The 56,922-nt window shown below is 74.4% G+C and carries 47 protein-coding genes and 5 pseudogenes (2 of these 52 only partly in view); 27 read left to right on the plus strand and 25 right to left on the minus strand.

The window, feature by feature from the left end:
- A protein-coding gene (locus BS72_RS29000) for a DEAD/DEAH box helicase (protein ID WP_037914786.1) crosses the window boundary here: on the minus strand, positions 1-1,547 show its 5' portion. It extends 967 nt beyond the left edge of the window; 1,547 of the gene's 2,514 nt are visible here — the first part of the coding sequence; its start codon is at positions 1,545-1,547; its stop codon lies beyond the left edge, outside the window.
- Positions 1,548-1,693: 146 nt separating this feature from the next.
- On the opposite strand from BS72_RS29000, the gene BS72_RS29005 reads away from it, so the two are divergent.
- Complete coding sequence (locus BS72_RS29005; protein WP_037914789.1) at positions 1,694-2,491, plus strand: metal-dependent hydrolase; 798 nt, start codon at positions 1,694-1,696, stop codon at positions 2,489-2,491.
- 386 nt (positions 2,492-2,877) lie between these two features.
- Positions 2,878-3,342: a large conductance mechanosensitive channel protein MscL gene (gene mscL / locus BS72_RS29010; protein WP_051951797.1), complete on the plus strand. Its 465-nt coding sequence runs from the start codon at positions 2,878-2,880 to the stop codon at positions 3,340-3,342.
- Positions 3,343-3,432: 90 nt separating this feature from the next.
- On the opposite strand, the gene BS72_RS29015 is transcribed toward mscL, so the two are convergent.
- Positions 3,433-3,915 (minus strand): MarR family winged helix-turn-helix transcriptional regulator, encoded by a 483-nt coding sequence (locus BS72_RS29015; RefSeq protein ID WP_078901716.1) that lies wholly within the window; start codon positions 3,913-3,915, stop codon positions 3,433-3,435.
- A gap of 123 nt (positions 3,916-4,038) precedes the next feature.
- Between BS72_RS29015 and BS72_RS29020 the strand changes: the two genes are divergently transcribed.
- On the plus strand, positions 4,039-5,898 hold the full coding sequence (locus tag BS72_RS29020) for an ABC transporter ATP-binding protein (RefSeq protein WP_051951798.1): 1,860 nt from the start codon (positions 4,039-4,041) through the stop codon (positions 5,896-5,898).
- Between the two features lie 34 nt (positions 5,899-5,932).
- On the opposite strand, the gene BS72_RS29025 is transcribed toward BS72_RS29020, so the two are convergent.
- From BS72_RS29025 to BS72_RS29045, 5 genes and pseudogenes are all read right to left on the minus strand, one after another.
- Positions 5,933-6,694, minus strand: a complete 762-nt coding sequence (locus BS72_RS29025; protein ID WP_063836159.1) for a LutC/YkgG family protein — start codon at positions 6,692-6,694, stop codon at positions 5,933-5,935.
- Positions 6,691-8,186, minus strand: a pseudogene (locus BS72_RS34860) (lactate utilization protein B). Before BS72_RS34860 ends, BS72_RS29025 begins: the two are co-directional and overlap by 4 nt.
- A gap of 179 nt (positions 8,187-8,365) precedes the next feature.
- Positions 8,366-9,178 carry a (Fe-S)-binding protein gene (locus BS72_RS29035; protein WP_037914792.1) on the minus strand — a complete coding sequence of 271 codons (813 nt, stop codon included), beginning with the start codon at positions 9,176-9,178 and terminating at the stop codon, positions 8,366-8,368.
- A 219-nt stretch (positions 9,179-9,397) separates the two neighbouring features.
- Positions 9,398-10,633 carry an NAD(P)-binding domain-containing protein gene (locus BS72_RS29040; protein ID WP_078901717.1) on the minus strand — a complete coding sequence of 412 codons (1,236 nt, stop codon included), beginning with the start codon at positions 10,631-10,633 and terminating at the stop codon, positions 9,398-9,400.
- A 96-nt stretch (positions 10,634-10,729) separates the two neighbouring features.
- Positions 10,730-11,563, minus strand: coding sequence for a glycoside hydrolase family 3 N-terminal domain-containing protein (locus tag BS72_RS29045; RefSeq protein WP_037914793.1), 834 nt, complete (start codon positions 11,561-11,563; stop codon positions 10,730-10,732).
- A 543-nt stretch (positions 11,564-12,106) separates the two neighbouring features.
- Here BS72_RS29045 and BS72_RS29055 point away from each other — a divergent pair.
- Positions 12,107-12,529: a secondary thiamine-phosphate synthase enzyme YjbQ gene (locus BS72_RS29055; protein WP_037914798.1), complete on the plus strand. Its 423-nt coding sequence runs from the start codon at positions 12,107-12,109 to the stop codon at positions 12,527-12,529.
- Positions 12,530-12,615: 86 nt separating this feature from the next.
- Here the strand turns inward: BS72_RS29055 and BS72_RS37575 are convergent, their stop codons facing one another.
- The 3 genes and pseudogenes from BS72_RS37575 to BS72_RS29065 form a co-directional block, all read right to left on the minus strand.
- Complete coding sequence (locus tag BS72_RS37575; RefSeq protein WP_265736834.1) at positions 12,616-13,011, minus strand: TetR-like C-terminal domain-containing protein; 396 nt, start codon at positions 13,009-13,011, stop codon at positions 12,616-12,618.
- Positions 13,012-13,097: 86 nt separating this feature from the next.
- Positions 13,098-13,250: pseudogene (locus BS72_RS38915) on the minus strand (TetR/AcrR family transcriptional regulator); the annotation flags it as partial.
- Positions 13,251-13,544: 294 nt separating this feature from the next.
- Positions 13,545-14,609, minus strand: coding sequence for an ATP-dependent DNA ligase (locus BS72_RS29065; RefSeq protein WP_037914800.1), 1,065 nt, complete (start codon positions 14,607-14,609; stop codon positions 13,545-13,547).
- 162 nt (positions 14,610-14,771) lie between these two features.
- Here BS72_RS29065 and ligD point away from each other — a divergent pair, with 162 nt between their 5' ends.
- From ligD to BS72_RS29080, 3 genes are all read left to right on the plus strand, one after another.
- Positions 14,772-15,776 (plus strand): non-homologous end-joining DNA ligase, encoded by a 1,005-nt coding sequence (ligD, locus tag BS72_RS29070; RefSeq protein WP_037914802.1) that lies wholly within the window; start codon positions 14,772-14,774, stop codon positions 15,774-15,776.
- Positions 15,777-16,074: 298 nt separating this feature from the next.
- Entirely contained in the window at positions 16,075-16,977 is a 903-nt protein-coding gene (locus BS72_RS29075) for an SDR family oxidoreductase (RefSeq protein ID WP_037914805.1), read from the plus strand.
- Between the two features lie 352 nt (positions 16,978-17,329).
- Complete coding sequence (locus BS72_RS29080) at positions 17,330-18,172, plus strand: helix-turn-helix transcriptional regulator (protein ID WP_037914806.1); 843 nt, start codon at positions 17,330-17,332, stop codon at positions 18,170-18,172.
- Between the two features lie 770 nt (positions 18,173-18,942).
- On the opposite strand, the gene BS72_RS29085 is transcribed toward BS72_RS29080, so the two are convergent.
- The gene (locus BS72_RS29085; RefSeq protein ID WP_051951799.1) at positions 18,943-19,530 is read right to left on the minus strand and encodes an Lrp/AsnC family transcriptional regulator; all 588 of its coding nucleotides are present in this window, start codon (positions 19,528-19,530) and stop codon (positions 18,943-18,945) included.
- 556 nt (positions 19,531-20,086) lie between these two features.
- Between BS72_RS29085 and BS72_RS29090 the strand changes: the two genes are divergently transcribed.
- Positions 20,087-21,877, plus strand: coding sequence for a hypothetical protein (locus BS72_RS29090; protein WP_322942526.1), 1,791 nt, complete (start codon positions 20,087-20,089; stop codon positions 21,875-21,877).
- A gap of 122 nt (positions 21,878-21,999) precedes the next feature.
- Positions 22,000-23,040 carry a lactonase family protein gene (locus tag BS72_RS29095; protein ID WP_037914807.1) on the plus strand — a complete coding sequence of 347 codons (1,041 nt, stop codon included), beginning with the start codon at positions 22,000-22,002 and terminating at the stop codon, positions 23,038-23,040.
- 181 nt (positions 23,041-23,221) lie between these two features.
- Here the strand turns inward: BS72_RS29095 and BS72_RS29100 are convergent, their stop codons facing one another.
- From BS72_RS29100 to BS72_RS29135, 8 genes are all read right to left on the minus strand, one after another.
- Positions 23,222-24,094, minus strand: a complete 873-nt coding sequence (locus tag BS72_RS29100; protein ID WP_051951800.1) for a sirohydrochlorin chelatase — start codon at positions 24,092-24,094, stop codon at positions 23,222-23,224.
- Between the two features lie 308 nt (positions 24,095-24,402).
- A complete protein-coding gene (locus BS72_RS29105; RefSeq protein WP_037914810.1) occupies positions 24,403-25,392 on the minus strand; it encodes an N-acetylglucosamine kinase in 990 nt (329 codons plus the stop codon).
- 53 nt (positions 25,393-25,445) lie between these two features.
- Entirely contained in the window at positions 25,446-26,303 is an 858-nt protein-coding gene (locus BS72_RS29110; RefSeq protein WP_037914811.1) for a phospholipid scramblase-related protein, read from the minus strand.
- A gap of 26 nt (positions 26,304-26,329) precedes the next feature.
- Entirely contained in the window at positions 26,330-27,007 is a 678-nt protein-coding gene (locus BS72_RS29115; RefSeq protein ID WP_078901718.1) for a uracil-DNA glycosylase, read from the minus strand.
- A gap of 143 nt (positions 27,008-27,150) precedes the next feature.
- Positions 27,151-27,810, minus strand: a complete 660-nt coding sequence (locus tag BS72_RS29120; RefSeq protein WP_037914814.1) for a TetR/AcrR family transcriptional regulator — start codon at positions 27,808-27,810, stop codon at positions 27,151-27,153.
- A 206-nt stretch (positions 27,811-28,016) separates the two neighbouring features.
- A complete protein-coding gene (locus BS72_RS29125) occupies positions 28,017-28,751 on the minus strand; it encodes an HAD family hydrolase (RefSeq protein WP_322942529.1) in 735 nt (244 codons plus the stop codon).
- An 850-nt stretch (positions 28,752-29,601) separates the two neighbouring features.
- Positions 29,602-30,540, minus strand: a complete 939-nt coding sequence (locus BS72_RS29130; protein ID WP_037914816.1) for a M56 family metallopeptidase — start codon at positions 30,538-30,540, stop codon at positions 29,602-29,604.
- Positions 30,541-30,667: 127 nt separating this feature from the next.
- Positions 30,668-31,264, minus strand: a complete 597-nt coding sequence (locus BS72_RS29135) for a DUF5134 domain-containing protein (protein WP_037914818.1) — start codon at positions 31,262-31,264, stop codon at positions 30,668-30,670.
- 194 nt (positions 31,265-31,458) lie between these two features.
- Here BS72_RS29135 and BS72_RS29140 point away from each other — a divergent pair, with 194 nt between their 5' ends.
- The 10 genes from BS72_RS29140 (at position 31,459) to BS72_RS29185 (ending at position 41,940) form a co-directional block, all read left to right on the plus strand.
- Entirely contained in the window at positions 31,459-32,052 is a 594-nt protein-coding gene (locus BS72_RS29140) for a GNAT family N-acetyltransferase (protein WP_078901720.1), read from the plus strand.
- Positions 32,053-33,037: 985 nt separating this feature from the next.
- The gene (locus BS72_RS29145; RefSeq protein WP_037914820.1) at positions 33,038-34,435 is read left to right on the plus strand and encodes a DUF6421 family protein; all 1,398 of its coding nucleotides are present in this window, start codon (positions 33,038-33,040) and stop codon (positions 34,433-34,435) included.
- 23 nt (positions 34,436-34,458) lie between these two features.
- The gene (locus BS72_RS29150) at positions 34,459-35,217 is read left to right on the plus strand and encodes an SDR family oxidoreductase (RefSeq protein WP_037918171.1); all 759 of its coding nucleotides are present in this window, start codon (positions 34,459-34,461) and stop codon (positions 35,215-35,217) included.
- Positions 35,214-36,317, plus strand: a complete 1,104-nt coding sequence (locus BS72_RS29155; protein ID WP_232792692.1) for a threonine aldolase family protein — start codon at positions 35,214-35,216, stop codon at positions 36,315-36,317. The genes BS72_RS29150 and BS72_RS29155 overlap by 4 nt, the downstream gene beginning before the upstream one ends.
- A gap of 48 nt (positions 36,318-36,365) precedes the next feature.
- Entirely contained in the window at positions 36,366-36,965 is a 600-nt protein-coding gene (locus BS72_RS29160) for a transglutaminase-like domain-containing protein (RefSeq protein WP_037914823.1), read from the plus strand.
- A gap of 145 nt (positions 36,966-37,110) precedes the next feature.
- The gene (locus tag BS72_RS29165) at positions 37,111-37,464 is read left to right on the plus strand and encodes a thioredoxin family protein (RefSeq protein ID WP_051951801.1); all 354 of its coding nucleotides are present in this window, start codon (positions 37,111-37,113) and stop codon (positions 37,462-37,464) included.
- 340 nt (positions 37,465-37,804) lie between these two features.
- Positions 37,805-38,347, plus strand: a complete 543-nt coding sequence (locus tag BS72_RS29170; protein WP_051952065.1) for a flavin reductase family protein — start codon at positions 37,805-37,807, stop codon at positions 38,345-38,347.
- 349 nt (positions 38,348-38,696) lie between these two features.
- On the plus strand, positions 38,697-39,482 hold the full coding sequence (locus tag BS72_RS29175; protein ID WP_037914824.1) for an electron transfer flavoprotein subunit beta/FixA family protein: 786 nt from the start codon (positions 38,697-38,699) through the stop codon (positions 39,480-39,482).
- 91 nt (positions 39,483-39,573) lie between these two features.
- Positions 39,574-40,536: an electron transfer flavoprotein subunit alpha/FixB family protein gene (locus BS72_RS29180; protein ID WP_037914825.1), complete on the plus strand. Its 963-nt coding sequence runs from the start codon at positions 39,574-39,576 to the stop codon at positions 40,534-40,536.
- A gap of 147 nt (positions 40,537-40,683) precedes the next feature.
- A complete protein-coding gene (locus tag BS72_RS29185) occupies positions 40,684-41,940 on the plus strand; it encodes a DUF6986 family protein (RefSeq protein WP_037914827.1) in 1,257 nt (418 codons plus the stop codon).
- 74 nt (positions 41,941-42,014) lie between these two features.
- Here the strand turns inward: BS72_RS29185 and BS72_RS29190 are convergent, their stop codons facing one another.
- Complete coding sequence (locus BS72_RS29190) at positions 42,015-43,004, minus strand: LacI family DNA-binding transcriptional regulator (RefSeq protein WP_051951802.1); 990 nt, start codon at positions 43,002-43,004, stop codon at positions 42,015-42,017.
- Between the two features lie 178 nt (positions 43,005-43,182).
- Here BS72_RS29190 and BS72_RS29195 point away from each other — a divergent pair, with 178 nt between their 5' ends.
- The gene (locus BS72_RS29195; protein ID WP_037914830.1) at positions 43,183-44,151 is read left to right on the plus strand and encodes an ROK family protein; all 969 of its coding nucleotides are present in this window, start codon (positions 43,183-43,185) and stop codon (positions 44,149-44,151) included.
- 278 nt (positions 44,152-44,429) lie between these two features.
- Here BS72_RS29195 and BS72_RS29200 read toward each other — a convergent pair whose 3' ends face one another.
- Positions 44,430-45,653, minus strand: coding sequence for an ROK family protein (locus BS72_RS29200; protein ID WP_037914832.1), 1,224 nt, complete (start codon positions 45,651-45,653; stop codon positions 44,430-44,432).
- Between the two features lie 26 nt (positions 45,654-45,679).
- On the opposite strand from BS72_RS29200, the gene BS72_RS29205 reads away from it, so the two are divergent.
- The 3 genes and pseudogenes from BS72_RS29205 (at position 45,680) to BS72_RS40095 (ending at position 48,341) form a co-directional block, all read left to right on the plus strand.
- Positions 45,680-47,155, plus strand: coding sequence for an MFS transporter (locus BS72_RS29205; RefSeq protein WP_232792693.1), 1,476 nt, complete (start codon positions 45,680-45,682; stop codon positions 47,153-47,155).
- A gap of 150 nt (positions 47,156-47,305) precedes the next feature.
- Positions 47,306-47,698, plus strand: a pseudogene (locus BS72_RS40090) (hypothetical protein); the annotation flags it as partial.
- Between the two features lie 139 nt (positions 47,699-47,837).
- The gene (locus BS72_RS40095; protein ID WP_407639030.1) at positions 47,838-48,341 is read left to right on the plus strand and encodes a maleylpyruvate isomerase family mycothiol-dependent enzyme; all 504 of its coding nucleotides are present in this window, start codon (positions 47,838-47,840) and stop codon (positions 48,339-48,341) included.
- Between the two features lie 91 nt (positions 48,342-48,432).
- Here BS72_RS40095 and BS72_RS29215 read toward each other — a convergent pair whose 3' ends face one another.
- On the minus strand, positions 48,433-48,867 hold the full coding sequence (locus tag BS72_RS29215) for a MarR family winged helix-turn-helix transcriptional regulator (RefSeq protein ID WP_051951803.1): 435 nt from the start codon (positions 48,865-48,867) through the stop codon (positions 48,433-48,435).
- 85 nt (positions 48,868-48,952) lie between these two features.
- Between BS72_RS29215 and BS72_RS29220 the strand changes: the two are divergent.
- Positions 48,953-50,475: pseudogene (locus BS72_RS29220) on the plus strand (MFS transporter).
- A gap of 291 nt (positions 50,476-50,766) precedes the next feature.
- Positions 50,767-51,123, plus strand: a complete 357-nt coding sequence (locus tag BS72_RS32890) for a DUF6332 family protein (RefSeq protein ID WP_157856353.1) — start codon at positions 50,767-50,769, stop codon at positions 51,121-51,123.
- Positions 51,124-51,357: 234 nt separating this feature from the next.
- Here the strand turns inward: BS72_RS32890 and BS72_RS29230 are convergent.
- Positions 51,358-52,050, minus strand: a pseudogene (locus tag BS72_RS29230) (TetR/AcrR family transcriptional regulator); the annotation flags it as partial.
- Positions 52,051-52,198: 148 nt separating this feature from the next.
- Between BS72_RS29230 and BS72_RS29235 the strand changes: the two are divergent.
- Positions 52,199-52,678 carry a nitroreductase/quinone reductase family protein gene (locus tag BS72_RS29235; RefSeq protein ID WP_037914834.1) on the plus strand — a complete coding sequence of 160 codons (480 nt, stop codon included), beginning with the start codon at positions 52,199-52,201 and terminating at the stop codon, positions 52,676-52,678.
- Positions 52,679-52,727: 49 nt separating this feature from the next.
- Here the strand turns inward: BS72_RS29235 and BS72_RS29240 are convergent, their stop codons facing one another.
- The gene (locus BS72_RS29240) at positions 52,728-53,972 is read right to left on the minus strand and encodes a geranylgeranyl reductase family protein (RefSeq protein ID WP_037914835.1); all 1,245 of its coding nucleotides are present in this window, start codon (positions 53,970-53,972) and stop codon (positions 52,728-52,730) included.
- 617 nt (positions 53,973-54,589) lie between these two features.
- Here BS72_RS29240 and BS72_RS29245 point away from each other — a divergent pair.
- Positions 54,590-55,963, plus strand: a complete 1,374-nt coding sequence (locus tag BS72_RS29245) for a dipeptidase (RefSeq protein ID WP_037914836.1) — start codon at positions 54,590-54,592, stop codon at positions 55,961-55,963.
- Positions 55,964-56,148: 185 nt separating this feature from the next.
- Here the strand turns inward: BS72_RS29245 and BS72_RS29250 are convergent, their stop codons facing one another.
- Positions 56,149-56,922, minus strand: partial view of an NUDIX domain-containing protein gene (locus tag BS72_RS29250; RefSeq protein ID WP_037914837.1) — the 3' portion only. Its footprint extends 243 nt past the window's final position; 774 of the gene's 1,017 nt are visible here — the last part of the coding sequence; the start codon falls outside the window, past its right edge — the gene reads right to left on this strand; its stop codon occupies positions 56,149-56,151.

Consider the following 56,922-nt stretch of genomic DNA (forward strand, 5'->3'; position numbering starts at 1 on the left):
GTGGAGAGGGGCTGGTTGAGCGCGAAGTCCTGCTGGAGGTCCACCGTCAGCCGGACGATCCGGCCCTCGGCGTCCGGCTGGTCCAGGCGCTCCACCACACCGCCGTCCAGCAGCGAGCGGTAGATCGCGATGGCCCGGCGGATGTGCCGCAGCTGGGAGCGGCGGTCCTCGTGGTTGTCCTCCAGCAGCCGGCGCATCGCCTCGAAGGCGTTCCCCGGCCGTGCGATCACCGAGAGCAGCATCGCGTGGGTGACCCTGAAACGCGATGTCAGCGGTTCGGGCTCGGAGGCGATCAACTTCTCGAAGGTGTTCTGTCCCCAGCTGATGAAACCGTCGGGCGCCTTCTTGCGGACGACCTTGCGGCGCTTCTTGGGGTCGTCGCCGGCCTTCGCCAGGGCCCGCTCGTTCTCGACGACGTGCTCGGGCGCCTGCGCCACCACCAGCCCCGCAGTGTCGAAGCCCGCCCGCCCGGCCCGGCCGGCGATCTGGTGGAACTCCCGGGCCCGCAGCACCCGCACCCGCTGGCCGTCGTACTTGGTCAGGGCGGTGAACAGGACGGTGCGGATGGGGACGTTGACGCCCACCCCGAGGGTGTCGGTGCCGCAGATCACCTTCAGCAGGCCCGCCTGGGCCAGCTTCTCCACCAGCCGTCGGTACTTCGGCAGCATTCCGGCGTGGTGCACGCCGATGCCGTGCCGCACGTAGCGCGACAGGTTGCGGCCGAAGGCGGTGGTGAACCGGAAGTTGCCGATGAGCTCGGCGATGGCGTCCTTCTCCGCGCGGGTGCACATGTTGATGCTCATCAGCGCCTGTGCCCGTTCCACCGCGGCCGCCTGCGTGAAGTGCACGATGTACACCGGGGACTGCCGGGTCTCCAGCAGTTCGGTCAGCGTCTCGGTGAGCGGCGTCGTACGGTACTCGTAGCTCAGCGGTACGGGCCGGGTGGCGGAGCGCACCACCGCGGTGGGCCGCCCGGTGCGCCGCGTCAGGTCCGCCTCGAAGCGCGACATGTCGCCGAGCGTCGCCGACATCAGCAGGAACTGCGCCTGCGGCAGCTCCAGCAGCGGGATCTGCCAGGCCCAGCCGCGATCCGCCTCCGCGTAGAAGTGGAACTCGTCCATCACGACCTGGCCGACGTCGGCGTCCCTGCCGTCGCGCAGCGCGATCGAGGCGAGCACCTCGGCGGTGCAGCAGATGACCGGCGCGTCGGGGTTCACGGAGGCGTCCCCCGTGAGCATGCCGACGTTCTCGGTCCCGAAGAGCTTGCACAGGTCGAAGAACTTCTCCGAGACCAGGGCCTTGATCGGCGCGGTGTAGAAGGTGACCTCGTCCCGGGCCAGCGCGGCGAAGTGGGCGCCGGCGGCCACCAGGCTCTTCCCCGAGCCGGTAGGGGTGGAGAGGATCACGTTCGCGCCGGAGACGACCTCGATCAGCGCCTCCTCCTGGGCCGGGTAGAGCGAGATGCCCTGGCTCTCGGCCCAGCCCGAGAAGGCTTCGAAGAGGGCGTCGGGGTCGGCGTCGGAAGGCAGCTGATCGATAAGGGTCACCCCTCCATCTTGCCCGTAGCGGCGCTCCGGCGCGGAACCGGCGGAGGAGGCGGTGATCATGCCCGGTAGGGTGTGGCCGCGACACACAGCGTCGACATCACGTCAACTCCGCCGTCAGGCGGCCGAATCGGGGGTACCGCACCGCCATGATGGGACCAGCGCACTCATTGTCGGGCGCGACGGCGTGGATGGCCGTCGGGGCTGTGGCCGCCGGGCTCGGCGACCCGATGCCCTGGCCCACCCTCGTGGTCGGGGCCCTCATCTGTGCGGGGGCGGCGCTCGCCCCCGACCTGGACCACCCGGCGGCCACGATCTCCCGGGCCTTCGGACCGCTGTCCCGGTTCGCCTGCAAGGTCATCGACGACCTCTCCCACGCCGCTTACCGGACCACCCGGAAGAAGGGTGATCCCGCCGGTCGGTCCGGTGGCCACCGCACCCTCACCCACACCTGGGCCTGGGCGGCGCTGATCGGGGTCGGCAGCTCGGCCCTGGCGGTCTACGGCGGACGGTGGGCGGTGCTGGCCATCCTCTTCGTGCACATGGTGCTCGCGGTGGAGGGCCTGCTGTGGCGGCAGGCGAGGGTCTCCAGCGACGTCCTCGTCTGGCTGCTGGGAGCCACCAGCGCCTGGCTGCTCGCCGGCGTGCTGGACGACCCGGGCAACGGCAAGGCGTGGCTGTTCCACGACGCCGGTATGCACTACGCCTGGATCGGCATGCCGATCGTGCTCGGCGCTCTGATGCACTGCCTGGGTGACGCGATCACCGTCTCCGGGTGCCCGATCCTGTGGCCCATACCGGTCGGCCGCAAGCGCTGGTATCCGGTGGGGCCGCCGAAGTTCATGCGCTTCCGGGCCGGCAGCTGGGTGGAGGTCAAGGTGCTCACCCCGGTGTTCTTCGTGGTCGGCGGTGCGAGCGCGCTGGGTGCGCTGGGCCTGTTCAGTTAGTGCCGCGACCGGCCTTTCCGGCCGGTCCGCGACAGGTCCCTCCTGCCCGGGGTCCGCTGGGCCTGTTCCCGGATGCCGCCGGTTTGGTCTGCCCGGCGGTCGTGCGGGCCCGGGAAGGCCCCCGCCACCCGGAGCGCTTCCCGCGCGGCTCCGGCCCGATGCCACCGCCTGCTCGCGGAGTACGGCCGGCCGGGCACACGGCTGCTCCTGTCCGGCGCCCATCCGAGACCCGGGGCGCTCGTCCGCGTGTGCGGACGAATCGAACGCCGCGTTGCCGGATTGGCCCTGCCGCGGCCCGAGACGGCACACTGTCTGGTCTCCGAGAGCGGGCCGTGGCCACAGACCGTGTCCGGCCCGGTACATGTTCCTGTCGCAGAGGGGTTTCCATGAAGGGCTTTCGCGCATTCCTGCTGCGCGGCAACGTCGTCGACCTCGCCGTCGGTATCGTCGTCGGCGCGGCCTTCACCGCCCTGGTGAACGGCTTTGTCAAGGCGTTCCTGACCCCCATCGTGGGCATGATCAGCGGCGCCACCGGCAACTTCAGCGACAAGGCGTTCCACGCGTCGGGGGTGACCTTCCCCTACGGGGTGTTCATCGACGCGACCATCAGTTTCGTCATCGTTGCCGCAGTCATCTACTTCCTGGTCGTCCTGCCGATGAACCGCATGCAGGAGCGGTTCTTCCCCAAGGCATCCACGGCGCCGATGCGCGAGTGCCCCGAGTGCCTGACCGCGATCCCGGCCGCCGCCAGGCGGTGCAGCGCCTGCACCGCGGTGATCACACCCACCGTCGCCGTCGTGGCCCAGGGCGGCCCCGGCGGGCCCGAGCTCACGAAGTCCCGCGAGGGCTGAGCCGCCCCCGGGTCGGGCCAGGACGGGCGACCCGGCAGGAAAGGCCAGGGAAGAATCAGGGAAGAACGCAGGAAAGAACCAGGGAAGGGTTCAGGCCCCGGAAGGGGTGCAGGCCCCGTGCAGCGCGTCCAGCAGCTCCGAGAGCTGGGCGCGCTGTTCCGTGTCGAGAGGGGCGAGCAGATCGGCCGCGGCCTCGCGCCGGGCGGTCCGTAGCGCCGACAGCGCCGCCCGCCCCTCCTCGCACAGCTCCACGCGCACCACGCGCCGGTTGTCCGGGTCCGGCACCCGCCGGGCCAGGCCCCGTTCCTCCAAGCCGTCGACCAGGGTGGTCACCGCGCGGGGCACCACTTCCAGCCGTTGCGCCAGGTCGGCCATCCGGGGCGGCTCCTCGCAGTGGCTGATCGTCCGCAGCAGCCGGGCCTGCGCGGGGGTGATGCCGAGCGGCTCCATCAGCCGCCGCTGGGCGCGGCCCAGCCTCCTGCTCACCCCGAGCAGCTGGTCGGCGAGGCGTGCGGTGATCGCGCCGGCCTCGTCGGGGGCCGCGGTGAGCGCGGCGGCGGTACGGGCGTCCATGGCATAAAGCCTATCAGGATGATGTTCATTGTGAGCATAGGTAACAATGACCTACACTCGCTTTGCGACCCTCCGTACCCTGCCCGCCCCGCACCCTGCCCACCCCCATCCCCGAGGAGCCCATTGCGCCCCGAGAACGAACTCGTCAACCGCTGGACACCGCCCAAGCGGACGGACGGCGAGCGCGCCGACGTGCGCCGCATCACGCGTCTCTTCCGCCCCTACCGCGGCCGTCTCGTCGTGGTCGGCGTGCTGGTCGGCCTGTCCTCCCTGGTCTCCGTCGCCTCGCCGTTCCTGCTGCGGGCGATCCTCGACACCGCGATCCCGCAGGGCCGCACCGGGCTGCTCGCACTGCTCGCGCTCGGCATGATCGCCACCGCCGTCGCCAACGGCGTCTTCGGCGTTCTGCAGACCCTGATCTCGACCACCGTCGGCCAGCGCGTCATGCACGACCTGCGCACAGCCGTCTACGAGCGGCTCCAGCGCATGTCGCTGGCCTTCTTCACCCGCACCCGCACCGGCGAGGTCCAGTCCCGCATCGCCAACGACATCGGCGGCATGCAGGCGACCGTCACCTCCACCGCCACCTCGCTGGTCTCCAACCTCACCGCGGTCATCGCCGCCGTCGTCGCCATGGCGGCACTGGACTGGCGGCTGACGATCGTCTCCCTGGTGCTCCTGCCCGTCTTCGTCTGGGTCGCCCGCAAGGTCGGCCGGGAACGGAAGAAGATCACCACCGAGCGGCAGCGGCAGATGGCCTCGATGTCCGCCATCGTCACCGAGTCCCTGTCGGTCAGCGGCATCCTGCTCGGCCGCACCATGGGCCGCTCCGACTCCCTCACCCGCGACTTCGCGACGGAGTCCGAGAACCTGGTGGAGCTGGAGGTCCGCTCCAACATGCAGGGCCGCTGGCGGATGGCCGTCATCGGCATCGTCATGTCGGCGATGCCCGCGCTGCTGTACTGGGCCGCGGGCCTGACGGGCGGCCACGGCGGCCACGGCGGATCGTCGATCTCCATCGGCACCCTGGTGGCGTTCGTCTCCCTCCAGCAGGGCATGTTCCGCCCCACCGTCTCTCTGCTGGCCACCGGCGTGCAGGTGCAGACCTCGCTCGCGCTCTTCCAGCGGATCTTCGAGTACCTCGACCTGCCCGTGGACATCACCGAGCGCCCCGACCCGGTGCGTATCGAGAAGGTGCGCGGCGCCATCGGCTTCGAGGGCGTCGACTTCTCCTACGACCCCGACGCCGAGCCCACACTGCGCGGCATCGACCTCACGCTGCCCGCGGGCGGGAGCCTCGCCGTGGTCGGCGCCACCGGCTCGGGCAAGAGCACGCTCAGCTACCTGGTGCCCCGCCTGTACGACGTGACCGGCGGACGCGTCACCCTCGACGGCGTCGACGTGCGCGACCTCAGCTTCGGCACCCTCGCCGAGTCCGTCGGCGTGGTCTCGCAGGAGACGTACCTCTTCCACGCCTCGGTGGCGGAGAACCTGCGCTTCGCCAAGCCGGACGCCACCGACGAGGAGATCCGGGCAGCCGCACGAGCCGCCCAGATCCACGACCACATCGCGAGCCTGCCCGACGGCTACGACACCCTCGTCGGCGAGCGCGGCTACCGCTTCTCCGGCGGCGAGAAGCAGCGGCTGGCCATCGCCCGCACCATCCTGCGCGACCCGCCGGTCCTCATCCTCGACGAGGCCACCAGCGCGCTGGACACCCGCACGGAGGCCGCCGTCCAGGACGCCATCGACACGCTCTCGGCCGGCCGGACCACCATCACCATCGCGCACCGCCTGTCCACGATCCGCGACGCCGACCAGATCGTCGTCCTCGACGACGGCCGCGTCGTCGAACGCGGCACCCACGAGGAACTCCTCGCGCGGGACGGGCGCTACGCCGCGCTCATCCGCCGCGACACGGACCTGGCCGACTCCGCCGTTCCCGACGGCTCCACCACGGCCCCGCTGAGCCCGGCCGGCTGACCCGCCAAGCCCCGCCGTCCCGCGCTGGGCGGCCCTACCCTTCGGCGGACCCGGACCCGGACCCGGACCCGGACCCGGACCCGGACCCGGACCCGGACCCGGACCCGGACCCGGAGCCTGACGCCGACGCCGACCGGGCGGGCCCTGCGGCACCGTCCGTCACGATGACGACATCGAGGGTGCGGGGGCCGTGTACGCCCTCGACGCGGTCGAGCTCGATGTCGCTGGTCGCCGAGGGCCCGGAGATCCAGGTCTGGGGCCTGGCCGGGTCGAGCCGGGGCACCGCCTGCGGCACCGACCCGAGGACCTGCTCGGGGGCGCGGATGACGCACACGTGATGGTCCGGCACGAGGGTCAGGACGCGGCGGCCCTGCCCCGGGCCGGAGTCGAGGACGATGGTCCCGGTCTCGGCGATCGCGAGGACGCAGCCCGTCACGACGCTGTCGACGGCGTCCAGGTCGACCGGCGTCAGCTGCCCGTCGTCGGGCACCTGCTCGGCGCCGGCCTCGCTCAGCCAGTGCGCGGGCAGCCCGGGCGGCACCACGACCGTGCGTGAGCCGTGCGCCGCCAGAAGTCCGGCGATGGTGCCCGGCAGGCCGTCCTCGGTGGTGCGGTGGACGTGTGCCCGGTAGTCGGCCAGGTGTTCGGCGAGGAGGGCCGTCCGGGCCTCGGGGTCGGCCGCGGTGTGCGAGTCGGCGTAGCGGCGCCGTTCCTCCGGGAACGGTACGGGCGGGCCCGCGGGGGTGTCGCCGAGGGCGCCGCGGATACGGGCGAGGACGGTGTCGCGCGCGTTCATGCCTGGTCCTGGGGGGTGTCGGGGTTCCGGGGCGCGGCGGAGGACGGGACGTCGGGGACGGGCCCGGCGGTACCGTCGGCGGCACCACCGGGTCGGTGGTGCTTCTTCCACCACTGGTGGAAGGTCTCCGCGGGGACCTCCGGCAGGGCGCGGGTGGCCGTCCAGTTCCTGGCGGGGCGGGGAACGGGAGCTGCCGCGGCGTCAGGGCGCGGCCCGCCGTGGCGGCGCGGGTCGCGGCCCGGTAGGCCACCGGGTGGTCGAGCAGCCAGGTGGCGGCCCCCATGGCGGCGCGTTCCGCCGCGTGCCCGCCGCTCTCCCGCGAGCTGCGCTCCCGCAGCTCCACGAGGACCTCGGGGATGTCGATGGCGACGGGGCAGACGTCGTAGCAGGCGCCGCAGAGGCTGGACGCGTAGGGGAGGGAGGCCTCCAACGGTCCCTGCACGCCGTGGAGCTGCGGGGTGAGGATGGCGCCGATGGGGCCGGGGTACGGCGTGCCGTAGGCGTGGCCGCCGGCCCGTTCGTAGACGGGGCACACGTTCAGGCAGGCCGAGCAGCGGATGCAGCGCAGCGCCTGCCGGCCGACCTCGTCGGCCAGGGTGTCGGTGCGGCCGTTGTCGAGCAGCACGAGGTGGAAGTCCCGAGGGCCGTCGGCGTCGGCGGTGCCCGTGAACGTGCTGGTGTACGGGTTCATGCGCTCGGCCGTGGAGGAGCGCGGCAGCAGCTGGAGGAAGACCTCGAGATCGCGCCAGGTGGGGACGACCTTCTCGATGCCGACGACCGAGATGAGGGTCTCGGGGAGCGTCAGGCACATGCGGCCGTTGCCCTCGGACTCCACGACGACCACCGTGCCGGTCTCGGCGACGAGGAAGTTGGCGCCGGAGACGCCCACCTTGGCCCGCAGGAACTTCTCCCGCAGGTGCAGGCGCGCCGCCTCGGCCAGTTCGGCGGGCGTGTTCGTCAGCCCCTCGGGTGCCGGGCGCCCCCACGACGCCATCCGGTCCCGGAAGATGTCCCGGATCTGGTCGCGGTTGCGGTGGATGGCGGGCACCAGGATGTGGGAGGGCTCGTCCTCGCCGAGCTGCACGATGAGTTCGGCCAGGTCGGTCTCGTACGCGGTGACGCCGTGCTCGGCCAGTGCCTCGTTGAGGCGGATCTCCTGCGTGGCCATCGACTTGACCTTGACGACCTCGGTCTCGCCGGTGGCCTTGACCAGGCCCGCCACGATCGCGTTCGCCTCGGCGGCGTCCCGGGCCCAGTGGACCGTCCCGCCGGCCGCGGTGACCGCCTCCTCGGCCTGGAGGAGGTAGTGGTCGAGGTGGGCGAGGGTGTGGTCCTTGAGCGCCTTGCCCGCCTGGCGCAGTTCCTCCCAGTCGTCGAGTTCGGCGACGGCGCTGGCCCGCTTCGCCCGGATGGTGCGGGTGGCGTGCTGGAGGTTGGCGCGTGTCTGGGTGTCGCGGACGGCCCGCGCCGCGGCCTGGGGAAACGTCGGCATCCCGACGAAGGTGCCGGCGGCGCCGGACGTCGCCGGCCGGGCGGCCTCCTGGCGGCGGCGCCCTCCCGGCCGGCCGCGCCCCGGACCGTCAGCGGCTCCGGCTCCGGAAACCGTGCCGCGGTCGGGCGCCCCGGGCGGGGGCGATCCGGCGCCGGGCTGCGGGGTGCGGTCGTCGGGGGTCATCGGGAGCCTCCTGCGGACGGGGCGGCCTTCGGCGCCGGCGCCGTCGCGGCGGTGAGCGGGTGGGGCCGGTCGCGGGTCGCGGCGAGGATGTCGGCGAGGTGGAGGGGCTGGAGCGGGTCGTTGTTGTGGCGGATGAGGCCGCCCAGGTGCATCAGGCACGAGTTGTCCGCCCCGCACAGGACCTGCGCCCCGGTGTCCCGGGCGTGGCCGATCTTGTCGCGGCCCATGGCCGTGGAGACGTCGGGGTTCTTGACGGCGAAGGTGCCGCCGAAGCCGCAGCACTCGTCGGCGTGGCCGAGTTCGCGCAGGTCGATCCCCTCGACCGCGCCCAGCAGCCGCAGCGGGCGGTCGCCGAGCCGGAGGGTGCGCAGCCCGTGGCAGGAGGGGTGGTAGGTGACGGTGTGCGGGAAGTAGGCCCCGACGTCGGTGGTGCCCAGGACGTCGGTGAGGAACTCGGTGAACTCGTAGGTGCGCCGGGCGGTTTCGGCGGCGTGGTCGAGCGCCGGGTCGGCCCGGTCCTCGTCGCGGGCACGCTCGGCCAGGCGCGGGTAGTGGTGGCGGGCCATGGCCGCACAGGAGCCCGACGGGGTGACGATGTAGTCGTAGGAGTCGAAGACGCGGCCGAAGCGGCGCGCCAGCGGCTCGGTCTCGTGCCGGTAGCCGGTGTTGTACTGGGGCTGGCCGCAACAGGTCTGCCCCGCGGGGTACTCGACCTCGACACCCAGGCGCTCCAGCACCGTCACCACCGCTCGGCCCGTGTCCGGATAGAGCACATCGTTCACGCACGTCACGAAGAGGGCCACCTTCATGAGTCCTCCGTGGGGGACGTGGGCAGCGCGCCGGGAAGTCGATCAACCATGGCGCTTATAGTGCCGCACCGGGCGCACGCTTGGGAAGCATACATCCGATGTTTCCGCCGTTCTGGGAACGCTGGCGTGCCACAGCCGGCCCAGCTGCGGCTCCGGAGCCGACCCGAAGCCTCCCGGACCGCCCGCCTGAGCTCCTGCGTGGCCCTGCCGGACGCGTCGTCAGCCCGTGGCGGCCGGCACGGGATCGGCGGCCGCGACCGGATCGGCGGCCGGCGCGGGATCGGCGTCCCACGCGCGATCAGCGTCCGGCGCCAGGGTGCGCCGCCCGCCGTCCGCCCTGGCCGATCCGCGCAGGAGCGCCAGGATCTCGCGTACGGCCGCACGTCCGGCGCGGTTGGCGCCGACCGTGCTCGCCGACGGGCCGTAGCCGACGAGGTGGACCCGAGGGTCGCGCACCACGCGGGTGCCGTCCAGGCGCACCCCGCCGCCGGGTTCGCGCAGCCGCAGGGGGGCGAGGTGGTCGAGGGCGGCGCGGAACCCGGTGGCCCACAGGATGGCGTCGGCGGCGACCTCACGGCCGTCGGACCAGGCCACGCCGTGCGGGGTGATCCGCTCGAACATGGGCTCGCGGCGCAGCCCGCCCCGGGCGCGCGCCTCGCGGACGGCCTCGGTGGCCGCCAGCCCGGTCACGCTCACCACGCTCTGCGGCGGCAGGCCGTGCCGAACCCGCTCGTCGACGCGCGCGATGACGGCCCGGCCCCACTCCTCGTCGAAGGGGGTGTCCCGGAAGACCGGCGGCCGGCGCGTCACCCACGTCGTCCGGGCCGCGCCGCCCGGGCTGTCCAGCTCCATCAGCAGTTGTACGGCGGAGGTCCCGCCGCCCACGACGACCACGTGCTGCCCGGCGAATGCGGTGGCGCCCCGGTACGTGGCGGTGTGCGACTGGCGGCCGAGGAAGTCCTCCTGGCCCGGGTAGCGGGGGACGAAGGGCCGGTCCCAGGTGCCCGTGGCGCTGACCAGGGCCCGCGCGGACCAGGCGCCCCGGGAGCTCTCCACCAGGAGACGCCCGTCGGCGCCGTCGCGCACCGCCGTGACGTGCGCCGGGCGCAGCACCCGCAGGTCGAACGCCTCCTCGTACCGCCGGAAGTACTCGCCGACCACCTCGGCCGAGGGCCGGTCGGGGTCGGCGCCCTCCAGCGGCATGCCCGGGAGCGCGTGTACGCCGTGCGCCTTCGCGTAGGTGAGGCTGGGCCATCGGTACTGCCAGGCGCCGCCGGACCCGGGAGAGTGGTCCAGGACGACGAACCCCTCGCCCGGCGTGAGGCCGGCCCGGCGCAGGAAGTACGCGGCCGAGAGCCCGGCCTGGCCCGCCCCCACGACGACGACGTCCACCCGTGCCGGCGCGTTCCTGGTGCCGCTCGCCGTGCCCGCCGTGCCCGCCGTCGAACCGTCCATGCCTCTGCCAACCGGGCGCCCGCGCGAAAGCTTCCCGGGCAGGCAGGCAGGCAGCTAGGCGGGCGGGCCGCGGCTCCTGCCGGGAACCGCCCGGGGTCAGCCGCTGACGGCCGGCATGCGCGGCTCGGACGCCCACCGGCGCAGCCGCGCCACCCGGTCCGCGGCCTCCTCCAGCCGCGCGAGGCGCAGGTCGCCGTCGGCCACGGCCCGGGCAGCCGCGGCGTGCACGGCCTCGCGTACGCCCGGACCGAGGCCCGGGCCGAGCCGGATCAGGTCCACCCCGGCGATCCAGGCGAGTACGGCCGCCCCCGGCACGCCCCAGGCGGCCACGATCGGCGGGGCGTCGAGCGTGTCGCTCACCACGACTCCGCGGTAGCCCAGCTCGCCGCGCAGCACCCGGGCGACGACGGGCTCCTCCAGGGCCGCGGGCACGTCGGCGGTGACGGCGCGCACCCCGGCGGCCGCGGCCTCCGCGAACGGGCGCGGGTCGCCGGCCCCGGTGAAGGGCCCCAGCGCGGCGGCCACCCCGTGCGACTGGAGCTCCGTCACGAAGGCGGCGGTGGCCCCGGGACGCGGGTCGGGCCGTACGCCGAGGTGGAGGTTCGCGCCCGAGGCGACCAGGGCCGCCGCCGCTGCGGCACCGCGATCGGCCTCCGTGTAGGTGGCGGAGGCTTCCGGGGCGACGGCCTGCGGCGCGGAGACGCCCGGCGGCGCGGAGAGGGCCGGGTCCGGGCGGGCGGTGAGCGCGTCAGGCAGGGCCGAGCGCAGCGCGTCGGCCGCCGCCCGGGCCGCGGGCCCGTCGCCGTGGACGGCGGCCCCCGGGGTGCCCCTCTCAAGGCCGCGCAGTACCCATTCGGGCAGGCGGGGGCCGCTGACGGATGGCAGCAGGCACGAGTCGACCAGAACGGCGAGCCGGTGCGACGCGATCACGGCGTGGTCCTCCTCCGGGGCGCGGCAGGCGGCGGGCTCCGAATGGTACAGACCAATCAACCTCGCGGGCAATGCGGCAGCCCACCCGTCCGACCCCTCCGACGGCCTCCGCCTCGTACGCCGCCCCGTCACGCCCTCCGGGTGCCTGCCGGGCGCCGCGCTCCTCCGCGGCCCCTGCCGCGTGGAGCCCGCCCGGGAGGCAGGGCGGGTGGCGAGCCTTCGCCCGCTCGGCGCGGTGGTTCGGCAGGTCGGCGGCCATGGGCGACCCGTCGGCCCGCGCGTGGGTCCGGCGCCGGCGCCGACCGTCGAGGTGACCTTCGACCGCCTCCGGGCCATCGGCGGTGACCCGCCTGCCTTCGCCGCACGCGCCGAGACATCGGAGGACTGTGTGCGGCGTCTGCGCGTTCGAGCGTCGCCGCAGTTCGGGCAGGGCCGGCTCGTGGGCACGGCCCGCCACGGGGAGGGACCGCCGCTGCTCCTGGCGCCGTGCCTGGCGGAGCGTCACCGCGCGGCGCCGGTCGGGCGTTGAGCGATGATGGACCGATGAGCGAACGGTTCCGCACACAGGAGATCCAGGTACGCACCGGCGACCAGGAGGTCGTGGTGGACCTCACCGGCACGTGCGAGGCGTTCCTCGCCGACGCCGCCTCCGGCCGGGACGGACTCCTGAACGTGTTCGTCCCGCATGCCACCGCCGGGATCGCCGTCATCGAGACGGGCGCGGGCAGCGACGACGACCTGCTCGCCGCCCTGCGCGACCTGCTGCCGGCCGACGACCGGTGGCGCCACCGGCACGGCCCGCGCGGCCACGGGCGCGACCACGTGCTGCCCGCGGTGGTCCCCCCGCACGCCACCCTCCCCGTCCTCCGAGGGCGGCTGGAGCTGGGCACCTGGCAGTCCGTGGTGCTGGTCGACACCAACGTGGCCAACCACGACCGCAAGGTCCGGTTGAGCTTCCTCGGCTGAGCCCTGGTGCGGCCGGTCACGGGGGCGACCCGTCCGGCCGGGCGGGAATGCGGCGGCGGAAGGCGGCCCGGGGTGTTCGCCGCGCCTCAGCGCGAGCCGTCGGACCCGCCGCCGGCCGGACCGATGCCGCTCTCGGCGTTCCCCGTGCCGCCGGCCGCCTCCTCCAGGCAGTCGAGCAGCTCGTCCACCAGGTGCCCGGGCAGGGTGCGGACGGCCGACCCCTCACTGAGATGGCCGGCGTACGCCAGGTCCGCGGCGCCGTGCGCGGTGGCCTGGACCAGCGCGGCCAGCCTGGCCGGGTCACCCGCGGGCAGGCAGCCCGCCCGCTGCGCCTCGGTGACGACCCGCAGCCATTCGCCCCGTACGGCCTCCGCCGCCGACCGCAGCTCGGGCGCGGCCCCGGCCCAGCGGCCGAAGACCAGCTTGAAGCGGGCCGGATGCGACAGCGCCCAGGACACGTAGGCGCGGGCGACCGCGTGCAGGGCCGCGCTCGGCCCTCGGCCCGGCGGGCGGCGGCCGCCATCCGGCGCGCCCGGTCGGACAGCTCGCGGGCGGCCACCGCCGACAGCAGGGCCTCCTTGTCGGCGAAGTGCTTGTAGGGGGCGTTGTGGGAAACCCCCGCCAGGCGGCCCACCTCCCGCAGGGTCACCGCCTCCGCGTCGCCGGCGTCCAGCAGCTGGGTGGCCGCCGCGACCAGGGCCTCCCGCGTATCGCCGCGCATGAAACCGATGGTAACGCGGTTGGCGCCGCCACCAGGGCGGCCCTTTGACGGCTGACGACGTCGCCCCGAAACGGCCTGCCGGACACGGTGGTTGAGAACGCGTGGGCGGGTGCGGAGTCCGGCAGCGTGCCCCCGTCGATCGGGTGCGGAGTCCGGCAGCGTGCCCCCGTCGATCGGGTGCGGAGTCCGGCGGTGGGAACGGTTGGATCGGGTGCGGAGTCCGGCGGCGTGCCCCCGTGGGCGGGCACCGGTCCGGCAGACGGGAGGGCACGGGCGGACCGGGCATCCGCCCGGTCAGCCGCCGCCCAGCACCCGATCCAGGTCGTAGCCGACCGGCTCCTCCAACTGCGCGTACGTACAGCTCTCCGGTGCCCGGTCGGGGCGCCACCGCCTGAACTGCGCGGTGTGCCGGAAACGGTCGCCCTGCATGTGGTCGTAGCCGACCTCCACCACCCGTTCGGGACGCAGCGGCACCCACGAAAGGTCCTTCCCCCCGGTCCACCGGCTCGGGCCGCCCGGCAGCCGCCCCCCTGCCTGCCCCTCCTCGCTGGCCCACTCCTGCCACGGGTGGCCCCGGGCCGACTCCATCCGCAACGGCTCCAGCTCCGCCCACAGCTCCCGGCGGCGGGCCATCGGGAAGGACGCGGCCACTCCGACGTGCTGGAGCCGGCCGGTCGCGTCGTGCAGCCCCAGCAGCAGCGAGCCGAGCACGGGACCGCTCTTGTGCTGCCGCATCCCGGCCACCACGCAGTCGGCGGTCCGCTCGTGCTTGACCTTCACCATGGCCCGCGCCCCCGGCCGGTACGGCAGGTCGGGAGGCTTGGCCACCACGCCGTCCAGGCCGGCGCCCTCGAACCGGGCGAACCACTCGCGGGCCAGCTCCAGGTCGTCGGTGACGGAGGTGAGGTGCACCGGCGGGGTGGAGCCGGCCAGCGCCTGCTCCAGCCGCTGCCGCCGCTCCGCCTGGGGGGCGTCCATCAGGGAGGAGTCGCCGAGGGCCAGCAGGTCGAAGGCGACGAAGGCGGCCGGCGTCTCCCCGGCCAGCCGGCGCACCCGGGAGGCGGCCGGGTGGATGCGTTCCAGCAGCGCCTCGAAGTCCAGCCGGCCCTCCCGCGCCACGACGATCTCGCCGTCCAGCACGCAGCGCCCGGGTACCCGCTCCCGCAGCGCCTCGACCACCTCGGGGAAGTAGCGGGTGAGCGTCCTTCCGGTGCGGCTGCCCAGCTCGACCTCGTCGCCGTCCCGGAAGACGATCGCCCGGAACCCGTCCCACTTCGGCTCGTACAGCATGCCGGGCGGCACCTCGGTCGCCGACTTCGCCAGCATCGGCGCCACGGGCGGCATCACGGGAAGGTCCATGCCCGGATTGTCCGTCCGGCCGCCGCGAGCCGCCCCCGGAACGCCGCCGCCGCCCCGCTGCCCGCCCCGCCCCCGCCCCCGGCGGCACGCCCGCGTGGCACCGGCCGCCCGGACACCGCTGCCGCCGCGCGCGGCCGGGGGATGCGGCCTAGCGTGAGGGGCATGGCACAGGCGCTGGAGCTGACGGTCGGGGAGCGGACGGTCCGCGTGACCCACCCCGACAAGGTCTACTTCCCGCAGCGCGGGTTCACCAAGGCCGACGTGGTGCGCTACTACGCCGCGGTCGGCGACGGCATCCTGCGCGTGCTGCGGGACCGGCCCACCACCCTGGAGCGGTACCCCGAAGGCGTCGAAGGGGAGTCGTTCTTCCAGAAGCGCGCCCCGAAGAACCTGCCCGACTGGATTCCCACCGGCCGGATCTTCTTCCCCAGCGGCCGGCACGCCGACGAGATCTGCCCCACCGAGCCGGCCGCCGTCGCCTGGGCGGCGAACCTGGGCTGCCTCACCTTCCACCCGTGGCCGGTGCGCCGGTTCGACACGGAGCACCCCGACGAACTGCGCATCGACCTCGACCCGCAGCCCGGCACCGGCTACGCGGACGCCGTCCGCGCCGCCCTGGAACTGCGCGAGGTCCTCGAAAGCCTCGGTCTGGCCGGGTGGCCGAAGACCTCCGGCGGCCGCGGCCTGCACGTCTTCGTGCCCATCGCCCCCGAATGGACGTTCACGCAGGTCCGCAGGTCCGCCATCGCGGTGGCCCGCGAACTGGAGCGGCGCGCCCCCGAGCGGATCACCACTGCCTGGTGGAAGGAGGAGCGGGGCGAGAAGATCTTCGTGGACTACAACCAGACCGCCCGCGACCGCACCATCGCCTGCGCCTACTCGGTCCGGCCCCGCCCGCATGCCCCCGTCTCCGCGCCCCTGACCTGGGACGAGGTGCCGGACGCGGTCCCGGAGGACTTCGACCTGGCCACCATGCCCGCCCGCTACGAGCGGGTCGGCGACCTGCACGCCGACATGGACCGGCACGCCTTCCGGCTGGACGCCGCCCTGGACCTGGCCGCCCGCGACGAGCGCGAGCACGGACTCGGCGACCTCCCCTACCCGCCCGACCACCCCAAGATGGAGGGCGAGCCGAAACGGGTCCAACCCAGCCGCGCCCGCAAGTAGCCGCCCCCCGGCGGGGCCGTACCGCGGGGGTGCGGGGCCTCCCCGCCGCTCGGACCGGGTCCGGGGCGCACCGGGCGGCACCCGCACCAGAGCGAGGGCACGGAGACGGGCCTTGGCGCGGGTGGCCGAATTCCTCACCCCCGTCGTGCCCCCGTCGGGTGCTTCGGCCGGGGGCGGGGGTTGAGGTCCTCCGGACGGCGGTTGCCCGCAGGACCGCCGCGGTGCGGTAGCCAGGGACTGCTGATCCCCGGATAACAAGGGCATTCATCCGGGCGGCCGGGCGCACCATGATCGGGTCATGGACGAAACGAATCCGCGGGGCAAGCTCGCCGTCGTCACGGGTGGCAGCGACGGCATCGGGCTCGGCCTGGCTCGCAGCCTCGCCCGGGCCGGCGTCGAGGTCATCATCCCGGTACGCAACGCGGCGAAGGGGCAGGCCGCGCTGGAGAGGATCGGGGGCAGGTCCTCCGTGCGGACGCTCGACCTCGCGTCGCTGGCCTCGGTCGCCGCATTGGCCGACCGCCTGAACGACGAGGGCCGGCCGATCGACATCCTCGTCAACAACGCCGCCGTCATGACGCCGCCGACCCGGCACACCACCGCCGACGGCTTCGAGCTGCAGTTCGGCACCAACTACCTGGGGCACTTCAGCCTGGTCGCCCGGATCCTGCCGTTGCTGATCGCCGGCCGCGCCCGGGTCACCACCCAGTCCGCCCTGGCCGCCGCGCTGGCCCGCCGGATGAACTGGGCGGACCTGCAGTTCGAGCACGGGTACAAGCCCTGGCCTGCCTACAGCCAGTCGAAGCTGGCGACGATGCTCTTCGGCCTGGAGCTGGACCGGCGCAGCCGCGCCAACGGCTGGGGCATCACCAGCAACGTCGCCCATCCCGGACTCACGCAGACCAACCTGCAGAAGGCGGGCCCGACCATGGGCGGCGCCAGGTCGCAGTTCGACGCGGCGTTCCGGCTCCTCGCCCCGCTCGGCTGGCCCGTCCAGAGGATCGAGGGCGGCCTGCGCCCCGCGCTCCACGCGGCGACCAGCCCCGCTGCCGAGGGCGGCCGCTTCTACGGCCCCCGCGGCCTGGGGCACCTCACCGGCGCCGCCGGCGAGGAGAGGGTCTACCGCTCCGCCCGAGCCCCCGAGGAGGCAGCCCGGCTGTGGGACGTCTCCTGCGAGCTGGCCGGCGTCACGTTCGCCTGACGGCGACCACGCGCGGGCACAGGACAGCGGCCGGGCGGCCCCACGAGTCCGAACCGTCGTCAGGACACCGCCTGGCGGAGCCGCTCCGCCGCCTCTCGGTACACGGCGACCGGCCCCGGCCCCGGCGCCCGCGGCTGTTACGTCGGACGGGACCCACGGGCCCTTCCCACACGTCAGCGGAGCTCCCGCCGAGCAGCCCCCGGCACGGGAACGCCCTCCGGCACGGGAACGCCCGCCGCCGCGAGGACGCCCGGCGCGTCGGGGCGCCCGCCCCTGTCCGCCCCGCCCGACCCCCGTACACTCCCGTCCGCCCCCGCCTGAACCCGCCCGACCCGAGGCAAGGATCGCCGCGATGGACCGAGCCCAACTGGCCGACTTCCTGCGCACCCGGCGCGAGGTGCTGCAGCCCGAGGACGTCGGTCTGCCCCGCGGCCCCAGGCGGCGTACCCGCGGTCTGCGCCGCGAGGAGGTCGCCGGGCTGTGCGGGATGTCCACGGACTACTACACGCGCATCGAGCAGCGGCGCGGCCCGACCCCCTCCGAGCCGATGCTCGCCGCCATCGCCCGCGGTCTGCGCCTGTCGCTGGACGAGCGCGACCACCTCTTCCGCATGGCCGGCCACAGCACGCCCGGCCGCAGCCCGCACACCGACCACGTCTCACCCGGCATGATGCGCGTCCTGGACCGGCTGCAGGACACCCCGGCCCAGGTCATAGGCTCCCTGGCCGAGACGCTGGTCCAGACCCGTCCGGCCGTCGCGCTGGTCGGCAACGAGACCGACTACACCGGCATGGACCGCAGCCTGGTCTACCGCTGGTTCACCCACCCCCACGCGCGCCGCATCTTCCCCGAGGCCGACCACCTGACCCACAGCCGGATCTTCACCTCGGAGATGCGCGCCGTCTACTCACGCCATGGCAGCGACTCCCGCGCCGGCCGGATCGTGGACACCCTCCTCCAGCAGAGCGAGGAGTTCGCCGCGCTGTGGGGCGCCCACGAGATCGGCATCCGCCGCGAGGACGACAGGAAACGCATCCAGCACCCCGAACTCGGCCTCCTGGAACTGCACTGCCAGGTCCTCTTCGACGCCGACCAGTCCCAGACCCTCCTGGTCTACACCGCCACCCCCGGCACGGAGAGCCACGAGAAACTCAAGCTGCTCTCCGTCCTCGGCGACCGGCAGCCCCACATCTGACCCGCACCGGTCGGCGGGGGCGGGCCGCCCCAGGGTTCCCGTGCTCGCGATGCCCGGCAGTGCGGGCGCTGTGATGCGACGTCGACAAAGCGCCAGGGCGACACGCCGACGTCCTGCCCCGGCGGCCCGGCGGGGCGGCGCGACACGCCCGGTGCCCGACAGCCGTACGGCGGCGGTCCGCCGATGTCGTCGCACCCGGTCGCGGACGGGAGTCCGTGCGTCGCACGGCACTCGGGCATGTCATGGCCGGACCTGGTCGGGAGAATCGCCGACGGGGCCGCGTCAGGCGTGCGCCGGCGCGTTCTCGTTCCACCCGTGTCCTCGCGGCGCCGGCGTGTCGGCGCGTGCCGATGCGGTGCCGCGGCGCGCCGGAGCCGCCGAAGCGCGCCCCACCGCATCTGGCGGGCAGCCCGCGAGCCCGCCACGCGAGCACGGCGCCCAGCAGGACCCCGGCGGCCGCGCAAAAGGCCGTAGGAGGCCGGGAGAGGGCCGTGGGGCGACGGGGGGCCTACGGGTGCGGCCCGGCCGGATACGGGCCGTCTGACAGCCCCTGTGGCGTGTGGGAGCCCCGTACGAAAGGCGCGGGGGAGTTCCCTACGACCCGTGACGGTGCCGCACCATGCCACGTGCCGGCTCGATCCGGCCGTCGAGGCGCAGCTACTTCGGCTGTGCCGTCCTGGGCGCCGCCGACCGGGCAGGCCCGGGTGCGGTTCCTCGACGGAGCCCTCCGAGCGGGGTTCGCCAGGCCGCCTGGACGGACGCTCCAGGGCCTACGGGTGGACCGCCGCCGCGTGCCCCGGCTCGGCGGGGTCCGCCGCGTCCTCGGCGGCCGCGCGCGGCCCGGGCAGCGCGGCGGCGCCCGGCTCGCACTGCGGGTCGCGCTGTCCGGCCAGCATCTCGGCCAACTCCTCGACCAGCGGCAGCACCCGCGGCGCGACCCGCTCCCGCAGGGCGATCTCCGAGAGCGTCCGCAGCACTCCGGGCGCGCCGCCCACGCGCTGCACCACGTCCTCCAGGTGCGCGTGGTCGCGGGCGACCACCCGGGCCAGCAGGTCCCCGTCACCGGTGGTGGAGAACGCCTCCACCACCTCGGGCATCCCGTCCAGGGCGTCGGCCGCCTCGTCCAGCCGTCCCGGCTCGACGTGGACGCGCACGAAGGCCAGCACCGGCAGCCCGAGTGCGGCGGGGGAGACGCGCGGTCCGACCGAGGCGATCACGCCCTCGCGTTCCAGCCGGTCCAGCCGCACCTGGAGGGTGCCGCGGGCCACACTCAGGATGCGGGCGTACTCGCGGACGCTGGTGCGCGGCTGCTGAAGGAGCAGCCGCAGAATGCGCGCGTCCAAGGCGTCGACGGGCATGGGCCGTTGATCTTTCTCGCGGTGCGGGGCGTTGGCATATTCACCGTACCGACGGGCATCGCGCCGACGATCATTTCGAGCCACCCGGGTGATCACCCCACGGTCACACCATGATCACCGAGCCGCCAACCCGCCGCTCCCGCACGCCTGCCACCGCTGCCGGCAGCGGTCCCCTCCCGCCGTGGCGGCCGGTATAAGGGCCGCCCGGAAAGCGCCCCCCGGAAAGTGCCGCCCGGAAAATCCGCCCGGGAGGGACGGTTCCCGCCCGCCGGCAAATCTTCGTAATGACGGGCACGAACAGGGGATCTGGCAATAGGCTCAGCCATCGCACGCGTCAGGAGCGCGTGCCGGCCCGTCCGTTCACCGGCCCGCCGAGGCACCGCGCGCACCGCGGCCCGGCCTCAGGCCGACCCGCGCGGGCCCCACGTCCCCCCGTCGGCGAGCCACGGGGGACGGCCGCCCCGAGCACTGCCGGGCGCGGCCGGCGAGGGGGACGGAGCGAAGCAGCCGCCACCCGCTGCGGCGGCACGGTATGAGGAACGAGGGGGGAATCCCAGTGTCTTGGGATGCGCAGGGCGGCCAAGGGAGCTCCGGCGGCGCCGGGAACCCGGGCGGCCCGGCCGGCGGCGGTTTCGGACCGCCGGACTCCGGCGGCTACGGGGCTCCGGGCCAGGGCGCGTACGGGGCTCCGGGCCAGGGCGCGTACGGCGCGCCGGGGACCGGCGGACACGGCGCCCCCGCTGCATACGGCGGCCCGGTCGGCGGCCCTGGCGGCTACGGCCAGCCGGTCGGATACGGCGCGGTGGTGCCGCCCCTGCCCCCGATGCCGCCCGCTCCGCCCAAGCCGCCCGCCGACCCGGTGCGCGCGATCGCCGTCGGTCTGCTCAACCTGAGCGGCCTCGGCCTCGGCTACGCCCTGACCCGGCGCTGGGTCGCCATGACGGTGGCCCTGGCCGCCACCGGCGTACTGCTCGGCGTGGCGCTGCCGGCCGACCCCGACGGGGTGTCCTCCGGGGTGCTCGCCGCCTACGCGGCCGCCCTCGCGCTCTTCGCCGTCCACGGCGCCGTGCGCGGGCTGCGTACCCGCCTGTCCCTCCTCCCGCTCGCGCCGGTCGCCGTCGTGGTCGGACTGGTGATGCTGGCCGCGCCGGCCGGCGGCGCGGCCTACTACGGCGACGCGCGCGACAACGCCACCCAGAAGATGCTGCTCGACCGCCTGGCCGCGGCCGACCGGCTGGTCGGCGGGTCCGCGGGTACGTCGTTCGCCGACGCCGAACCCGACGACAGGAAGGCGCTGGCCGCCTACCGGGACCTGAAGGACCACCACCCGGGCTCCAAGGCCGCGCGACTGGTGCCGGACCGGCTGCGGACGTACTACCGGACCGTCGCGGCGCCGTACGACGCCAAGCGGTACTGCGACGCCATCGAGCCCCTGAAGTACCTGCGCGGCGTGCCCGGGACCTTCGGCGCGGGCCTGGACAGGAGCCTCGCCGCCTCGCCCGACGACAAGCTCGCCACCTCCCTCTACCAGTGCGGCGTGGTCGACCTCGGCGGCGACGGCGCCACCGCGAGCGGCGGCGACGAGGACGACCTCGCCGAACTGCTGACCACCTTCCCCGACTCCCCGCAGGCCGACAAGGTCGAGCCCGCCGTCAGCGGCGCGATCGACAAGGCGGCGCGGGGCACCAGGGGCGACGACGCGTGCGACGCCGTCAACACCGTGCGGGGCCTCGGCTCCTTCGCCGACAGTCTGGCCGGCAAGGCGGGTGAGGTCCGTGCCGCGGCACTGGCCAAGGACTCCAGGCGGGCCGGCACCCAGGTGGAGGCCGGACGGTGGAACTGCGGCCTGCACCAGTACCGGACCAAGGACTTCGCCGGCGCCCAGCAGAGCATGAGCGACTTCGCCAGGACCTACCCCCACGACGCGCACACACCGCTGGCGAAGAAGGTCGCCATCGCCGCCGAGGTCGCGCAGTCCGACCCGGCCGCCGGCGCGCACCTCCCCACCCTCGCCTCCGGCGGCGGCCTGACCCTCATCCTCAGCAACGACAGCCCCGAACCGGTGAAGTTCCTCTACACCGGAGTCCGCACCGGGACCGTCTCCCTCCCCGCCTGCCACGCCTGCACGGCGTACTCCAGCGAGTCCGCTGCCGCCGGCGTGGCCTGCGGGAAGAGCGGCCGGATGTACCCGAAGAAGACCGTCTACCTGCCGCCCGGCACCGTCTACGTGATGCACGAGGACAGCGACGATCCGACGAACAGTTCGGACGCGTACAAGCAGAAGCTGGAGAACGGCAGTTACTACACCGACTGCGCCTATGACGTCCAGGACCCGGGCGGCTTCTGATCCGCGGGGCGCACGAACGTGCGCCCCGCGCCGCCCCTGGGAGTGACCCGGGGGGACGCGGGCCGTGGCCAGGTACTACTCTCGGCCGCCGTACATCGTCTGCCGGAAGAAGGACGGCGCAAGTGGCCGCACACGCATACATCGGGTCGTTCACCACAGCGGGCGGCCTCGGCATCGCCGCCGCCCGCGTCGACCCCGGCACCGGGGCGCTCACCGTGCTCGGCCACACGGCCGACGTGCCCAACCCCTCCTTCCTGACCGCCTCGGCGGACGGGCGCACCCTCTACGCCGTCAGCGAGACCGCCCCGGAGGGCAGCGCCGCCGCGTTCTCCCTGGCCGACCCGGCCGCGCCCCGGATCATCGGCGAGCCCGTGCCGGTGCGCGGCGGCGCCCCCACCCACCTGGCCCTGCACCGCGGCCACCTCATCACCGCCAACTACTCGGCCCCGGCCGGCGTCACCGTGCTCCCCGTACGGCCCGACGGCGGCCTCGGCGAGTCCCGGAGCGTGCTGCTTCACGAGGGCGGCGGCCCCAACGCCCAACGGCAGGAGGGGCCGCACGCCCACGCGGTGCTGCCCGACCCGGCCGACCGCTGGCTGCTCAGCGCCGACCTCGGCACCGACTCGGTGCGGGTGTGCGAACTCGACACGAAGAGCGGCGAGCTGGAGATCGAGCGGGAGCTGGGGCTGCGCTCCGGTATCGGCCCCCGCCACCTCACCTTTCACCCGGACGGCGGACTGCTGTACGTGATGAACGAGCTGGACTCGGTCATCACCGTCTGCCGGTTCGACGCCGCCACCGGCAGCCTGCGCCCCCTGGACGAGGTGCGGGTCCTCCCCGACGGCGCCGCCGGCGAGAACTTCCCCTCGGAGCTGGTGGTCTCGCCCGACGGCCGGTTCGCGTGGGCCGCCAACCGCGGTCACGACAGCATCGCCGTCCTCGGCGTGAGCGGGAACGGGGAGCGGTTGGAGCTGCTCGACACCGTGGACTGCGGCGGCGCCTGGCCCCGCCACCTCACCCTCGACCCGTCGGGTACCCGCCTCTACGCCGCCAACGAGCACTCCGGTGGCGTGGCCTGGTTCGACGTCGACCCCGACAACGGCATCCCCAAGCAGGTCGGCACGCTCGAACTGCCCGCCGTGTCCTGCGTGCTGTTCGTCTGACCGCGGGCCGGCCGGGACACCGTCCCGGCCGGTTCGCCGACCCCTCCCCGGCTGTCAAGCGCCAGGAGGGTGAGCCGAAACCGCGAGGGCGGGCCCCCGGAACCCCGGGTGACCCGCCCTCGTCGTCAACGGGCCGCGGCCGCGCCGCCGTCGCGGCACCCGCCGGGCGCACACCCCGCGGTCAGCGGGGCGCCCCCGACTGCGGGAGGCTGAGGCCGACCGCCGCGGCGTACTGGGTGACCACCAGCCGGCCGACCGCGGGGTACGGGCCGAGCGCGTCCGCACCCCCGCAGGCGGCCTCCGCGGCGGCCTCGTGGAGCAGCTGAGGGGCGATCTCCGGGCCGATCAGGCACGGTGCCAGGGCCAGCGTGGTGGACCCGGAGGAACGCAGCTGGTCGGCGGCACGGGCGATGGCACCGTCCTCGTCCAGCGCCGCCGCGAGCACCGGGACGGCCAGCCGGGCCGCGAGCAGCAGACCGGTGACGCCGGCCGCCTGGGCGGCCTCCTCGCCGCCCACCGTGGCCAGGATGATGCCGTCGGCCGCGGTCGCCACCGTGAACAGCCGCGCCCGGTCGGCGCGCGCCAGGCCCGCCTCGGACAGCCGCACGTGCAGCGCCTCGGCCAGCAGCGGGTGCGGGCCCAGCACGTCGGTCAGCTCGACCTGGGCCTTGCTGTCCGCCACCGCCTGCCGCACCTGGCGCAGCACCGCCGCCTCCGGCCCGGCCAGCAACGGAACCACCACAGCGGAGGTGTCCTCACCGGGACGCTCCGCCGCCACCTGGTCCAACACGCCGCGCAGCGACGGGAACTCCTCGTCGTTGCCGTCGACGAACCCGACCCGCGGGTCCAGACCGGACAGCTCGGACCGGGCGAGACTGACGACCTCCTCGGCGAGGCTCAGCGAGGCGGTCGTCGGGCTGCCAGGCACGGCGAGGACGAGAACCGGCGCCCCCTCCGGCGCGGACAGGGCCTCAGGGCGGCGGTGCCGCCCCGTCGGGCGGGGGCGCGGGTTGCGAACGGGGAGGCCGGGGGCGGGCTCTGTGGCGTTGCTCATGGCGTCGCATGCTAACGCCTCGCGGGACCCCGGTGTCGGGCCGGGTGAGAAGGAGGTCGCAAGTGTGGCGAAGTGTCCGGCTCTGCCACTCCCCGGGTCCTGCGGACGCGACCTTTGCGCAGGCCACACCGGGTGGTTGCGGCCTGCCTCCCGACGGGTCGCCGCGGACCGGGCACCGTTCGCGCGGTCCCTATGTCCGGGACACTCCCGGAACGGCCGGAAGCGGCGGCCGCGCGCTTCGGCGACCGGCCCGCCTCCGGTTGCTGCCGCCCTGCGGAGAGGGGCGCGACGCGCAGCCGCGCCCGTCCCTACCCCGCCTCCGAGACGGTCAGCAGCGCCGGGTCCAGGGGCAGCGGCAGGCCGTCCTCGTACAGCGCCGCCGCGATGAGCAGGGCCCCGTCGAGCGGATCGCCCTGGGCGGGCTTCAGCACGGCGTCCGGCAGCAGCCGCCCCGCCTGCTCGTGCAAGGGGCCGAGGAGCGGCTCGCCCATCCGGAACAGCCCGCCGGCCAGCGCCACGTCGACCGGCCCGGGCCCCGGCCGCACGGCGGCGGCCGACTCCAGGATGTGCGCCGCGGCCCGCCGGAGGATCATCCCCGCGGCCGCGTCGTCCGCGGCGGCGCAGGCGGCCACGTCAGGGGCGAACGAGGCCAGCACAGCCGCCCGGTCCTGCCGGGGGTAGAGCTGCCCCGGCAGCCCGGCCGCCGGCCCGAACCGCTGCTCCGCGCGCGCCAGCAGGGCCGTTGAACCGCCGGCCCGCCCGTCGTGCGCCCGCAGCGCCGCCTCCAGCCCCGCCCGGCCGATCCAGGCCCCGCTGCCCTCGTCGCCGAGCAGGTGGCCCCAGCCGTCGGCCCGGCGCCAGCCTCCGGTGCCGTCCGCGGCCGTGCCCAGCGCGATCATGCCGGTGCCGGCGGCGACGACCACCCCCGGCCGCAGTCCCAGCGCGCCCGCGTACGCGGTCACGGCGTCGCCGGCCAGGGCCAGGCGGCGTACCCCGAACGCGTCGGTCAGCGCCTGCGGGAGACGTGCCCGCAGGTCGTCGCCGAGGGTGGCCATCCCGGCCGCGCCCACGCACACCGCGTCGACCTGGCGCGCCCCGGCCTGCGCGCAGAGCCCCGCGACCAGGGGGAGCACCTGTTCGAGCAGGCTGTCCGCGTCGATGCCGCGCGGGCCGGTGACAGCGGGGCGGGACGACGAAGCGCTCCGAGTCCGCGTGACGTCGCCGACCTGCGCGCCCGCGCCGGTCTGCCCGGCCGCGCGGGCCAGGGCGACCCGCACCCCGGAGCCGCCGGAGTCCACTCCGAGAACCCAGCCGCCCGTTCCGGCGCCGTCGGCGGGGGAGCGCCGCGTGCTCAGCCCAACCCCCGGGAGTCCTGCTTCAAAGCGGTGTCCACGGTCAGGGCGGAGGCGACCACCATGCTCAGCAGCGGGTCCGCGAGCGGCCGGTGGATCTGGAGCACGTAGTTGTCGGCCGTGGTGAACATCGTCTTCGCCAGGCCCTCCCACGTCTTGGTGATCCGGGCGATCTCCGTCTCCGTGTGGTCCACGATGGCGAAGTTCCACGCCCGCCAGTTCTCCGCCTTGATGGCGCCGATCTGCTGGCCGTTGTACATGAAGCCGAAGGTGATCTTGCCGAAGGCGTTCTGCTGGACGATCTCGCCCAGCGGTTCGCCGTTCGCGCGCTGCACCAGCACCTTGGACTTGATGAGCTTCGCCGGGCGGGTCAGCACCAGGTGCGGCTGCCCGTGGGCGTCGCGCACCTCCAGCCTGTGGGTGAGGAACTGGTCCATGCTGGAGACGAACCGCAACACCTTCTTGGCGGTGCTCTGGCCGACCTCGACCACCGACCCCAGGATGTTCCCGTGCTGGTCGTAGACCGTGTACTCGTTCACCAGCTCGATCAGCTTGGCCTTCTGGTTCACCACCAGCACCGGCTCGGTGAACAGGCTGCCGCCGCCCGGCGCGCCCGGGGCGATGCCGGCCTGCTGCCGCACCTGCCGCTGGACCGTCGCGGGATCGGCCGGGCGGCTCACGTCGACCTCCCAGGCGCTGCCCTCGCCGCCGCCCCGCTGCTGGGCGGGAACGGCGCCGGGAACCGTGCCGGGGTTGGTGTGCTCGGTCCACTGGGTGCCGTCCCAGTACCTGAGGAGGTCGGGGGTGCCCACCGGATCGGCGTACCAGCCGGCCGGGGTGTTCGAAAGCGTGGTCACCGGGGCAGCGTACCGTGGCACTTCGGTCAGGGAAGCTGCCACTCGACGGGCTCCGCACCCTGCCCGGCCAGCAGGTCGTTGGTGCGGCTGAAGGGGCGCGAGCCGAAGAAGCCGCGATCCGCCGACATCGGCGACGGGTGCGAGGACTCGATGGCGGGCAGCTCGCCCAGCAGCGGCCGCAGGTTGCGGGCGTCGCGGCCCCACAGGATCGACACCAGCGGACGGCCACGCGCCGCCAGCGCCCGGATCGCCTGTTCGGTGACCTCCTCCCAGCCCTTGCCGCGGTGCGCCGCGGGCCGTCGGGGCGCGGTGGTGAGCGCCCTGTTGAGCAGCAGTACGCCCTGGCGCGTCCACGGGGTCAGGTCGCCGTTGGAGGGGCGGGGCGCGCCGATGTCGGCGTGCATCTCGCGGAAGATGTTCTCCAGGCTGCCCGGCAGCGGCCGCACCTCGGGCGCGACGGAGAAGCTGAGGCCCACCGCATGGCCCGGAGTGGGGTACGGGTCCTGGCCCACGATCAGCACTCTGACCTCGTCGAACGGCTGCTGAAAGGCACGCAGGACGTTCTGGCCGGCCGGCAGGTAGGTGCGGCCGGCCGCGATCTCGGCGCGGAGGAAGTCCCCCATCGCCGCCACCCGGTCGGCCACAGGGGCGAGTGCCTTCGCCCAGCCCGCTTCGACGATCTCGTGCAAAGGTCGCGCTGTCACGGCCCGTCACTCTACTGGCTCAACCGCCGCGTCCGGTAAGCGGTTCGTCCCGACCGTTGCCCCTGGGGTCCGCGCAGGACCGCTGCGGGCAGCGGAGCCCCCGTGGACGGCACGGGCCGGGGGCGGCGGCATGGGGTGCCTGATCAGCCGAGGGCCGTCCCGCCCGGCGCGGGCTCAGCCTTCCCGGCGGGCGTCCCCGGGACACCGTCGTCGGACGGCGGTCGGCCCGAGCGAGGGTCCAGGCCGTAGCGCTGGAAGAGCTCGGCCCGCAGCCGGGACAGGGGCATCGGCGCGCCCGGTAGCAGCAGCGCGACCGTCGTGCCCATCAGCAGCGCCCGCAGCATCCGGTACTCCTCGTCGGGATCGGGTGCCCCCCAGCGCTCCATCGTGTCGCGCAGCAGCGCCTGGAGCCGCTGCTGTTCGGGGCACCTGAGGAACCCCTCTTCCTGGAGGATCGCCGCCATGTGAATCCGCATCACCTTCGTGTGCGTGCGGGTGAGGCCGAGGATCGCGTCGATCGCACGGGCCAGCACTTCGCTGCCGTCCGACGGAACGGGTCCCTCTTCCAGCGCTGCGGCCAGCCGGTCGGCCATCAGGCGGTGCACGGCGGACTGCACCAGTGCCCGCTTCCCGGAGTAGTAGTACGAGACCAGGCCGCGTGCGGACCCCGCGCGCTGGGTGATGTCGGCCAGGGTCGTCGCCTCGTAGCCGCGTTCCTCGAGCAGTTCCACGGTGGCCTGGAGGAGGCGGTCCCGGGATCGCTTTCGCATCGCTTCGTTGACCGATGCGCTTCGAGGCGACATGCTTACTCCTGCGTTGACTGGCTGCGAGCCAATATACTCAGCGCTACCTGTCGGCCCCGTGCCGACGGGGATACGGGGGCCGGTTGCCTGCCCCGGCGACGCGGGGGATCGTCGGGGCAGGCACCGGTGTTCCGGTCCGTGGGACGTACCCGGTCGCGCGGTCCACCCGGTCCGCGCGGTGGATACGGGGGCGGCCGGCGGCGGGTTCAGGAACCGTGTCCGGATACCGGCGGCAGGTCGAGCACCCCGAGCAGCGCGTCCGGGCGCTCTTCCACCCGCAGCGGCTCCACCAGCAGGAACGGGCAGCCCAGCGCGGTGGCACCGCCATCCGCCCGGGCGTTGTCGCCGACCATCGCGGTGTCCCGGGCCGCGGTGCCCAGCGCGGCCAGCGCGATCCCGAAGATGCGCGGATCCGGCTTCTGCACCTCGTGTTCGAAGCTGAGCACGAACTCCCGGACGCCGCCCTTGAGCCCGTGGGCCTCGAAGACCGGACGCAGGTCCCAGCCGATGTTGCTCACCACGGCGACCGGGATGTTCCGCTCCTCCAACTCCTTCAGCGCGCGGGCCGTGTCGGGGTACGGCTGCCACGCCTCCGGGGCCATGTGGCGCTCGTAGAGGGCGTCGTGCACGTCCCACGGCAGGTCGACCAGTCGCGACAGGGCGGTGTACGCCTCCCGGTGGCGGCGGTCGGTCAGATCCCTGGCCTCCCACCGTTCGGCCAGGTGCGCGGGGAGCGCGCGGGGCTCGCCGCCACCCGGCTGGGCGCCCGCGGCCTCCAGCAGGCCGGCGTAGTGCGCGACCTCGTCCGGCTCGGCCGTCACGCCGGCCTCGGCGAGCGCCGCCGCGAGCCACTGCCGCGCGGGCTCGATCCTGAACAGGGTGCCGGAGAAGTCGAACATCACTCCGGACAGGCCGGTCCGGCCTTCGCTCGTCGTGTCCACGGGACCAGGATCGCAGGAAGGCCGGACGAAGTACGGTACGCCCCGGCCTGGTTGAGGTTTCCGGCGTCTGATACACGCCACGGTCGCAGGTGTCGCCGGCTCGGTCGGGAACGTCGGACCAGCCGCCGAGGGCGTCCTCCCGGTACCGCGGGCCCCTCTGGCCTCACGGGATTCACCCAGCCGCCCGCGCGCGCCACCCGGGCGGCGGACGGGACCCGCGCGGGAAGGCCCGTGGCGCTGTTGTGCCGTTCGCCGTGGGCATGTGGAAGGGCCGAGGCGTTCGCCCCGGCCCTCATGCGGCCGGCCCCGGGTCTTCTCACCGGTACGGCCTGCTCCCCGTTCCCCGTTCCCTGTTCCCTGTTCCCTGTTCCCTGTTCGCTGTTCCCCGTTCTCCCGCGCGCGTGCCGCGCGAGGCCCCGCTCTCGCCGGGCCGCTCAGCCCTCGCGGGACGGGCCGGACGGATTCGGCCGCGGCTCGGTGGAGCAACCGCCGCGGCGGCAGTCCGAGTTGGGACAGGACATGTGGTCACCTCCCCGCGTCCGTCCGGCCGGGGCGGACCCCGGCGGCACCCTTTCACCCGCTCAGACGTCTTCCACCCCTCGATCGGTTCATTCGCCTTTCGCGGACGCCCTGCCCCAGCGCGCCGCGCGGGGCGGACCGCCGGTCGGACGCCCGCCCGACCCGACCGAGAGGCCGTCCACAGGGCCCGGAGCGGCGGGGGCGACGGACGCCACGGGCGGACGAGCCGGGAAGGCCGGGCGGGGCGGGGCGCGGGAGCGGGGAGGACCGGTGGCCGTCAGCCGACGGCTCGGCGGGCCGTGCGCACGCGTCGCGGGTGGGGCGGGCCGACTCAGGTGAGGGCGTGCAGGCCCGGGCCGAGGGCGATCAGCAGCGGCACCGCCGGCACCAGCAGGGAAACGGCCGTCAACCGGACCCGGCGGCCCAGCGGGAGGCGCGGCGCCGGGGCGAGCAGGCGGCTGACCCGCCCGGGCAGTTCGGCGTGCGGCCCGTGGGCGGGCCCGAAGACGCCCCGCGGTTCGTTCAGTTCGACCAGCGCGAGCGCGGTGGTCAGCCGACCGAAGCGGCGCGAGGCCGTGTCGTCGGCGGCCAGCTCGATCAGCCGGTGGACCTGGTCGCGGAAGGCCGCGAAGACCGGGACCTGCGGGAAGCCGTCGGCGAGGGCGTCCGAGCAGTGCAGCAGCAGGTCGTGCCGAGCCTGTACGTGGCCCCGCTCGTGGGCGAGCACCGCGTCGAGCTGCCGCCCCTTGAGGCGGCGCAAGGCCGCTGTGGTGATGACCAGTTGCGGCTGCGCGCCCGACAGCCACCACGCGTCGGACCGGTCGTCCTCCAGGACGACCAGCCGCTCGCCGGCCGGCACCACCTCGCCGGGCAGCCGGGGGGCACGTTCGCGCAGGCCGGCCCGGCGTACCCGGCGCCGGCTGCGGGCCGTGCGCACCTCCCGGGTGAGCATCGCCGCCGTCCACACGCCGCCCAGGGCCAGTGTGACCGCGAGGGCGCCGGCCCACCGGCCGTATCCGGGCAGCCCGTAGGCGTCCTCGACGCCGGGCGGTGCGAACGCGAACACGTGGCCGCGTACCGCCGACCAGGTCGCGGACGCGGTCAGCGCCATCGCGAAGACACAGCACAGGAGGACCGCGGCGACCACGCACTGCCACACCCACAGAGCCAGGACGGGCTCGCGCTCCGGCCAGTCGGCCCGGGAGAGAAGACGTGGCGCCATTGCCGCCGTCAGTGCGCCGATCACCAGCAGCACGAACGGGACCGTCATGGGCTCACCCTAGGAGGCACGGCCGACACCGGGGTGTGGCGCCGCACGGATGTGACGCACGCCTCACAGCCTCCGGCGGAAGCCCTCGGCGGCGGGCCGCGGGCCGGTCGAAGCCGGCCTCGCCGCCTCACATCAGCAGGAGCATCACCAGCATCCCGAGGGCCATCGACACTCTGCAGGCCAGGGCCACTTCGGGGGAGTTGCGCAGCCGGGGAACGGCCCGCACGGAGCCCGTGGCCGGCGCCGTGCCCGCCGGGGCGCCCGGTATGAGGTCGGTCGGCGGTCCGACGGCCACCAGGCGGGCGCCGGAGCGCAGCACGAACCCGGCGAAGTACAGCGCGAGCAGCGCCGTCACCAGGGGAACGCCACCGCCCATGGCCATACCGCCGCTCCGGTCGGACGCCGCCCGAGCGGACTCGGCGGCCGCCGCCGCCATGTAGACCATGGCGGCCGAACCCACCACGTGGTGGATCCGGTGCCCGCGGACGGTGCCGCCGGGCCTGACCGGCAGGACCGCCCGCACGGTCGCGGCCGTGCTCACCGCGCACACCGCGCAGAGCGCCAGGACCAGCCACGGCCACGAGCGAAGGACCGGCAGTGCCATCACGGCCATCCCCAGGCCCATGGCCGCCTCGCTCCGGCCGCCGGTCCGCAGCAGGCAGGACACCGAAGTGGCCGTACTCAGTGCCACGAGCAGCCACGCGACCAGCGGCGATGCGTGCACGTCCGCTTCCCCCCGTCCGGCGAGTCCCCGCGCCGCCCGCGAGACCGGACCGCGTCGCACGCCCGGCGGCGTGTCCATCCAGACCTGCCCAGGGGGCGGGGGCGTAGACCCCAGCGCACCGAATCATCCAGGGGAGTGCGGCGTACGGCTTCGCGCCCCTCGGCGATCGGCGAGTGTCGACTAACCTGGCGCGCATGCACTCCAGCTCCACGCCCCCCGCGACCGGCCCCGCCGTCCCTGCCGCGCCCGCCGGTCCGCCCGCGCTCGGGCTGTCCTTCCGGCAGGCCGCCCGCGAGGACGTCCCGGCCCTGGTGGAACTGGTCGAGTCCGCCTACCGGGGCGACGCCAGCCGGGCCGGCTGGACGACCGAGGCGGACCTGCTGGGCGGGCAGCGCACCGACCCCGAGGGCGTCCTGGAGGCCATCGAGAAGCCCGGCAGCCTGCTGCTGACGGTGTGGGACGGAGGCGTCCTCGTGGGGTGCTGCCAGCTCGAACACCGCGACACGCATGCCTACTTCGGCATGTTCGCCGTGCGACCGGCACTCCAGGGCGCGGGGCTCGGCAAGGCCGTCATCGCGGAGGCGGAGCGCCTGGTCCGCGAGGACTGGGGCGTGCGCCTGATGCACATGACCGTGATCGTCCAGCGCGAGGAGCTGATCGCCTGGTACGAGCGCCGCGGTTACACCCGCACCGGCGAGCGGCTGCCCTTCCCCTACGGCCAGGAGCGCTTCGGCCTGCCCACCCGTGACGACCTCCAGTTCGAGCTGCTGACCAAGAACCTCGTCTGACCCGTCGGCGGTCCGGTCCGACCGCCTGCCGTGGACGGCCCGGGAGGTGCCGCAACGGGGTGCGGCCGGCGCCCCGCTCGGGCGGCGGGCCGCGGCCTGTCGAGGCTGACGGCTCGGCGGCCGCGGCGGTCCAGTGGCAGGGCAGGGGCAAGCGCTCCCTTCCGCGCCGTCTCGGCTGTCCAGGCCGTGGCGGCGGCCTCGCGGCCTGGCGGCCCCGGACGGTGTCCAGGCTCGGGCGGGAGAGCCCGCGCCGCCGACCAGGTGCGCGCCGACGGCCCCTGCCGGGGGTGCCGAGGTCCGGTACCGCTCCCCTCGGCCACGGCAACGGCCGCCCTCGGCCGCGGCGGCGCGCGGATGCCGGCGAGTGCCCCGCCGGTGGAGTCGGCACGCTGACCCGCGCGGCCTCACCGCGCTCCCGGAGCGACGAGGCCGGCACCCTGTCGGCCGCCAGGTCCTTGAGCCCGTCCCGGCCGGGCCGGTCGACGTCGTCCTTGCACCCCTCATCCAGCGCCCTTCGAACGCGAGTGCCAGGTGGCCCAGGTTCGGCGTCCGCTCCGCGCGGCTCGCCGACGGGCGGGTCGCGGACGCGGCGCCTGCGTCCGTCGCGGGGGCCAGTCGGGCGTCGTGGATGGCGGCCAGGGCCGCCGCCCCCCCGCTCCGGTGCGGGTCTGCCCGGGGCCGCGAAGGGCGTGCTCTTGGAGGCCGGCCCAGGGGAGTCCCGTCGGGCCCCCATGGCCCGGTGCGCCCGGTGCGCCCAGTCCCCCGTGTCCGGCGGCGGTGGTCCTCGGAGGCGCCGAAGCGGCTGGCCGACGCTTACAGCTTCCCTGCCGAACCGCAACTTCTGCCGGTCCATCCGGGGTGCAGGCAGCAAAAAATACTGTGTGCTGGGATATTCGCCGGAGGATCTGCATCGTTCCGCCTTGAACTCGCTCTGTGGCGTTGGATACGCTGATCGAGCAAGAGGTTCTTCTGTGAAGGAGGGGTTATGGCTGAGGTTCTTTCGCCGATGGGGGCCGGCTCCGGCGTGATATCCGGTGAAGGGGTACTCGGACACCCTCAGTGGCCGGTGCTGAAGCAGGCAGTGGAGGCGGTCCGGCCCTGGCAGCGGAAGGACGGCTCCGTCGACTTCGACGCCGAGGGCGCGCCCACCCGTGAGGACGCCGCCCGCGTCATCGGGCGCGTGGTCGACGCCCTGGAGCAGCTCTCCCCGCTGCTCCCGCACGACGCGGCATACCACCGGGCGCTCGCCGGCGACCTGACGCGCTGGAGCGACCAGGGGTTCGGCGTGCCGGACTTCCTCGACTCGCTGCTGGCCTTCCAGCCCGCCGCCGACCGCCGCGACGGCCTCCAGCACCTGGTGGTCTTCCCGATGTACACGCAGAACGGCAACCCGGACCGCAACCTGGAGGCGGTCGTCTTCCGTGTCGTCTGGCCGGAGTGGCTCGCCGAACTGGAGCGCACCCGCTACGACAACCCGATGTTCGTCCCGATCACCTTCGAGGACTTCACCCCGGGGTACGACACCAACTCCGCGGTGCTCTTCCCGGAGACCGTGGCCGTCCGGAAGGCCCCCGAGCGCTGGACCTGGGGCGCCATCTTCTGCGACCGCGAGGCCGCGCGCTTCCGCGCCGTCACCTCGGCCGCCGTGGAGGCCCTGGGGCTTGAGCTGCCCGAGGACGCCGCCCGGCTGGTGGCCGACCAGGAGCTCGCCCAGCAGACCTACACGCTGTGGGACATGATCCACGACCGCACCCACAGCCACGGCGACCTGCCGTTCGACCCCTTCATGATCAAGCAGCGGGCGCCGTTCTGGATGTACGGCCTGGAGGAGCTGCGCTGCGACCTGACCTCCTTCAGGGAGGCGGTCAAGCTGGAGGCCGAGGGCCACCCGATGGGCCGAGGCGTGCAGTACGCGATCCTCTTCGACCGGCTGTTCCGCTTCCCGGTCACCGGCGAGCGGGTGCGCAACTACGACGGACTGGGCGGCCAGCTGCTCTTCGCCTACCTCCACAAGCACGACGCCGTACGCTGGACGGACAACACGCTGCACATCGACTGGGAGCGTGCGCCCCAGGTGACCAACCAGCTCTGCGCCGAGATCGAGACCCTCTACCGGGACGGCATCGACCGCCCCAAGCTGGTGCACTGGTTCGCCGCCTACAAGCTGGTCGCGGCCTACCTCTCCCCGCACCCCGGCTCGGTCTGGGCCAAGGGTCCGGAGGCCCTGGACCTGTCGCTCCCGCCGCGCAAGCTGGTGGACGACGTGCTGCCGGACGAGTTTCCCCTCAGCATGTTCTATGAGGCCCTTGCGAAGCAGCTACGCGAGGTGATCGCGTCCACCAGGGGCATCACCGGTGACAGCGCGCTGGAGGGTGCCGCGTGACCGGCGCAGGCGAGGAGGCGGAGATGACCACCGACACGTACACGGGTGGACTCGACGGCGCGGTGATCGCCGTGGCAGGGGCAGGCGGTCCCGCCGGACGGGCCGTGCTCCACCGGCTCGCCCGGTCCGGCGCCCACGTGGTCGCCGCCGACGCCGACCCGCAGCGGCTGGCGGACGCCGTCGACGGCGCCCGCTACGAGGCCGGCGGCTCCGACGTCACCGGTGAGGTGGTCGACCTGTTCGACCTGGACTCGGCCCGGGCCTGGGCCGAGCGCATCGAGAAGGACCACGGCCGGGTCGACGGGCTGGTGCACCTGGTCGGCGGCTGGCGCGGCTCGGCGTCCTTCCCCGAGACGGAGCTCTCCGACTGGGACACCCTGGAGAAGCTGCTGGTCCGCACGGCCCAGCACACCAGCCTGGCCTTCCACGACGGGCTGCTGCGCAGCCCCGGCGGCCGCTACGTGCTGATCAGCGCGTCCGGGGCCAGCGCCCCCACGGCGGGCAACGCCGCCTACGGGGCGGCCAAGGCGGCCGCCGAGGCGTGGACGCTGGCCATGGGCGACTCCTTCCGCAAGCTGGCCCCCGGTGACGGGCCCGTCGCGGCGGCAGTCATCCTGGTGGTCAAAGCGCTGGTCCACGACGAGATGCGGGCCCAGCGCCCCAACGCCAAGTTCGCCGGCTTCACCGACGTGCGGGACCTCGCCGAGGCCGTCGCCGACGTGTGGAACGCCAGCCCCGAAGAAGTGAACGGAACCCGCCAGTGGCTGACGCCCCGACCGTGACCGGCCGGCCCGACCCCGAGTCCGCCCCGCAGAGCCCCGCCGGCGTCCAGCGCCGGCACGACCCGGCCGTCCGCGGCTTCGCCAGCGACAACTACGCCGGCGTGCACCCCGAGGTGCTGGCCGCCCTCGCGGCGGCCAACGGCGGCCACCAGGTCGCCTACGGAGAGGACGTCTACACCGAGCACCTGCAGGAGGTCTTCCGCGGGCTGTTCGGTCCGGCGGCCGAGGCCTACCCGGCCTTCAACGGCACCGGAGCCAACAACGTCGCGCTCCAGGCCCTCACCGAGCGGTGGGGCTCGGTGGTCTGCCCGGCCACCGCGCACATCAACACCGACGAGTGCGGCGCGCCCGAGCGGATCTCCGGGCTGAAGCTGCTGCCGGTGCCCACACCGGACGGCAAGCTCACCCCCGAGCTGATCGACCGCGAGGCGTTCGGTTTCGACGACGAGCACCGTGCCCAGCCCCAGGTCGTCTCGATCACGCAGACCACCGAGCTGGGCACCTGCTACACCCCCGAAGAGGTCAAGGCGGTCTGCGACCATGCCCACGACCTGGGGATGGCCGTCCACATGGACGGCGCCCGGATAGCCAACGCGGCCGCCACCCTGGGTGTCGAACCGTCGCGCTTCACCACGGAGGCCGGGGTCGACGTGCTGACCTTCGGCGGCACCAAGAACGGGCTGCTGATGGGCGAGTGCGTGGTCGTCCTGGACCCCTCCCGGGTGCGGGGCATCCCCTACCTGCGCAAGCAGTCCATGCAGTTGGCGTCGAAGATGCGCTTCGTGTCGGTGCAGTTCGAGGCGCTGCTCGCGGACGGCCTGTGGCTGCGCAGTGCCACCCGCGCCAACGCGATGGCCAAGCGGCTGGAGAGCGCGGTCCGGGCCGTGGACGGGGTGACGGTGACGCGGCCCGTGCAGTCCAACGCGGTCTTCGCCACGCTGCCCGGGGAGGTCATCGAGCGGCTCCAGAAGCGCTTCCGCTTCTACACCTGGGACGAGGCCGCGCACGAGGTGCGGTGGATGTGCGCCTTCGACACCACCGAGGGGGACGTCGACGCGTTCGCGACGGCGATCGCCGAGGAAATGCATAACTATTCGTAGGAACGTAAAACTATTGATTCGAGGCCGGGGGTTCTCTAGGGTTCCGGCATGGAACCCATACCGGAAGCCCCCGGTCTCGCGCCCTACCTGGCGGCGGACGACGTCATCGACCACGGTCACCCGGAGGTGGCCGCCACCGCCGCCCGGCTGCGCCACCAGGCCGCCACGCCCGAGGACTATGCCCGGGCCGCCTACGTGTACGTGCGGGACGAGGTGCCCCACTCCTTCGACAGCGGCGACGACCGCGTCGCCTGGCGGGCCTCGGACGTCCTCGCCACCCGCAACGGCATCTGCTACGCCAAGGCGCACGCCCTGGTCGCCCTGCTGCGCCACGAGGGCATCCCGGCCGGCCTCTGCTACCAGCGGCTGACCGAGGACGACGGCAGCGATCCCGTCGTGCACGGCCTGATCGCCCTCCGACTGTCCGGAACCGGGCGCTGGAGCCGGCAGGACCCGCGCGGCAACAAGCCAGGGGTGGACGCCCGGTTCTCCCTCGGCGAGGAGCGGCTCGCCTTTCCCGTGCGCCCCGTGCTCGGCGAGCTCGACTACCCCGCGCTGTACGCGGCACCGCCGGCTCCCGTGCTGGCGGCGCTGCGCGGCGCCGCCGACCGGGCCGACCTCGCCTCCCGGATACCGGACCGGATCTGACCCGATGCCGTGCGGCGCGTGCCGCGCCGCACGGCGGGTCCTGGGAATGACCGTCGTCCGGCGTGCGCTGCACTCGGTGCGGGACCGGGCGCCGCGGCGTCGGAGCCGGGCCCGCGGACATGACGGCGAGCAGGTGGGAGGACGCGTGCGGGCGGAATCGGGCGACGGGGCCGGGGAGCTCGGCCACGGTGGAGCGCGGCTGACGTCGGCGGACCTGGGCGCGCCCCTGGGTGAGCGGGCCACCCTGGTGCAGTTCTCCACGGCTTTCTGCGCCCCCTGCCGCGCCACCCGGCGGGTGCTGCGGGAGGTCGCCGCGATGGTGGACGGCGTCCGCCACGTCGAGGTCGACGCGGAGGCGCGCCTGGAGCTGGTGCGGCGGCTGGAAGTGCGCAGGACGCCGACCGTCCTGGTGCTCGACGCGGGCGGGGCGGTGGTGCGCCGGGCCGCCGGCCAGCCCCGCCGCGCGGACGTGATCGCCGCTCTGGGTGCCGCCGTGTGAGGTCCTGCCGGTGCGGTGGTGCGGTGGTGCGGTGGTGCGGTGGTGCGGTGGTGCGGTGGTGCGGTGGTGCGGTGGTGCGGTGGTGCGGTGGTGCTCCCGGTGTGACGGTGCTTGCAGCGGCTGACGCACCCTTGACGTCAGGCCGTGATGATCGTCAGATTGAGCAGACGTCCCCGGACCCCTGTCCGCGCGCTCCGGCCCGCAACGGCGCCCCGGGGAGCCGAGTGACCGCGCCGGCATCCCTACCGCCCGCCCAAGGACCCATGTGAGCGCCCAGTCTGACCGCGTCTCGGCCCGTCCCCACCGCGCCCCCTCCGGCGCCCCGGCGCCGGAGGGCTCCGTGCCGCCCGTCGAGGCCCCCGGCACGCTCGACGCGGGTGTGTTCCGGTCCGTCTTCCGGCGGCACGCCGCCGGGGTCGCCGTCGTCACCGCCCAGGGACCCGCCGGCCCGGCCGGTTTCACCGCCACCTCGCTCACCTCGGTGGCGGCCGATCCGCCGCTGTTCTCCTTCGGCGTCAGCGTGCGCTCCTCCTGCTGGCCGACGTTCTCCGCGGCCTCGTACGTGGCGGTCCACGTCCTCGGCGCCCACCAGCAGGAGACGGCCGCGCTCTTCGCCCGCTCCGGCGCCGACCGGTTCGGCGCCCCGACCGTCTGGGCGCCCGGTCCGCACGGGGTTCCGCTCCTGGAGGGGGCCGCGGCGTGGCTGGTGGGCCGGGTGGCCGCGCTGGTGCCGGCCGGCGATCACCGGATCGTCGTGGCCGAGGCGGTGGCCGGCGACCCGCACGGCCCCGGCGGCCCGCTGCTCTACCACCAGGGTGCCTACCACCGGCTCCCCGACCCGTCCGCCCCCGTCCCCGCCCAGCGGTCGACCGGCGCGGTGTGACGCCCGGAGCCACCCGGCCGAACGCGGCGCGCGCCTGTCCCCCCGGCGGGCCGGGGGCGGTGTGTCTCCGACCGCCGCCGGGCGTCTCGCAGGTCACAGTGCAAGAGCGGCGCGGACGGGTAGGCTCCCTCTCGTACTGGTGAGTAATATATTCGCCGGTGCGGTTGCCGTGCCCCGGCCGGAAACCGTCCCACCGGCGAATATGCTGCCCTTCCGGGGTCCGCCCCGGGGTGTGCGCCGGGGTCCGCGGCCGTGGTCGGGACGGAGTCCGGGGCGCTTCCGGCGGCAGGGGCCGGGCGGTTGGACGAAGACGTGCAGACGTGCAGAACGACGCAGTAGGAGAGCTGGCGTGAGTCTGAGGATCGTAGTCGCAGTGAAGTACGTGCCTGACGCCACCGGCGACCGCCATTTCGCGGAGGACCTGACCACCGATCGCGACGCGGTGGACGGGCTGCTGTCGGAGCTGGACGAGTACGCGGTGGAGCAGGCCCTGCAGATCGCCGAGGCTGTCGGCGACGCCGAGGTCACGGCGGTGACGGTGGGTCCGGAGGACGCCCGCGGCGCGGTGCTCAAGGCGCTGCAGATGGGTGCCGCCAAGGGCGTGCACGTGGAGGATGACGCGCTGCACGGTACGGACGTCATCGGGACCTCTCTGGTGCTGGCCAAGGCGATCGAGCACGTGGGCTTCGACCTGGTGGTCACCGGTATGGCGTCGACGGACGGTACGGCGGGCGTGGTGCCGGCGCTGCTGGCCGAGCGGCTCGGTGTTCCGCAGGTGACGCTGCTGTCCCAGGTCGGTGTCGCCGAGGGCAAGGTCGTCGGGCGGCGGGACGGCGACACGGCGAGCGAGGAGCTGGAGGCGGCGCTGCCGGCCTTGGTGTCCGTCACCGACCAGTCGGGTGAGGCCCGTTACCCGTCGTTCAAGGGCATCATGGGCGCGAAGAAGAAGCCGCTGGAGAGCCTGGACCTGTCCGACCTGGGTGTCGAGGCATCGGAGGTCGGCCTGGCCGCCGCGTGGACGGCCGTCGACGACGCGACCGCGCGTCCGGCCCGTACCGCCGGCACGATCGTGAAGGACGAGGGCGAGGGCGGCAGGCAGCTGGCCGAGTTCCTGGCCTCGCAGAAGTTCGTCTGAGCCTGCGCGGAGCCCTCCGCCGGCCGCGAGCAGGCGGCCGGGGCACCAGCGCAGACGCCCGCACACACCTTTCCGCAGGAGACAGATTCCCATGGCTGAAGTCCTCGTCTACGTCGACCACGCGGACGGCGCCGTCCGCAAGCCGACCCTCGAACTGCTCACCCTGGCCCGCCGGATCGGCGACCCGGTCGCCGTCCACCTCGGCCCCGGCGCGCAGGAGGCCGCCAAGGTGCTCGGCGAGCACGGCGCGGTCCGGGTGCTGGCCGCCGACGCCCCGGAGTTCTCGGACTACCTGGTCGTCCCCAAGGTCGACGCGCTGCAGGCCGCGGCCCAGGCCGTCCAGCCCGCCGCGATCCTGGTGCCGTCCTCCGGCGAGGGCAAGGAGATCGCCGCCCGCCTGGCGCTGCGCCTGGGCTCGGGGATCATCACCGACGCGGTGGACGTGACCGCCGGAGACGACGGCCCGGTCGCCACCCAGTCGGCGTTCGCCGCCGCGTTCACCACCCGCTCCCGTGTCACCCGCGGGGTGCCCGTGATCACCGTCAAGCCCAACTCGGCCCCGGTGCAGGCCGCTCCCGCCGCCGGCGCGGTCGAGGCGCTCCAGGTCGCCTTCGGCGAGCTGGCCACCGGCACCAAGGTGGTCTCCCGCACCCCGCGCGCCTCCACCGGGCGCCCCGAGCTCACCGAGGCGGCGATCGTGGTCTCCGGCGGCCGCGGCGTCAACGGGGCGGAGAACTTCTCCCTCATCGAGGAGCTCGCCGACTCCCTCGGCGCGGCCGTGGGCGCCTCCCGCGCCGCCGTGGACGCCGGCTGGTACCCGCACAGCAACCAGGTCGGCCAGACCGGCAAGACGGTCTCCCCGCAGCTCTACATCGCCAACGGCATCTCCGGCGCCATCCAGCACCGCGCCGGCATGCAGACCTCCAAGACCATCGTCGCGGTCAACAAGGACGCCGAAGCCCCGATCTTCGACCTCGTCGACTACGGCGTCGTCGGCGACCTCTTCCAGGTCGTTCCCCAGCTCACCGCCGAGATCAAGGCCCGCAAGGGCTGAACCACCCCGACCCGGACCACACCAGGCCCCCGCGCACCCCCGGCGCGGGGGCCTGACACGTCACCGGCGGCGCGGCGAGGCCCCGTTGACCCCCGCGCCCGCCACGGCTAGCTTGCGCGTCATCGGACTGCCGAACCGGAGGTGCGGATGCCGGCCGTGACGACGCTCGCGGACGCCGTACGCGCGCGGATCGGCGCCTCGCTGGCCGCCACCGACGCGGAACTCGCCCGCAGGTACCCCGGGGAGCCCGCCGTCCGGCAGCCGGTGCACACCGTCTACGTCCCGGCCGGCGCCTTCACCCCGACCACCACCCGGGAGTGGGGCGCGGCCGCCCTCGGCGCCCTGGACGCCCACGCGCCCGACGCACAGGCCCTGGGCGCCGCGCTCGGCCTCGACGCCGTCCACGCCGGCGAGATCCACGACCGTGTCCGGGCCAAACTGCGCGCGGAGCCGGTGGAGGACCTGCGGATCGACTTCGAGGACGGCTACGGCCGGCGCCCCGACGCCGAGGAGGACGCCGCCGCGCTCGCGGCAGCCCGCGCCGTGGCGGCCGCTGCCGCCGACGGCACCGCGCCCCCCTGCGTCGGCATCCGGGTCAAGGGCATGGAGGCCGACGTCCGGGACCGCGGAATCCGCACCCTGGACCTTTTCCTGACCGCGCTCCTGGACGCCGGGCCGCTGCCCACCGGGCTGGTGCTCACCCTGCCCAAGGTGACCTTCCCGGCACAGGCGGCGGCGATGGCCGAGGTGTGCGCGCAGTTCGAGCAGGCCGCCGGGCTGCCCGCGGGCCGTCTCGGCTTCGAGATACAGATCGAGACGACCCAGGCGGTCGTGGGCCCCGACGGCACCGCGACCGTGCCCCGGCTGCTGGAGGCCGCCGGCGGGCGGGTGACCGCGCTGCACTACGGCACCTTCGACTACAGCGCCGCCTGCGGGGTGAGCGCGGCCCACCAGTCGCCCGACCACCCGGCGGCCGACCACGCCAAGGCGGTCATGCAGGCCGCGGCGGCCGGTACCGGCGTGCGGCTGAGCGACGGTTCGACCAACGTCCTTCCGGTCGGCACCGCCGCCCAGGTGCGCACCGCCTGGCGGCACCACTACGGGCTGGTGCGCCGCTCTCTGGCCCGCGCCTACTACCAGGGCTGGGACATGCACCCAGGGCACCTGGTCAGCCGCTACGCCGCCACCTACGCCTTCTACCGGGAGGGCCTGGACGCCGCTGCCGCCCGGCTGGCCGCCTACACCGCCGGCGTGTCCGGCGGCGTGCTCGACGAACCGGCCACCGCCCGGGCGCTCAGCGGCCACCTGCTGCGCGGCCTGGACTGCGGCGCCGTCGACCTCGCCGAGGTCACCGGCCGTACCGGCCTCGCCCGCGTCGATCTCGACGCCCTCGCCGGACGCTGATCACCCTGCCGCGCCGACGAACCGCGACCGCCTCCCCGCTGACGGCGCCTCAGCCGGGTGCCCCGGGCACCCGGTCAGCGGGCCGGAGGGATCTCGCCCGAACCGCGCTCGATCAGCCGCACCGGAAGCTCCACCCGGCTCGGCTCCGCCGCCGCCACGCCGTCCAGCCGGCGGAAGAGCTGCTGCGCGGCGCTGCGGCCCAGCCCTCCGGCGTCCTGAGCCACCACCGTCACCGGCGGGTCCAGCAGATCGGCGAGCTCGAAGTCGTCGAAGCCCACCAGCGCCACCGGGTCGGGGCGTCCGGACAGCACCCGCACGGCCGTGACCGTGACCCGGTTGTTGCCCGCGAAGAGCGCCGTCACCGGCTCGGGGCCGGAGAGCATCACGTCCAGGGCCGCCCGGACCCGGTCGGGCGTGGTGGGGCCCATCGCGTACCACTCCGGGCGCACCGTGAGGCCCGCCGCGGCCATCGCCTCCCGGTAGCCGCGCAGCCGCTCGCCGGCCGTGTGGATGCCCGGCTGGTCCCCGATGAACCCGATCCTGCGGTGCCCGTGCGCGATCAGGTGCGCGACGCCCAACCGGGTGCCGCCGGCGTTGTCGCTGAGGACCATGTCCGCGTCCAGCCGGCCGGCGGGCCGGTCGACGAACACGGTGGCCACCCCGGCCGCTATCTCCGGCACCAGGTAGCGGTGGTCCTCGCCGGCCGGCACCACGACCAGGCCGTCCACCCGGCGCGCGCAGAAGGCCAGCACCAACTCCTGCTCCCGGCGCGGGTCCTCCGCGCTCGACCCGGTGAACAGCAGCGCCCCGTGCGAGCGGGCCACGTCCTCCACCGCCCTGCTGAGAATCGCGTAGAACGGGTCGGCGAGGTCCTCCAGAACCAGCCCGACGCTGGCCGTTCGGCGGGTCCGCAGCAGCCGCGCGCTGTCGTTGCGCCGGAAGCCGAGGGCGTCGATGGCGGCCTGGACCCGGGCGGCGGTCTCCGGGGTCACGCCCGGCTCCTCGTTCACCACACGCGACACCGTCTTGAGGCCGACACCCGCACGGGCGGCGACGTCCTTCATGGTGGGGCGGGGCGTATGTCCTGGTGTCTGGGTCACGGTGGTCAGTATTCCTTGAAGCCCGAGATGGACAACGTTGTCACGACAAGCGAGACTATCCCCAGGCACCGCTGTGCCGAAACACCCGACCCGGTGCCGTAGCGGCGTACCGCGGACGACGATTGAAGGAGATACTGCGGCAATGCACCCACACGGCGCGACCGGTCCACTCGTGGCCGCACTGGACATCGGCGGCACCAAGATCGCCGGCGCGCTCGTCGACGCCGAGGGACGGCTGCTGGCACGTGCGCTGCGGCCCACCCCGCCGGGCGGCGACGGGGAGAGCGTCATGGCCGCCGTCGGGGAGGTCCTCGGCGAGCTGCGGGCCGCGCCCGGATGGCCGGAGGCGGTCGCGGTCGGCATCGGCAGCGCGGGGCCCGTGGACGCGGTGCGGGGGACCGTCAGCCCGGTCAACGTGCCCGGATGGCGGGACTTCCCGCTCGTGTCCCGGGTCCAGGAGGCGGCGGGCGGCCTGCCGGTGGTCCTCGCCGGCGACGGTGTGGCCATGACGGCGGCCGAGCACTGGCAGGGCGCGGCCCGCGGCTACGACAACGCGCTGTGCATGGTCGTCTCCACCGGCGTCGGCGGCGGGCTGGTGCTCGGCGGGTCCCTGCTGCCCGGGCCGACCGGCAACGCCGGCCACATCGGGCACATCAGCGTCGACCTCGACGGCGACCTGTGCCCCTGCGGCTCGCGCGGCTGCGTGGAGCGGATCGCCAGCGGGCCGAACATCGCCCGGCGGGCCGTTGAGACGGGCTGGCGGCCGGCGGACGGCGTCGCCGCGACGGCCGCCGCGGTGGCCGAGTCCGCGCGGGCCGGCGACCCGGTCGCGGTGGCCTCCTTCGACCGCGCGGCACAGGCGCTCGCCGCCGGCATAGCCGCCACGGCCACCCTGGTGGAGATCCAGGTGGCCGTCATCGGCGGCGGCGTGTCCGCGGCCGGCCCGCTGCTGTTCGACCCCCTTCGCGAGCACCTGCGGCGCTACGCCACCCTCTCCTTCGCCGCCGGCGTGGAGGTGGTCCCGGCCAAGCTCGGCACGGACGCGGGTCTGGTCGGGGCTGCTGCGGCGGCGGCATCGGCCCTCCAGCTGTTCACCCTCGCCGCGGCCTGACGGCTCGGCGACCGGGGCGCTGACCAGGCTTTCAGCGGAGGCGTGGTGGGCGACCCGGGGGCGCGACCGGCCTCCCAGGGGAGGCGGTTCGCGCCCCGGGGAGCGCGGGAAGCCCCTCAGCTCATCAGCCCCTCAGCTCATCGGATCACCCGCTGTGCGGGGCGACCTTGGCGTGGCCGCGACGAGCGAGAGCCTTGCCGCGAGGGCCCTTACGGCGCGGGTCGGCTCGCCGCCGGGCCCGCCGGCCGTCGGCGCGCTGCCGGCGGCGGCAGGCCGGTTCAGCCGCCCAGGGCGGCCAGGGGGTCGTCGAGGACCGGCTGCCAGGCCAGTTCGGCCGCGCCCACCAGGCTGTTGTGGTCGAGCGCGCAGGCCAGCAGCGGGACGCTCCCGCTGCGTCCCCACAGGCTCCGATCGGCCACCACCGCGCGCAGCCGCTCGGGGTCGGCGTCCAGGAGGTGCCGGTGCAGGCCGCCCAGCAGGACGCGGTCCGGGTTGAGGACGTTCACCAGCCCCGCCAGGCCCGCCCCCAGACGGTCGATCAGCACGTGCGCCGCACCGCGGACCGCCGGATCGGCGTACTGCGTGCGCAGCAGGTCGGCGGCCTGCCGGAGCAGGGAGACCTCGGGCCCTGCCGGGCGCCCGGCCGCCTCCAGGAAGGCCAGCGGGTCCGTCTCGATGTCCAGGCAGCCGCGCGAACCGCAGTGGCAGGGCCGCCCGTCGGGTACGACGGTCAGGTGGCCCACCTCCAGGGCGAGCCCGGCGCTGCCGGTGTGCAGCCGCCCGTCCAGGACCAGGGCGCCGCCCACTCCGCGGTGGCCCGACGCGACCACCAGCAGGTGCTGGGCGTCCTGCCCTGCGCCGTGGCGGTGCTCGGCCAGGGCGGCGACGTTGACGTCGTTGCCCACGAAGCAGGGAACCGGACGGCCGTCCGGCCCCAGGACCCCGGTCCGGGCCACCTGCTCGGTGAGGATGCGCAGAACGGGCGCGCCCGCCGGCCAGGCCAGGTGGAGGGGGTTGAGGGCGGTCCCCTCGGGCTCGGCGATCGCCGAGGGCACCGCGAGCCCGGCGCCCACGCACACCCGCCCGTGCGCTCCGAGCAGTTCCGCGCCCGCCCGCACCACCTCGCCCAGCACCTGGGCGGGGTCGGCCGATACGGTCGTGCACCCGGGGGCGGTGGCCACGATCCCGCCTCCGAGGCCGACCAGCGCCGCGCGGAAGCCGTCGGAGTGCACTTGCAGAGCGAGAGCGACCGGACCGTCGGGTGCGACGTCCAGCCGGTGCGAGGGACGCCCCTGGGCACCCGAAGGACCGTTCGGCCGCGTGTCGACCTTGATCAGGCCGAGCGCCTCCAGTTCGGCCGCCACGGCCCCGGCCGTCGCACGGGTGACGCCGAGTTCCGCCGTGAGCAGCGCGCGCGTCGCGGCGCGGCCTGTGTGCACCAGGCCGAGGGCCGGGCCGAGGGCACCGCGACCGCGCTCAAGCCTTGTCCGAGTCTGTGTCACCGCTCTATTCTCACTTTGTGCCGACGATGAACAAAATAGGGACGACGCTGTCCCGATCCCGCCCCGCGGGCACGGACCCCGTTCTGTACCGCGTACGGATCGCCGTCTCGGCGTTCTTCGCGCTCGACGGCTTCGTCTTCGCGGGCTGGGTGGTGCGGATTCCCGCGATCAAGGCCCAGGTCGGCGCCTCCGCCGGACAGTTGGGCCTGGCGCTGCTCGGCGTGTCGGCCGGCGCCGTGGCCGTCATGATGCTTACCGGCCGGATGTGCCGGGCGTTCGGCAACGAGCGGATGACGGTGGTCACGGGCACCGTCCTGTCCCTCAGTATCGCCCTTCCGCCGCGCACCCACACGGCTCTGTCGCTCGGGCTGGTGCTGGTGCTCTTCGGCATCTGCTACGGCAGCCTGAACGTCGCCATGAACAGTGCCGCCGTCGATGTGGTGGCGGCCCTGGACCGCCCGGTGATGTCCAGCTTCCACGGCGCCTACAGCCTGGGCGCCCTGCTCGGAGCCGGCGTCGGGGGCCTGCTGGCGCCGCACCTGTCGCCGTCCGCGCACCTGCTGCTACTCACCCCGGTCGGCCTGCTGACCGTCTTCCTGGCCGGCCGGGTGCTGCTGGCGCACCCGCTCAGCCACCCGGGACGGCGCGTCCTCCGCAGCAGCGGGGAGGGCACGGAGGGTTCGAACGCGACCGCGCCGTCCGGCGAGCGGGCGGACGGCGCGGAGCGCCGCGTCCATGCCGCGCCGCGCACCGGCACGGAGGCGGAGGCCGGTGCCCGCCGCGGGCCGGGGACCGACGCGGCGACCGCGCCCCCCGCCGGGGACGGCCTGCTGGTACGCGAGGGGACGCGGCCGGCTCGGGACCGGCTGCCTCGCGCGACGGAGCGCGGACAGGCCGCCGGCCACCCGGAAGACCGAGGCGAGCGCCGCCGGACCGCGTTCTACGTCGTGGTGATCGGCCTCATCGCGGCCTGTTCGGCCTACGGGGAGGGCGCGATCGCGGAGTGGGGGGCACTCCACCTCCAGCAGGACCTGCACACCGGACCGGCCCTCGCCGCCGCCGGCTACGGCGCCGTCACCCTGACGATGACCGTCGGCCGGCTGAGCGGCACCGCGCTCATCACCCGGATAGGGCACACCCGCGCCCTGGTGCTCGGCGGGCTCGCCGCCTCCGCCGGCATGCTGCTGGGCGCGCTCGCGCCGTTCACCGCGCTGGTGGTGCTCGGCTTCGCGGTGACCGGCCTGGGCCTGGCCAACCTCTTCCCGACCGCCATCGCCCGGGCAGGCGCCCTGACCGGCCCGAGCGGGGTGGCCGTCGCCTCCACCCTCGGCTACGGCGGCATGCTCATCGGGCCGCCCTCCATCGGTTTCATCACCGAGGGGGTGGGCCTGCCCGTCGCGTTGACGACCGTCTCCGTACTGGCTGCCGTGGCCGCCGGCATCGCCTGGCTGGTCCGGGGCGGCAGCACTCCGGGCGTCACCGTCGAGTCCCGGTCGGAGTAGTCCGCGGCGGCCCGGGCCACGCGCCGTACACGAGGACCGGGTGATCCGACGGAAGCGGAAAGCGTCACGGACCACGGCGGGATGGGCCACCGCGGTGGCGCGGGCGTGTCCGGGACCGGGCGTTCGGGGTTGTCCACAGGCGGCGCTTTCATGCTGGTGCTCGCCGGTCCGGCGCCTCTAAGATCATCACCGAGGAGGCCCACATGGCTGCTGACGTGGGCGGAGGACACCGTCCGGCGGTTCGGAACACCGCCACGGGGGCGGCCATGGGCGGTCCGGAGAGCGGCTCCCGGGCCGGACGGAAGGGGTGAGTGGCGTGCGGTTCCGGCGGGTGCGTGCGGTGGTGGTTCCGGTGCGTCGGGTTCGGGCGCTGCCGGCCGGGGCGGCGGTGCGCGTTCAGGACGAGGCGGAGCGGTGAGCCGGCCCACGTACCGGAGCTGGACGCCCGAGGCGTACACCGCTGTGCTGCGCACGGAGGGGGAGTTGCTGGCCGCCGCGGCCGGCGCGGCCGGGCCGGCCGCACTGCTGCCGAGCTGCCCGGGGTGGCGGGTGACCGACCTGCTGCGGCACACCGGAGCGGTGCACCGGTGGGCGGCCGGTCATGTGGCGAAGGAAGAGCCCGTGCCGTCCTACGAGGAGACCGAGGAGCGGTCTCCGTCCGGCCCGGACGCTGCCCTGGTACGTGGAGTCGCACCGCCGCCTGCTGGACGTCCTCGCCGACGCCCCCGCGGACCTGGACTGCTGGCACTTCTTCGCCGCGCCCTCCGCGTTGGAGTTCTGGTCCCGCCGCCAGGCGCACGAGACCACGGTGCACCGGGTCGACGCCGAACTCGCCCTTGGCGTCGAACCGTCCCCCGTGGCGGCGGACTTCGCGGCGGACGGCGTGGAGGAACTGCTGGCCGGCTTTCACTCCAGGGAGCGCAGCCGGGTGCGCACCGCGTACCCCCGCACGCTGCGGATGCGCGCGCAGGACGTCCCGGGCGCGCAGTGGCTGGTGCACCTGTCCGACGCGCCGCCGCGGACCGAGCGGGACGATGCGGGGGAGAGGCCGGCGGACTGCACGGTGGCGGCGCCGGCCGGGCAGCTGTACCTGGCCCTGTGGAACCGCGCCTCCTACGAGGAACTGGCGGTCGAGGGAGACGGGTCGCTGATCGACCTGTGGCGGCGCACTTCGGCGATCGGCTGAACCCGGTCGGTCGGACCGGGCGGCCGGACGCATCCGGCAGGTCCGGCGGATTCGCGCGGGTCCGGCCCGGACCCGCCGGGTCGGCGGTGGTTCAGCGGGTGCTGTCGACGGAACCGGCGTGGGCGTCCGCGAGCTGCCCCGAGGGCAGCATCCGCTCCAGGACGGCGAGATGGCCCGGGCGGGCCTGCTCGTAGCGCTCACGACCGGTGGTGGTGATGGCGACCCGCACGCCGCGGCGGTCTTCGCTGCAGACGCCGCGGTCGACCAGGCCGTCCTTCTCCAGCCGGGCCACCAGCCGGGACAGCGCGCTCTGGCTGAGGTGGACGCGGTCGGCGAGCTCCTGCACGCGGAAGGTGCAGCCGTCGTCGGAGGAGCCGGTGGCGAGCATGTCCAGTACTTCGAAGTCACTGGCGCACAGTCCGAACTGACTGAGTTCGCGGTCGATCTCGCAGGCCGTGCGCGCGTGAACGGCCAAGATGTCCCGCCACTCCGCCACGAGCGCGCGCTCACTCCTGTCGCCGGTCATGCGGTCACGGTAGCAGAACTCCCGCCCGTATGCGCGGTCATTAAATGCGCTTGCATTGAATGCAGGTGCATGTAACCTGGCGCCCATGACCTCTCCGTCATCTGTGACATCGAAAGCTCCCGACTCGGCCGCTCAGTGGAGCGCCCGCCAGTGGGGGACCTTGCTGGTGCTGTGCGCCGCCCTCTTCCTCGATGCCCTCGACGTGTCGATGGTCGGCGTGGCGCTCCCGTCCATCGGGACGGACCTCCACCTGTCCACGTCCTCGTTGCAATGGGTCGTCAGCGGCTACGTCCTCGGCTACGGCGGATTGCTTCTCCTGGGTGGCCGGGCGGCCGACCTGCTCGGCAGGCGCAGGGTCTTCCTCGTCGCGCTCGCCGTCTTCGCCGTCGCCTCGCTGCTCGCCGGGATCGTCCACTCCGGCGACCTGCTCATCGCCACCCGCTTCGTCAAGGGCCTGAGCGCCGCCTTCACCGCGCCCGCAGGTCTGTCGATCATCACCACCTCCTTCGCCGAGGGCCCGATCCGCAACCGCGCGCTGACCATCTACTCCAGCTGCGGCGCGACCGGCTTCTCGATGGGGCTGGTGCTCTCCGGCTTCCTCACCGAGGCCGGATGGCGCTGGACGATGCTGCTGCCGGCCCCGTCGCGGTGGCCGCCCTGATCGTCGGCGTCAAGCTCATTCCGCGGTCGCCGCGGGAGGACGCCTCGGGCGGATACGACCTGCCGGGCGCGGTGACCGGCACCGGCTCCATGCTGCTGCTGGTCTTCACCGTCGTGTCCGCCTCCCAGGCGGGTTGGCTCTCCGTCCGCACTCTGGGCTCCTTCGCGGCGGTGGCCGTCCTGCTGGCTGTCTTCGTCCTGGTGGAGAGCCGTTCGGCCCACCCGCTGGTGCGCCTGGCCGTCCTGCGCTCCGCCGCCCAGGTGCGTGCCAACCTCGGTGCCGCCACGTTCTTCGGCTCCTACGTCGCCTTCCAGTTCCTGGTCACCCAGTACCTCCAGAACGTCCTCGGCTACAGCGCCATGGAGACGGCCCTGGCCTTCCTGCCCGCCGGCGGCCTGGTGGCCGTGCTGTCGACCAGGATGGGTCCGGTGGTCGACCGGTTCGGAACGCCCAGGGTGATCGCCTTCGGCTTCACCTCCCTGGTCCTCGGCTACCTGCTCTTCCTGCGGATCAGCCTGCACCCGAGCTATCCGGCGGTCATCCTGTCCTCGATGCTGCTGCTGGGCGCCGCCTTCGCCACGTCCTTCCCCGCGCTGAACATCCAGGCCACCAACGGCGTCGACGACCGGGAGCAGGGCATGGTCTCCGGGCTGCTGAACACCTCCTTCCAGGTGGGCGGCGCCGTCTTCCTCGCCGTGGTGACCGCCGTGGTGACCGCCCATCAGGGAAGCGCGGCGCACGCCACCCCGCAGGCGGTGCTGGACAGTTACCGGCCCGGCCTGTGGGTGGTCGCCGGTATAGGAGCGGCCGGGCTGCTGCTGACCCTGTCCGGGCTGCGCCGCCGCCGGGCCTCCTACGGCATGCTCCTCGCCTCCTCCGCGGACGGCCGCGCCACCGACGTGACGGACCGGGTCGACGACCGGGCTGAGGCGCTGCTGCGCGACTGACCACCTGTCACCCGCGATCATGTCCGGGCGGCTGGCCCCCTTTGTCACCGACGGCAGCGGGGCCGGCCGCCCAGACGGGTGGGCGGCGATCGGGACGGCCGCTCTGGGCGGACGGCTGTGAACGGCGGCTGTGAACGGTGGTGGTGAACAAGTCGCCGGAATGCAGCCGTTCCGTCAAATCCGGCATCCACTGTTCAATGAATTGATCTCATCATAAGAACCGGCATCCGAACCTGTGTCAGGGAGGGCCGTGGCAGACTGAGGGCGGGCGAAGAGGGGGAGGCAGGCGGTATGCGCGGAGGCCGGACGCAGAGTGAACGGGACGCGACCACACTTGAGTTGGTCTTCGCCGCCATCACCGGCGCGCTGCTCGCCGCGGCCGGCTTTGTGGCCGTCCTCAGCCCCGTCCTCGCCGGTGCCGCGCACGGCTCGGCCCGCAAGGGCTGTGTCACCGGGGCCGTCATCCTCGCGGCAGCCCTCTTCTGCGGCCGCGTCGCCCTGACGCTGCGCCGCTTCGAGCGGCAGAACCGGCTGCACTGGAGGGACCCGCACTACGTGGACGAGCCGCGCGCCTCCTCTGCCGAGGAGTCCCGCACGAGGCCGACGGGCGTCCCGGCTCGGCCGGGCAGGTCCGGCCCCGAATCCTGAGACGGCGCGACCGGCTGCTTCCGCACGTGGGCGCCCGGGTGCGTCCCGGCGGTCCCGACTGCTCGGTCCGGCGCCCGACGGGTGGAGGTGTCGCGGCTACTCCGAGGGGAGATGGGCGCCGAGCGGTTCGGCCGCCTTTTCCGGGAACGACTCGGAAGATCCCGTGCCCGTCGACTCGGACGGTGCCAGGAACGGCACCACGGTTGGCGCCCGGGTCGCGCGGGAGGCTGCGGGACGGATGCCGACGTGGGTGGCGAGTGTCGCCGCTGCCAGGTCGAAGAACGGACCAGGTGCCTCGACGACCCGGTTGAACTGGCCGAACACCTCGAAGCTGACCAAGCCGAAGACCTGCGCCCAGGCGGCCACCAGTGCCGCGACGGTGGTGAAGGGCAGCTCCGGGGCGATTTCGGAGGCCAGCCGGCCGGCGTCCGCCCGGACCGGCGCCGCCAGCATCGCGTCTCCGGGTGCTGTCAGCCGACCGGTGCGGTAGGCGTCCCGGACCACCGTGACCAGGGCCAGGGCGACCCGCGCGGCCGGGGCCACGGTGTCGGCCGGCGCCGCGTAGCCGGGCACCGGAGACCCGTAGACGAGCGCGTACTCGTGGGGATGGTCCACGGCCCAGTCCCGTGCCGCGCGGCACACCGACACCCAGCGCTCGATCGGGTCGGCGTCCCCTACCTCGGCCAGCGCTGCCTCCGACGCTGCTCCTATCGCGTCGTACGCGTCGATGATCAGAGCGGTGAGCAGGTCGTCTCGGCTGGGGAAGTACCGGTAGAGGGCAGAAGAGACCATGCCCAACTCGCGTGCGACGGCTCGCAGCGACAGCCGCGTGGGTCCCTCCACGGCCAGCTGGCGCCGGGCCTCCTCCTTGATGGCGGTGGTGACCTCTTCCCTCGCCCGTTCCCTCGCTCCGCGGATCGCACTCATGGGGCCATTGTGCCATGCGAGGGATCGCCGATCAAAAAAGAGAGCAGTGCTCTTGCGGTGGCGCGAGTGAGCGTGCACACTGTTCTCAAGAGAGAGCACCGCTCACACAAGGGGCGGTTGAACGAGCGGGTTGAACGAGGGAGTCATCATGTCCGGAACCACCGCGCCGTCCGCATCCGCCTCGCACGTCCAGAAGCCCGGCTGGTTCACGGTCAACGTCCTCAACCGCGCGGTCGCGTGGCTGACCCGCAGGGGGATCAGCGTGTGGGGCTCTCGCGTTCTGGCTGTCCGCGGCCGCAAGAGCGGTGAGTGGCGGCACACCCCGGTGAACGTGCTGAGCCTCGAAGGCGAGCGGTATCTGGTGGCCCCGCGCGGCCACGTCCAGTGGACCCGCAACATGCGGGCGGCAGGCGGTGGGCAGCTCCTGCTGGGCCGGCAGGCGGAGCAGTTCACGGCCGTGGAGATCGGGGACGACGAGAAGCCGGCCGTACTGCGCGGCTACCTCAAGCGCTGGAAGGCCGAGGTCGGCGTCTTCTTCGGCGGGGTGGGGCCTGAATCCACCGACGCGCAGCTGCGCGAGATAGCCCCTCGACACCCCGTCTTCCGGATCGTCCGGGACGGCGAGTGACAGGTCCGGCCGCGGCGGTCGCCGGTTCGAACGACCGCCGCGGGAGCGGTCAGGCGCGGTCGGCGGCGTTCAACGCGCGGCGGGCGATCGGATGGGTGCGCACCAGCTCCGCCAGGGACCGCTTGCCCCGGGTGATACCGGCGAAAGCACGCCAGGCGGGCGGGAAGGTGGTGAGAGCCGCGTGCAGCAGCCCCGGGCGGCGCTCGAAGAGCGCCAGCATGCGGCGGCCGACACCCATCTCCACCCCGAGGCCGGCCTTGACGGCGAAGGCGTAGTTGAGCGCCTGGCGGCGGGCGTCCACCGCGTCGTGCGCTTCGGCGATGCGCACCGCCCACTCGCCCGCCAGGCGGCCGGAGCGCAGCGCGTAGGAGATGCCCTCGCGGGTCCACGGTTCCAGCAGTCCGGCGGCGTCGCCGCAGACCAGTACCCGGCCGCGGGAGAGAGGGGAGTCATCGGCACGGCAGCGGGTCAGGTGGCCGGAGGACACGCTCGGTTCGAAGCCGGCGAGGCCGAGGCGGGCCACGAAGTCGTCCATGTACCGCTTGGTGGCTCCGCCGTCACCGCGGGCGGAGATCACCCCGACGGTCAGGGATTCCCCCTTGGGGAAGACCCAGCCGTAGCTGCCCGGCAGCGGCCCCCAGTCGATGAGCACCCGCCCGGCCCAGTCCTCCGCCACGGACGCGGGCACCGGGATCTCCGCCTCCAGGCCGAGGTCGACCTGGTCGACCTTGACCCCCACGTGTGCTCCTATCCGGCTGGCGCTGCCGTCGGCGCCGACCACGGCGCGCGCGTACACGACCTCCTCCTCGGCCCGCTTGCCGGAGCCGCTGAGCACCACCGCCACGGTGCGCCGGTCGGGTACGCCCGGACCGTGCTGTTCCACCCGGGAGACCGTCACGCCGGTGCGCAGCTCGGCGCCGGCGGCGCAGGCGGCCTCGACCAGGCCGTTGTCGAACTCGGGCCGGTTGATCAGGCCGAAGAGCATCTGGCGGGAGCGCTTGGTACGGGTCAGCCGGCCGTTGAGGCTGAAGGTCACCGCGTGCACGCGGTCACGCAGCGGAAGCTCGAAGCCGGGAGGAAGAGCGTCCCGGGACGGGCCGATGATGCCGCCACCACAGGTCTTGTACCGGGGCAGCTCGGCCTTCTCCAACATCAGCACCCGCCGTCCGGTGAGCGCTGCCGCGTGGGCAGCCGAGGCACCCGCCGGGCCCGCACCGACCACTACGACGTCCCAGACCGGGTGGGCCCCGCCTTCCGCCGCACCGCTGTCCTGCGCCGCCTGCTCACCGCTCACGTCGTTTTCGCTCCCGCTCGCCACGCCGGCTGACCTCGGCTCGTCCTCGCTGTTCAGGGCTCATTCGGAAGCATCCTATTGTGCCCGGTCGCACGGGTTCGTCGCGGGCGGCGGCGTCCGGGCCCGCGGTGCGCCCTGGGCGAGGACGGGAGCACGCCAGGACCCGGCCTTCGCGGGCGGGGCCGTGCGGGGCCGGACGGCGCCCTCGGGCGAACGAGGCGGCACGCCTCGGCGCTTGGTGCCAGGCCCGGAAGGCTGGGGACGAGTGGCGTCGCTGCCTGGGTCGCGGGGCGGGCACGGCACGAGGCGCCCATGCCCCTCGTGCCGTGCCGCGCTGCCGACCGCCGACTCGGGTGCGGGCCGGGGTGCGACCGGCTATGGGATCGCTGCGGGACACCTCGGTGGACCCCGGTGAGCGCGGCTCGGTCGGCTCGTGCTTGCCTGTACGGGCCGGCAGGCCGCGGGGGCCGAACGCGCGCGGCCGGTACCCGCGGTGCCGGCCGGGTGAACCGGCACCGAACCGGCCGGTGTCCGCTCGTGCTTGCGTTCACCTGTCCGGCTGACTGCCCCGCCGTCTTCTGCGGCTTCCGTGCCGCCGTCCCCGTCAGGAGTTGCCCATGTCGTCCGCTCCACTCGCTGAGACCGTCGCCTCCTTGGTGCCCCGCGCCAAGGGTGAGTTGGCCGAGCTGGTCTCCTTCCCCTCGGTGGCCGACGAACGGGTGTTTCCGCGCGCCGAGTGCGAGAAGGCCGCCCGGTGGATCGTCCGGCTGCTCCAGGAGGAGGGCTTCCAGGACGTCGAGCTGCTGGAGACGCCCGACGGCAGCGAGTCGGTCTACGGCTGCCTGCCCGGCCCCGAGGGCGCGCCGACGGTGCTGCTGTACGCCCACTACGACGTGCAGCCGCCGCTGGACGAGTCGGCCTGGCTCTCACCGCCCTTCGAGCTCACCGACCGGGACGGCCGGTGGTACGGTCGCGGCGCGGCCGACTGCAAGGGCGGCCTGCTGATGCACGTCACGGCGTTGCGCGCGCTGCGGGAGCACGGTGGGGTGCCGGTCACGGTCAAGCTGATCGTGGAGGGCTCCGAGGAGCAGGGCACCGGCGGCCTGGAGCGGTACGCCGAGCAGCACCCAGCACTGCTGGCCGCGGACACCATCGTCGTCGGCGACACGGGGAACTTCCGGCTGGGCCTGCCCACCGTGACCTCCTCCCTGCGCGGCATGGCGCTGGTGGAGGTGCGGGTGGCCACCCTCGCGGGCAACCTGCACTCCGGACAGTTCGGCGGCGCCGCTCCGGACGCCCTGGCGGCGCTGATCGCCATGCTGGCCTCGCTGCGGGACGCGGACGGGTCCACCACCGTCGACGGCCTGGACGCCACCGGCAGTTGGACCGGTATCCAGTACGAGGAAGCCGACTTCCGCCGGGACGCCCAGGTGCTGGACGGCGTGCAGCCGATCGGCTTCGGCACCGTGGCCGACCGCCTGTGGGCGCGGCCCGCCGTCACCGTCCTGGGGATCGACGCACCCGCGGTGGTCGGGGCGACCCCCTCCGTCCAGGCCCGCGCCGGCGCGCTGGTGAGCCTGCGCGTTCCGCCCGGGTTCGACGCCGCGGCCAGCGCCGACGCCCTGGAGGCGCACCTGCGTGCGGCGGCGCCCTGGGGGGCGAAGGTCGAGGTGGAACGGCGCGGCAGCGGCGAGCCGTTCGCCGCCGACACCGCGAGTCCGGCGTACGCCGCGATGGCGGAGGCACTGCGGGAGGCCTACGGGCAGGACATGGCGATCGCCGGCCAGGGCGGTTCCATCCCGCTGTGCAACACCCTCGCGAACCTCTACCCGGAGGCGGAGATCCTGCTGATCGGGTTGAGCGAGCCGGAGGCGCACATCCACGCGGTGAACGAGAGCGTGTCCCCCGAGGAGTTCGAACGCCTCTCGCTGACCGAGGCCCTCTTCCTCCAGCGCTACGCGGCGGCTCGCTCCCTCCAGCCGTCCGCCTGACCTCTCCGCCGCTCGGGGCACCGGTGCCCCGAGCGGCACCACGACCGCGCCGTCGGGAACCCGCCGGCCCGCCGGCTTACCTGCCGCGACCGGGCCGGCGGGGCGGTGTCCTCGTGCCCGGCGACGGCGGCGACGGCCGGCACCCGGCAGGTCCCGAGCGAGCCCGCCGGGGGTCGGCGGGCGCGTCAACGGGCGGGCTGACCGGCCTCCAGGTTCAGCGGACGCCCCTGCTCGCGGGCGCGAAGGGCCCACCGCAACCGGTCCAACCGGGCGGCGGGCAGCAGGTCGGCGGCCTCCTCCTCGGTGACGAAGCGCCAGCCGCGCAGCTCGTCGCGGGGGAGGAGGAGACGGCTGATGGTCCGGGGAGTCACGTGCCCGCCGTCGAAGAGCAGCCGGAGGCCGCCGTGGCCGGGCGGGTGGGGCGGCTCCCAGTCGACCACGAGCAGGTCGAGGCCGGCGGCCACCTGTATGCCCAGTTCCTCCGCGACCTCGCGGTGTCCCGCCCGGGCCGGCGACTCCCCGCGCTCCACTATGCCGCCCGGGAACTCCCAGCCGGGCTTGTAGGTGGGGTCGACCAGGAGGACGCGGTCAGCGTCGTCGAAGAGCAGCACACCGGAGGCCACGGTCTCGGCCCGCGGTTCCGGCGTCTGAACGATGGCGCGGGCGCCCCCGCCCGCGCTGACCGCCTCGGCGACGGCGCAGGCCGCCTGCCGCGGGGTGAGCCCGGTCGTGTCCACCACGTGGGCGTCCTGGACCAGCCAGGGCAGGGCGGCCGCGTAGTCGGCGAGCCGGCGCAACGCCCGGTCGCGGGCTGCGGGGCCGGCTTGCGCGTGGGCGAGGGCGCGTTCACGCAGGATCGTTTCTCCTGGTTCCAGCAGCAGATGCCGGATCTCCACGCCACGGGCGGCGAGCCCGCCGAAGACCTCGTCGCGGTGCTCCTGGCGCAGCAGTGCCACCGG

The sequence above is a fragment of the Actinacidiphila yeochonensis CN732 genome, from assembly GCF_000745345.1.
GTDB lineage: Bacteria > Actinomycetota > Actinomycetes > Streptomycetales > Streptomycetaceae > Actinacidiphila > Actinacidiphila yeochonensis.

What these genes read in the sequence shown, in the direction of transcription:
- BS72_RS29005 (WP_037914789.1), top strand. Translation starts at nt 1,694, where the DNA reads ATGATGGGACCAGCGCACTCATTGTCGGGCGCGACGGCGTGGATGGCC.
- mscL (WP_051951797.1), top strand. Translation starts at nt 2,878, where the DNA reads ATGAAGGGCTTTCGCGCATTCCTGCTGCGCGGCAACGTCGTCGACCTC.
- BS72_RS29015 (WP_078901716.1), bottom strand. Translation starts at nt 3,915, where the DNA reads ATGGACGCCCGTACCGCCGCCGCGCTCACCGCGGCCCCCGACGAGGCC.
- BS72_RS29025 (WP_063836159.1), bottom strand. Translation starts at nt 6,694, where the DNA reads ATGAACGCGCGCGACACCGTCCTCGCCCGTATCCGCGGCGCCCTCGGC.
- BS72_RS29035 (WP_037914792.1), bottom strand. Translation starts at nt 9,178, where the DNA reads ATGAAGGTGGCCCTCTTCGTGACGTGCGTGAACGATGTGCTCTATCCG.
- BS72_RS29040 (WP_078901717.1), bottom strand. Translation starts at nt 10,633, where the DNA reads ATGGACGGTTCGACGGCGGGCACGGCGGGCACGGCGAGCGGCACCAGG.
- BS72_RS29055 (WP_037914798.1), top strand. Translation starts at nt 12,107, where the DNA reads ATGAGCGAACGGTTCCGCACACAGGAGATCCAGGTACGCACCGGCGAC.
- BS72_RS29065 (WP_037914800.1), bottom strand. Translation starts at nt 14,609, where the DNA reads ATGGACCTTCCCGTGATGCCGCCCGTGGCGCCGATGCTGGCGAAGTCG.
- ligD (WP_037914802.1), top strand. Translation starts at nt 14,772, where the DNA reads ATGGCACAGGCGCTGGAGCTGACGGTCGGGGAGCGGACGGTCCGCGTG.
- BS72_RS29075 (WP_037914805.1), top strand. Translation starts at nt 16,075, where the DNA reads ATGGACGAAACGAATCCGCGGGGCAAGCTCGCCGTCGTCACGGGTGGC.
- BS72_RS29080 (WP_037914806.1), top strand. Translation starts at nt 17,330, where the DNA reads ATGGACCGAGCCCAACTGGCCGACTTCCTGCGCACCCGGCGCGAGGTG.
- BS72_RS29085 (WP_051951799.1), bottom strand. Translation starts at nt 19,530, where the DNA reads ATGCCCGTCGACGCCTTGGACGCGCGCATTCTGCGGCTGCTCCTTCAG.
- BS72_RS29100 (WP_051951800.1), bottom strand. Translation starts at nt 24,094, where the DNA reads ATGAGCAACGCCACAGAGCCCGCCCCCGGCCTCCCCGTTCGCAACCCG.
- BS72_RS29120 (WP_037914814.1), bottom strand. Translation starts at nt 27,810, where the DNA reads ATGTCGCCTCGAAGCGCATCGGTCAACGAAGCGATGCGAAAGCGATCC.
- BS72_RS29130 (WP_037914816.1), bottom strand. Translation starts at nt 30,540, where the DNA reads ATGACGGTCCCGTTCGTGCTGCTGGTGATCGGCGCACTGACGGCGGCA.
- BS72_RS29140 (WP_078901720.1), top strand. Translation starts at nt 31,459, where the DNA reads ATGCACTCCAGCTCCACGCCCCCCGCGACCGGCCCCGCCGTCCCTGCC.
- BS72_RS29145 (WP_037914820.1), top strand. Translation starts at nt 33,038, where the DNA reads ATGGCTGAGGTTCTTTCGCCGATGGGGGCCGGCTCCGGCGTGATATCC.
- BS72_RS29150 (WP_037918171.1), top strand. Translation starts at nt 34,459, where the DNA reads ATGACCACCGACACGTACACGGGTGGACTCGACGGCGCGGTGATCGCC.
- BS72_RS29160 (WP_037914823.1), top strand. Translation starts at nt 36,366, where the DNA reads ATGGAACCCATACCGGAAGCCCCCGGTCTCGCGCCCTACCTGGCGGCG.
- BS72_RS29180 (WP_037914825.1), top strand. Translation starts at nt 39,574, where the DNA reads ATGGCTGAAGTCCTCGTCTACGTCGACCACGCGGACGGCGCCGTCCGC.
- BS72_RS29185 (WP_037914827.1), top strand. Translation starts at nt 40,684, where the DNA reads ATGCCGGCCGTGACGACGCTCGCGGACGCCGTACGCGCGCGGATCGGC.
- BS72_RS29190 (WP_051951802.1), bottom strand. Translation starts at nt 43,004, where the DNA reads ATGAAGGACGTCGCCGCCCGTGCGGGTGTCGGCCTCAAGACGGTGTCG.
- BS72_RS29195 (WP_037914830.1), top strand. Translation starts at nt 43,183, where the DNA reads ATGCACCCACACGGCGCGACCGGTCCACTCGTGGCCGCACTGGACATC.
- BS72_RS29205 (WP_232792693.1), top strand. Translation starts at nt 45,680, where the DNA reads ATGAACAAAATAGGGACGACGCTGTCCCGATCCCGCCCCGCGGGCACG.
- BS72_RS29215 (WP_051951803.1), bottom strand. Translation starts at nt 48,867, where the DNA reads ATGACCGGCGACAGGAGTGAGCGCGCGCTCGTGGCGGAGTGGCGGGAC.
- BS72_RS32890 (WP_157856353.1), top strand. Translation starts at nt 50,767, where the DNA reads ATGCGCGGAGGCCGGACGCAGAGTGAACGGGACGCGACCACACTTGAG.
- BS72_RS29235 (WP_037914834.1), top strand. Translation starts at nt 52,199, where the DNA reads ATGTCCGGAACCACCGCGCCGTCCGCATCCGCCTCGCACGTCCAGAAG.
- BS72_RS29245 (WP_037914836.1), top strand. Translation starts at nt 54,590, where the DNA reads ATGTCGTCCGCTCCACTCGCTGAGACCGTCGCCTCCTTGGTGCCCCGC.